General features: G+C 68.3%; 37 protein-coding genes and 2 pseudogenes (1 of these 39 running past the window's edge). 17 read left to right on the top strand and 22 right to left on the bottom strand.

Going from position 1 to position 57,671, the window contains the following annotated elements; all coding sequences use genetic code 11:
• Window positions 1–91 precede the first annotated feature (91 nt).
• The 3 genes from ACZ6R6_RS29295 to ACZ6R6_RS29305 all read right to left on the bottom strand — a co-directional run bounded on the left by ACZ6R6_RS29295 (window position 92) and on the right by ACZ6R6_RS29305 (window position 1,959).
• Window positions 92–981 (bottom strand): IS5 family transposase gene (locus ACZ6R6_RS29295; RefSeq protein ID WP_470098865.1). Its coding sequence is split into 2 segments (ribosomal slippage): window positions 92–595 and window positions 598–981, totalling 888 coding nucleotides; the frame shifts between segments, so codons are not numbered across the junction.
• Window positions 982–1,051: 70 nt separating this feature from the next.
• The gene (locus ACZ6R6_RS29300) at window positions 1,052–1,411 is read right to left on the bottom strand and encodes a nuclear transport factor 2 family protein (RefSeq protein WP_470098652.1); all 360 of its coding nucleotides are present in this window, start codon (window positions 1,409–1,411) and stop codon (window positions 1,052–1,054) included.
• Window positions 1,412–1,671: 260 nt separating this feature from the next.
• The gene (locus ACZ6R6_RS29305; RefSeq protein WP_470098654.1) at window positions 1,672–1,959 is read right to left on the bottom strand and encodes a hypothetical protein; all 288 of its coding nucleotides are present in this window, start codon (window positions 1,957–1,959) and stop codon (window positions 1,672–1,674) included.
• Window positions 1,960–2,222: 263 nt separating this feature from the next.
• Here ACZ6R6_RS29305 and ACZ6R6_RS29310 point away from each other — a divergent pair, with 263 nt between their 5' ends.
• Window positions 2,223–3,086: an alpha/beta hydrolase gene (locus ACZ6R6_RS29310; RefSeq protein ID WP_470098656.1), complete on the top strand. Its 864-nt coding sequence runs from the start codon at window positions 2,223–2,225 to the stop codon at window positions 3,084–3,086.
• A gap of 386 nt (window positions 3,087–3,472) precedes the next feature.
• Here ACZ6R6_RS29310 and ACZ6R6_RS29315 read toward each other — a convergent pair.
• From ACZ6R6_RS29315 to ACZ6R6_RS29325, 3 genes and pseudogenes are all read right to left on the bottom strand, one after another.
• Window positions 3,473–4,094 (bottom strand): annotated as a pseudogene (locus ACZ6R6_RS29315) (phosphorothioated DNA-binding restriction endonuclease); the annotation flags it as partial.
• A 180-nt stretch (window positions 4,095–4,274) separates the two neighbouring features.
• On the bottom strand, window positions 4,275–6,743 hold the full coding sequence (locus ACZ6R6_RS29320) for a DUF4132 domain-containing protein (protein WP_470098658.1): 2,469 nt from the start codon (window positions 6,741–6,743) through the stop codon (window positions 4,275–4,277).
• Window position 6,744: 1 nt separating this feature from the next.
• The gene (locus ACZ6R6_RS29325) at window positions 6,745–7,137 is read right to left on the bottom strand and encodes a hypothetical protein (protein WP_470098660.1); all 393 of its coding nucleotides are present in this window, start codon (window positions 7,135–7,137) and stop codon (window positions 6,745–6,747) included.
• Between the two features lie 355 nt (window positions 7,138–7,492).
• Here ACZ6R6_RS29325 and ACZ6R6_RS29330 point away from each other — a divergent pair, with 355 nt between their 5' ends.
• The 3 genes from ACZ6R6_RS29330 (at window position 7,493) to ACZ6R6_RS29340 (ending at window position 10,854) form a co-directional block, all read left to right on the top strand.
• Window positions 7,493–8,179 (top strand): hypothetical protein, encoded by a 687-nt coding sequence (locus ACZ6R6_RS29330; RefSeq protein ID WP_470098662.1) that lies wholly within the window; start codon window positions 7,493–7,495, stop codon window positions 8,177–8,179.
• Window positions 8,180–8,362: 183 nt separating this feature from the next.
• Window positions 8,363–8,764, top strand: a complete 402-nt coding sequence (locus ACZ6R6_RS29335; RefSeq protein WP_470098664.1) for a DUF1761 domain-containing protein — start codon at window positions 8,363–8,365, stop codon at window positions 8,762–8,764.
• A 128-nt stretch (window positions 8,765–8,892) separates the two neighbouring features.
• Window positions 8,893–10,854: a DUF6571 family protein gene (locus ACZ6R6_RS29340; RefSeq protein WP_470098666.1), complete on the top strand. Its 1,962-nt coding sequence runs from the start codon at window positions 8,893–8,895 to the stop codon at window positions 10,852–10,854.
• 1 nt (window position 10,855) lies between these two features.
• Here the strand turns inward: ACZ6R6_RS29340 and ACZ6R6_RS29345 are convergent, their stop codons facing one another.
• On the bottom strand, window positions 10,856–11,263 hold the full coding sequence (locus tag ACZ6R6_RS29345) for a hypothetical protein (RefSeq protein WP_470098667.1): 408 nt from the start codon (window positions 11,261–11,263) through the stop codon (window positions 10,856–10,858).
• Window positions 11,264–11,385: 122 nt separating this feature from the next.
• On the opposite strand from ACZ6R6_RS29345, the gene ACZ6R6_RS29350 reads away from it, so the two are divergent.
• Window positions 11,386–11,676, top strand: a complete 291-nt coding sequence (locus ACZ6R6_RS29350) for a hypothetical protein (RefSeq protein WP_470098669.1) — start codon at window positions 11,386–11,388, stop codon at window positions 11,674–11,676.
• Window positions 11,677–11,745: 69 nt separating this feature from the next.
• On the opposite strand, the gene ACZ6R6_RS29355 is transcribed toward ACZ6R6_RS29350, so the two are convergent.
• From ACZ6R6_RS29355 to drmA, 6 genes are all read right to left on the bottom strand, one after another.
• The gene (locus ACZ6R6_RS29355) at window positions 11,746–14,022 is read right to left on the bottom strand and encodes a GmrSD restriction endonuclease domain-containing protein (protein WP_470098671.1); all 2,277 of its coding nucleotides are present in this window, start codon (window positions 14,020–14,022) and stop codon (window positions 11,746–11,748) included.
• 72 nt (window positions 14,023–14,094) lie between these two features.
• Window positions 14,095–16,188: a UvrD-helicase domain-containing protein gene (locus tag ACZ6R6_RS29360; RefSeq protein WP_470098673.1), complete on the bottom strand. Its 2,094-nt coding sequence runs from the start codon at window positions 16,186–16,188 to the stop codon at window positions 14,095–14,097.
• 61 nt (window positions 16,189–16,249) lie between these two features.
• Window positions 16,250–17,809, bottom strand: coding sequence for a serine/threonine-protein kinase (locus ACZ6R6_RS29365; RefSeq protein ID WP_470098675.1), 1,560 nt, complete (start codon window positions 17,807–17,809; stop codon window positions 16,250–16,252).
• 173 nt (window positions 17,810–17,982) lie between these two features.
• A complete protein-coding gene (drmC, locus tag ACZ6R6_RS29370) occupies window positions 17,983–18,747 on the bottom strand; it encodes a DISARM system phospholipase D-like protein DrmC (protein ID WP_470098677.1) in 765 nt (254 codons plus the stop codon).
• Window positions 18,744–20,612 carry a DrmB family protein gene (gene drmB / locus ACZ6R6_RS29375; RefSeq protein ID WP_470098679.1) on the bottom strand — a complete coding sequence of 623 codons (1,869 nt, stop codon included), beginning with the start codon at window positions 20,610–20,612 and terminating at the stop codon, window positions 18,744–18,746. Before drmB ends, drmC begins: the two co-directional genes overlap by 4 nt.
• A 29-nt stretch (window positions 20,613–20,641) precedes the next feature.
• Window positions 20,642–24,457, bottom strand: coding sequence for a DISARM system helicase DrmA (gene drmA, locus ACZ6R6_RS29380; protein WP_470098681.1), 3,816 nt, complete (start codon window positions 24,455–24,457; stop codon window positions 20,642–20,644).
• Between the two features lie 580 nt (window positions 24,458–25,037).
• Here drmA and ACZ6R6_RS29385 point away from each other — a divergent pair.
• Both ACZ6R6_RS29385 and ACZ6R6_RS29390 read left to right on the top strand, forming a co-directional pair.
• Window positions 25,038–25,781 (top strand): CBS domain-containing protein, encoded by a 744-nt coding sequence (locus tag ACZ6R6_RS29385; RefSeq protein ID WP_470098683.1) that lies wholly within the window; start codon window positions 25,038–25,040, stop codon window positions 25,779–25,781.
• Between the two features lie 178 nt (window positions 25,782–25,959).
• Window positions 25,960–27,864 (top strand): DNA/RNA helicase domain-containing protein, encoded by a 1,905-nt coding sequence (locus tag ACZ6R6_RS29390; RefSeq protein WP_470098685.1) that lies wholly within the window; start codon window positions 25,960–25,962, stop codon window positions 27,862–27,864.
• A gap of 5 nt (window positions 27,865–27,869) precedes the next feature.
• On the opposite strand, the gene ACZ6R6_RS29395 is transcribed toward ACZ6R6_RS29390, so the two are convergent.
• Window positions 27,870–28,478: a hypothetical protein gene (locus ACZ6R6_RS29395; protein ID WP_470098687.1), complete on the bottom strand. Its 609-nt coding sequence runs from the start codon at window positions 28,476–28,478 to the stop codon at window positions 27,870–27,872.
• A 142-nt stretch (window positions 28,479–28,620) separates the two neighbouring features.
• The gene (locus tag ACZ6R6_RS29400) at window positions 28,621–29,541 is read right to left on the bottom strand and encodes a DNA-processing protein DprA (protein WP_470098689.1); all 921 of its coding nucleotides are present in this window, start codon (window positions 29,539–29,541) and stop codon (window positions 28,621–28,623) included.
• Window positions 29,542–30,008: 467 nt separating this feature from the next.
• Between ACZ6R6_RS29400 and ACZ6R6_RS29405 the strand changes: the two genes are divergently transcribed.
• Window positions 30,009–32,048 (top strand): hypothetical protein, encoded by a 2,040-nt coding sequence (locus ACZ6R6_RS29405; protein WP_470098690.1) that lies wholly within the window; start codon window positions 30,009–30,011, stop codon window positions 32,046–32,048.
• Between the two features lies 1 nt (window position 32,049).
• Here ACZ6R6_RS29405 and ACZ6R6_RS29410 read toward each other — a convergent pair whose 3' ends face one another.
• Complete coding sequence (locus ACZ6R6_RS29410) at window positions 32,050–32,460, bottom strand: hypothetical protein (protein WP_470098692.1); 411 nt, start codon at window positions 32,458–32,460, stop codon at window positions 32,050–32,052.
• 123 nt (window positions 32,461–32,583) lie between these two features.
• Between ACZ6R6_RS29410 and ACZ6R6_RS29415 the strand changes: the two genes are divergently transcribed.
• Window positions 32,584–32,874: a hypothetical protein gene (locus ACZ6R6_RS29415; RefSeq protein ID WP_470098694.1), complete on the top strand. Its 291-nt coding sequence runs from the start codon at window positions 32,584–32,586 to the stop codon at window positions 32,872–32,874.
• 81 nt (window positions 32,875–32,955) lie between these two features.
• Here ACZ6R6_RS29415 and ACZ6R6_RS29420 read toward each other — a convergent pair whose 3' ends face one another.
• From ACZ6R6_RS29420 to ACZ6R6_RS29430, 3 genes are all read right to left on the bottom strand, one after another.
• Window positions 32,956–33,984, bottom strand: a complete 1,029-nt coding sequence (locus ACZ6R6_RS29420) for an endonuclease/exonuclease/phosphatase family protein (protein WP_470098696.1) — start codon at window positions 33,982–33,984, stop codon at window positions 32,956–32,958.
• 166 nt (window positions 33,985–34,150) lie between these two features.
• A complete protein-coding gene (locus tag ACZ6R6_RS29425) occupies window positions 34,151–34,423 on the bottom strand; it encodes a type II toxin-antitoxin system PemK/MazF family toxin (RefSeq protein ID WP_470098698.1) in 273 nt (90 codons plus the stop codon).
• A 94-nt stretch (window positions 34,424–34,517) separates the two neighbouring features.
• The gene (locus ACZ6R6_RS29430) at window positions 34,518–35,162 is read right to left on the bottom strand and encodes a Panacea domain-containing protein (RefSeq protein ID WP_470098700.1); all 645 of its coding nucleotides are present in this window, start codon (window positions 35,160–35,162) and stop codon (window positions 34,518–34,520) included.
• Window positions 35,163–35,494: 332 nt separating this feature from the next.
• Here ACZ6R6_RS29430 and ACZ6R6_RS29435 point away from each other — a divergent pair.
• Both ACZ6R6_RS29435 and ACZ6R6_RS29440 read left to right on the top strand, forming a co-directional pair.
• Window positions 35,495–35,701 (top strand): annotated as a pseudogene (locus ACZ6R6_RS29435) (Scr1 family TA system antitoxin-like transcriptional regulator); the annotation flags it as partial.
• A gap of 14 nt (window positions 35,702–35,715) precedes the next feature.
• Window positions 35,716–35,925, top strand: a complete 210-nt coding sequence (locus ACZ6R6_RS29440) for a DUF397 domain-containing protein (protein ID WP_470098702.1) — start codon at window positions 35,716–35,718, stop codon at window positions 35,923–35,925.
• 86 nt (window positions 35,926–36,011) lie between these two features.
• Here ACZ6R6_RS29440 and ACZ6R6_RS29445 read toward each other — a convergent pair whose 3' ends face one another.
• Together ACZ6R6_RS29445 and drmD are read right to left on the bottom strand one after the other, a co-directional pair.
• A complete protein-coding gene (locus tag ACZ6R6_RS29445; protein WP_470098704.1) occupies window positions 36,012–40,013 on the bottom strand; it encodes an Eco57I restriction-modification methylase domain-containing protein in 4,002 nt (1,333 codons plus the stop codon).
• Between the two features lie 143 nt (window positions 40,014–40,156).
• The gene (gene drmD / locus ACZ6R6_RS29450; RefSeq protein WP_470098706.1) at window positions 40,157–43,372 is read right to left on the bottom strand and encodes a DISARM system SNF2-like helicase DrmD; all 3,216 of its coding nucleotides are present in this window, start codon (window positions 43,370–43,372) and stop codon (window positions 40,157–40,159) included.
• Window positions 43,373–43,768: 396 nt separating this feature from the next.
• On the opposite strand from drmD, the gene ACZ6R6_RS29455 reads away from it, so the two are divergent.
• Together ACZ6R6_RS29455 and ACZ6R6_RS29460 are read left to right on the top strand one after the other, a co-directional pair.
• Window positions 43,769–46,450 carry a HelD family protein gene (locus ACZ6R6_RS29455; protein WP_470098708.1) on the top strand — a complete coding sequence of 894 codons (2,682 nt, stop codon included), beginning with the start codon at window positions 43,769–43,771 and terminating at the stop codon, window positions 46,448–46,450.
• A gap of 135 nt (window positions 46,451–46,585) precedes the next feature.
• Window positions 46,586–48,676, top strand: a complete 2,091-nt coding sequence (locus tag ACZ6R6_RS29460) for an N-6 DNA methylase (RefSeq protein ID WP_470098710.1) — start codon at window positions 46,586–46,588, stop codon at window positions 48,674–48,676.
• A 95-nt stretch (window positions 48,677–48,771) separates the two neighbouring features.
• On the opposite strand, the gene ACZ6R6_RS29465 is transcribed toward ACZ6R6_RS29460, so the two are convergent.
• Window positions 48,772–50,295: a serine/threonine-protein kinase gene (locus tag ACZ6R6_RS29465; protein WP_470098712.1), complete on the bottom strand. Its 1,524-nt coding sequence runs from the start codon at window positions 50,293–50,295 to the stop codon at window positions 48,772–48,774.
• Between the two features lie 199 nt (window positions 50,296–50,494).
• Between ACZ6R6_RS29465 and ACZ6R6_RS29470 the strand changes: the two genes are divergently transcribed.
• The 4 genes from ACZ6R6_RS29470 to ACZ6R6_RS29485 form a co-directional block, all read left to right on the top strand.
• On the top strand, window positions 50,495–52,195 hold the full coding sequence (locus ACZ6R6_RS29470) for a PD-(D/E)XK nuclease family protein (protein ID WP_470098714.1): 1,701 nt from the start codon (window positions 50,495–50,497) through the stop codon (window positions 52,193–52,195).
• Window positions 52,196–52,290: 95 nt separating this feature from the next.
• Window positions 52,291–53,487 (top strand): pPIWI_RE_Y domain-containing protein, encoded by a 1,197-nt coding sequence (locus ACZ6R6_RS29475; RefSeq protein WP_470098716.1) that lies wholly within the window; start codon window positions 52,291–52,293, stop codon window positions 53,485–53,487.
• On the top strand, window positions 53,480–57,196 hold the full coding sequence (locus tag ACZ6R6_RS29480) for a pPIWI_RE_Z domain-containing protein (protein ID WP_470098717.1): 3,717 nt from the start codon (window positions 53,480–53,482) through the stop codon (window positions 57,194–57,196). The genes ACZ6R6_RS29475 and ACZ6R6_RS29480 overlap by 8 nt, the downstream gene beginning before the upstream one ends.
• Before the next feature lie 26 nt (window positions 57,197–57,222).
• Window positions 57,223–57,671 carry the 5' end (the start) of a pPIWI_RE module domain-containing protein gene (locus ACZ6R6_RS29485; protein ID WP_470098719.1) on the top strand. The gene runs 2,608 nt beyond the window's last position, so 449 of the gene's 3,057 nt are visible here — the first part of the coding sequence; its start codon is at window positions 57,223–57,225; the stop codon falls past the right edge of the window.

Below are 57,671 nucleotides of genomic sequence, written 5' to 3' on the forward strand. Positions count from 1 at the left end.
GGTCGTACCGCCGAAGGCTCTACCAGCACCGCGCCCGTACCAGCCACTATCAACGGCGACACCTCCTACACAACGAAATGCTGTTGTAGTACTAGAGAGTGTCTGACAATTCCGCGTGGCGGAGCCAGAGCATCAGAGACGCGATGACGGCACCTGCCAGATAGCGGCTGGCGAGCTTGTCGAAGCGGGTGGCCACGGCCCGCCACTGCTTGAGCTTGCCGAAACACCGCTCAACCAGGTTGCGCCCTTTGTAGACCGTCGAGTCGAAAGCGGGAGGGCGGCCCCCGAGGCGGCCCTCCCGCTTGCGGTTGGCGATCTGGTCCCGGCGCTCGGGAATGACCGCCCGGATGCCTCTCTGGCGCAGGTAGAGACGGATCTTCCTGGACGAGTAGCCCTTGTCGCCGACCAGGCGGTCGGGGCGGGTACGCGGGCGGCCGATCCGGCGGCGCAGCCGCAAGCCAGCCATCACCGCCTCGAACGCGGTGCAGTCGACCACGTTGCCGCCGGTCAAGTGCAAGGTGAGGGGCAGGCCGCGGCTCTCGGTGATCAGGTGGAGCTTGGTGGTCAGTCCGCCTCGGGAGCGTCCGAGCGCCTGCCGCTTTTGCGATTGCTTCGTATCGATCGTCCCGCCGTCGTCCCCCTTTTTCGCGCCCCGGCGGCGTGCTGGTGGGCGCGGGCGATGGTGGAGTCGATGCTGACGGTCAACTCGACGGTGCCGATCGAGTCGTCCTTGACCTGCATCTCTTCCAGCAGGCGGGCCCAGGTGCCGTCGGCGTCCCAGCGGGCGAAGCGCTCGTAGCAGGTCTGCCAAGGACCGTAGCGCTCGGGGATGTCCCGCCAGGGCGCTCCGGTCCTCAGCCGCCACAGGATGCCGTTGATGACCTCGCGGTGGTTACGCCAGGGGCGTCCCCTGCCGTCGGTCGCGGGCAGCAGCGGCTCGATCCGCTGCCAGGCCTTGTCGGTCAGTTCGCCACGTCGCACCATGGGCGATCATCTAACCGCACCCGCCGTGATCATTTACCTCGTAGCCGGCCCTTGCCTCCCGAACCCTTCAGCCGATCTCGGCACTGCCCTCGCGGTAGATCTTCGCCGATGCGATGCGCCCACCACGCAGCCGATAGAACCCCGCGATGAAGAAGGTCCGCTCCTGACCGGCCATCGTCAGCGTCTCGGTCATTTGGCACGCGGCCCGGTCGTCCTCGGCAAGCAGATTCTGGATCGTCAATGTCGGCAGCAAACCCGCCATTGCAGCAGCGAAGAGTTCGGTCAGCTCACCGCGCCCCCGGACGATGCTGGTGCCAGTGATCCACGAGGCGTCATCGGTGAAACCGGCCATCAGAGCGTCAAGGTCGCGGGCGTTGAAGGCGTCCACGTGCCTTCGCAGGACAGAGGCCGCATCTACTTCGATCACGATCAGAGTCTGGCAGGCTCGCACCGGTCCTGCCATCGGGTTAAGGCCTGTCTGATGCTGCGGCTCCGCCACGCGGAATTGTCAGACACTCTCTAGGTCAGCCGCCCACAGGCGTCAGTTCGTTGGTCCGGACGAGCACGGGGAAAACACACCATGGCCTTCCCGATTTGCCCCGGGGAGGCCGTTGTCTTATCGGAAGTTCCGGACAACCCCCCGGACAATGAGCCCGGTGTCCGCCTCCGGCGGCGTTGACCACCAGATCAGGCGCCGCCGCCTGCGGTGCCTTCGGCGGGCGCTTGGTCCGGCTCGGGGAACAGTGCCAGTTGCTCGCTGGCGGGCTCGGCGCGCGTGAGTTTGAGGCAGCGGCGGCAGGTGACCGGCCCGCGGTCGGGATGCGCTGCGGCGGGGTCCCAGCCGCTGACGCCGACCATGCAGGCCGGGCCGGGCATCCGCTCGTCGGCGAACCAGCGGGTCATCGCGACTTGGGGTGTCGGTAAGAGTGCTGTTACCAGGTACACGAGATTGCGCCGCCACAGGTCAGCGCTCAACGGTGGTTGGTATGACGTCGAAGCGGCCACGTCAGTGCCGGCGCTGGGATGCCGGCCCGACCCGGCCCGGCCCGAAGGACTGCACCGAGTGAAACGCGAAGGCGGAGCCATCGCCTCATCCGCTACAGTTGGCCTCATGTGTTCCGTCATCCACAACTGGCAGGCGATCCGCACCCGGTCGGCGTTCTGACCGCGGTGCAGGCCGTCGCCTGCACCGGGGTCCCGCGTCCACCGTTCACCTCTGGATGACGAGGATTCCTTTCATGCGCGCAACCTCGCGCCCCACTTTCGTGTTCGTTCATGGCGGCTCCAGCAACGCTCAGGCCTGGAGGCCCCTGCAGAACGAACTGGCCCTGCTCGGTCACCTTTCGTACGCCGTCGACCTGCCAGGCCACGGCGACCACGCCGACACCCCCGCCGCCTACTACCGGCTGCCGCAAGACGCCGCGGCACTGGCCGACGCCCCCTCCCCGATGCGCGCCGTCACGTTGCAGGACAACGTGCGGCACGTGGTGGACATCGTGCGCCGGCTCGCCGAACGGGGCCCGGTCGTCCTGGCCGGCAACAGCCTCGGTGGCCTGACCATCAGCGCCGTCGCCAACGCCGTACCGGAACTGCTCGACCGCGTGGTCTACCTCTCCGCGCTGTGCCTGAGCAGCCCGGCCATGCTCACCGAGGCGTGGGACGTGGTCGACGACAACCTGCTCGACGCCGCGGCGGCCCGGATCGCCGTGCCGGGTGTGCCCGACCCCGGTGTGGCCCGCCTGAACTGGCGCAGCGCCCACGCCGACCCGGAACTGTTCGCCGAGTTGAAGACCGCCATCATGGCCGACTCCACCGACCACCAGTTCCGGCTGCTGCTTGACTCCATGGACCCGGACGAGAACTATACGGTGCTGGAGCCGGCGGCGCTGGTCACGGCCGACGGATGGGGACGCGTCCCGCACACCTACATCCGCCTGTCCGAGGACCGCGGCATCACCCCGGCCGTCCAGGACTACATGATCCGCCAAGCGGACGCGCTGACCCCGCACAACCCCTTCGACGTGCACACGCTGGCGACCTCGCACGTCGGCTACTTCAGCCGGCCGCAGGTCTTCGCGGAGCTGCTGGCGGACCTCGCCTGACGCTCTTTGCCGCCCCCGCCGCCGTCCTCGGCGGCGGGGGCGTTCTACGTCAGGGGGGCTGAGGAACATCGAAAGTCGCTGCACTGTTGCTGAATGTCATCGACATTTCCGAGCCTGTTAAGCCGCTGGCGTTGCCCGAACTGGTGAAGAAGCGTTGCCGCTTCTGATCGACGCAACCACCAGGGCCTCGGAGCGGCCCCAGTCCCCTTCCGAGATTACGAACATGATCGGCTCGTGGCCACTTTCTGGCCGTATCTCGGCCGGACCCGCATCCCAGCGCCGGCACTGACGTGGCCGCTTCGATGTCATACCAACCGCCGTCGAGCGCTGACCTGCGGCGGCGCAATCCCATGTACCTGGTAACAGCACTCTTACCGACACCCCAAGGCCCACCAGCGCACGTGGGCGGCGTCCAGCCCGACCGCGGTGTCGTCCGCCGTCGTAGGCGCAGAACGCGCAGGCGTACTCGTAGGCCATGAGCACCTTCTCGCGGAAGGCGGGGTCACGCCGCGCGGCGGCGGTGGATGCGGGCACGGCCGTGGTGACGGTCTCCAAGCCGTCCAGGTCCAGGCCGACCAGCCGGCAGATGTCGGCGTGCAGCGAAGACGGGAAGTTCGCCTCCAGCAGGAAGCGGGCCATCCCGGCTGCCAGGCGGGGATCCTCGGTGAGGGCGCGGGCGAGGTCGGGATGGAGCCGGCCGGTGGCCTGGCCGTCACGCAGGCGGCCCAGTTCCGGGCCGGGGCTGCCGGGCCCGGTGACGGTGTCGACCAGCCACAGACCGTCGCTGGTCAGGTGGTGGAACGGGTAGCCGGGGCTGGTGTCCCGTGGTGGGCCGTACTCCTTGAGCAGCCGCCTGAGATCCGCCTCGGCGGCGCTGAAGGGGATCGGCAGGTTGCCGTCCCGCTGGAAACGGCCCAGGACGTACAGCAGCAGGAGCGGCTTGTGCGGCGCCCGCTCGCCGCCGCGAGTCCAGCGCCGGATCCCGGCGACCCGCTCGACCCAGTCCATGATCGATCAGTTTATGGTGATCATGGCAGCCCGCGACAGGTGCCGGCCGGGTCCCTCACCCTGGTCCGGCGGGCGCACCGGACGGCTGCCGGCTGTGGCGGTCACGGCCTGGTCCCTCCACGGTGGACGACGACCTCGCCCCCGCGCCCGGACACCCCATGATCAGCAGCCGCGGCGCTCTCAGGCGTCCAGCTGACGGGTGATCGACGGATCGGTGATGGCCGTGTCGTCGGCGAGCAGGAACGCCTTGGACAGGATGACCGACAACATGCCGCCGTCCTCCTCGAAGGGCAGGAAGACAGACCCGGTGCCTCGGTCGTGCCCGGGGACGATGCACAGATAGGCGTCGTTGGGCTCCATCAGGATGTTGCCCGACCCCAAGTGGATCTTGTAGGTCCGCCGGTCTCCGCGCACTCGCAGGAACCGGTCGGTCAGCTCCGCCCGGTCGGCGATCTTCAACCGGGGCAGGAGCCGGGTGAGCACGTCGCGCCGGGTCCGGGCGGTCTCGGTCAGTTCGCCGAAGCCGTAGGAGTGCCAGTAGTCCTCGTGACCGCCCGTCACCTGCCGGTCGAGGCCGACCGAGGTGACCCCCACGGCCAGGTCGGCGTCGCGGAGCACCTCCGACAGCACCAGCGGCGGCACCTCCGACAGCGGAGCGCCCTCGCGGGCGGCGAGGTCACCGGCCGTGTCGTAGTAGCCGGCGGCCTCCTGACCGTCCCGGTAGAAGTGGATCTGCTCGCTGGCACAGAAGGAGGCGGTGCCCCACCCGTCGGCCGCCGCGTCGCCGGTGACGTGCATGCCCCAGCGGGCCCGCCAGCCGGACAGTTCCTTGACGGCCTCGCCCTGGTCGCCGCCGCACTCGTAGTCCCAGTGGCCGATGGCCAGCCCGCTCCAGCCGCGCTGGTTCAGCAGCGCCTTGGCCTGGCCGTACCGGAGCACATGCCCGGCGAACCGGTTGGAGAAGGTGCGGGTCCGCTCCTCGGCCGGGGTCAGCAGGTAGACCTCCCGGAAGCCCTGTTTGTACGGCTGACGCACGCCGTGCTCCAGCAGGTGGTCGCGCCAGGCCAGCACGTCCTCGGCCGTCTCACGGATCGGATGCCACAGCCGGACCGGGGTGTCGGGGTCCGGCTGGAACCCGCGGCCCCGCGGATCGGTGAGCTCCCAGCCGCCGGCGGTCCTGACCGGCAGTCCGGCCGACCCCTGAAGGACCTGCCAGATCAGGTTCCGGGCGTACAGGCCGGTGACCGGGTGGTCGAGGAAGAACTCCGTCACCTGGCGCCACGGCCAGACCCGTTCCTCGATCAGTGCCCGCTCCAGCCGGAACCGCTCGGCCGGCAGCGTCTGCTTGAGCTCCTTCAACGTGGACTTGAGCTCGGCCAGCGCGGGGTCCCGGCGGATGGCCTGCGGCACCGACTTGACGGTCTTGCCCGCGGGGTTGACGTAGCGGAGCGCCGGGCCGTCGGCGCAGAGCCGTACGAGACAGTCGCCGATCCTCTCCTCCCGCACCCCGTCCGGGCCGAGCCCGAAGGCCGGCACGGTGCGGTCCAGCAGCTGCTCGCGGCTCAGTCCCGCCTGGACGGCCACCGCGTCCAGCGTGCGCGCCACGTTGGCCAGCACCGATTTCCTGCGGACCTTGGTCTGGACCCTGGCCAGGGAGGCGACGGTGTCGAGCCCGCCACGGCGGGACAGGACACCGACGGCGGCGTTGGCGAGCAGCTCGCTGCGGCAGTTGGCGCCCGACCCGCCGATCCCCGTCCCGCAGGTCAGGGCAAGGTCGCCGAGGAGCTGGCTCACCCACGGCTCGTCGATCAGCTCGCACGTCCACACCATGCCGCGCACCGGCACGGTGGTGCGCTCGTGCAGGAAGACGGTCTCCCTCCACTCGTAGCCGCTGTCGGCCCGGTGGTCGACCGCCTTCTCCCGGTGGGCCGCCACCCGGGCGAGGATCTCGCGGACCAGGCCGGCCGCGTCGGGGGTGAGCAGCGTCCTGGCGGTCCTGAGCCATTTCCCGCTGGGTCTGGAGGACCGGGCGGTGTTCCAGTGGTGCAGCAGGGGCAGGACCGCGGGGTCGGCCAGGCGCGTGCCGTACTCCTCGGCCAGCGTGCGGGCGACGTCGTCGCATTCCCAGATCACGTTCCGCACCACGCCGGCCGGGCCGTTCTCGGCGGGTTCGATCAGCAGCTCGTCGAGCTGCTCGGCCAGTGCCTCCCGTACCGGGAGCCGATGTTCCGGGAGCCAGCGCTGCGCCCCGATGCTTTCGAAGATCACGCGACGTTCCTGGAAGCCGAACCGCCGCGCCACGGCGAGCGGGAGCCGGAAGATCTCCTCGTAGCGGGTGTGGCCCCAGTAGACCAGCGTCTGGGCGCTGTACACGAGGATCCGCGCGTCTCCGAGCGTCCAGGGAATGTCGCGCTCGGCCACCGAGCGGATCAGCCGGAGGACGCGCTCGTCGTGATCATGTCCGCCCTCCCGCCCCAGGCCCAGCTTCAGCTGCGCCCAGCGCCCGTACTCCCGCCAGTCGACGTCCGGCCCGGGTGACAGCCCCCGCTCGAAGAGCGCGTCGAAGCGACAGTACATTTCCCTGGTCGCCTCCTCCACGTACCCGATCAGGTAGCCGTAGGAGCGGGTGAAGTCGTCGAGCTCGGCCATGTCAGCCTCCGACCAGCGGGACGAGCTTGACGAACGACACGACCGGGTCGACGGTCAGGTCGATCATCTCGGACAGGTCGTCGATCTGACGCTCCCCGACGAGCAGCAGGAACCCGTTGCGCTGGAACGCCCGCTCGGCGGCGTCCGCCTGGCGTTCCCAGTCGATCCGCTGTCTCGTGCCCATCCGGTAGCCGTTCAGCTCCACCTCCGCGTCCACCGGACGGACCAGGCCGTTGAACCGGGGAGAGGGGTCGGCGTTGTGGCGGGCGACCTCCTCGCGGACGCGGAGCCGGACGAGCTCCCGCGCCGAGATGCTCTCGGGCAGGTCGGGGAGGACGGACTCCGCTATCGGCTTCCCCGTCGCGGTCTCGTCCCGGAAGGTGACCGTTGCCATCGCACAGCTCCACAGATCATCGGAATCATTGGGATGATCATCAGTACCACCCGAATCCGACAGAAACCGGCACCGTCATCCTGACCGGTAAAGACGGGCCGAGCCCGTAAAGGGTCCGGCGTGACGGCCCGCTCCTTCGAGCTCCGCGGGCGTGGTGCTTGCATCGCCCATCGGGGGTATATATCGTGACTCGCGGCGTCATCCTGCGCCTAACCCCCATTTCCGGTGCTCACGCCACCGGCGTCGACGGGGGCAAAGGGGACCTCGAGTTCTCGGGATGCCGTCACACACGACCTTTCCGGCGGGGTCAACGGGAGCGTGGGTCCTGTGGCCGTGCCGTGATGGGTTGCATGTGATGACGAGTCGGAAGTCGCTCAAGTCCCGCGTACGGGCCCGTATGGACAAGACGGGCGAGAGCTACACCACCGCTCTCCGCCGGATCCTTGAGAAGGCCGGTCACCCGCAGGTCTCGCCGCCCACCGACCGGCCCGCCGGGGCGATCGGGACCAGCAAGGTCTCCGACCTGACCGTGCGCGAGCGCACCGGCCGAGACTGGGACGGATGGTTCGCGCTGCTCGACACCTGGGGCGCGACCGGACGCACGCACACCGAGATCGCGCGCTGGCTCGTGCAGGAACATCAGGTCGACAACTGGTCGGCGCAGAACATCACGGTGGCGTACGAGCAGGAGCGCGGAATGCGCGCTCCCGGCCAGAACAGCGCCGGCTACTACTCGGCGACCGGCAGCAAGACCATCGCCGTCCCGGTCGACCGCCTGTACGAGGCGTTCGCCGACGTCGCGGAGCGCGAGCGCTGGCTGCCCGGCGAGCTCAGGGTCCGTACGGCCACCGCGCCCAAGTCGTTCCGGGCCGACTGGCAGGACGGGTCGACGCGGATCGCCGTCGGCTTCGTCGCCAAGGGCGACGCGAAGGCCCAGGTGGCGTTGGTACACGAGAAGCTGCCCGACGCCGGCACCGCCGCACGGATGAAGGTCTTCTGGCGTGAGCGCCTGGCCGCGCTCAAGACGCTGCTCGAACCCTGACGCACCGGCGGCCCCGTACCGGTGCGCCCGATCACCGGCGCCACCGGGCAACGCCGTTCTCCCGGCAGGCCGCGATCGGTCCTGCCGGCCCCGCCAGCCCCGCCAGTCCTGCCGGCCTTGCCGGTTCCACCAGGGATACGGGCCCGATGACCAGCGCCGACAGGCGCGCATGAGGAGAACTTCATGGAAGTGAACTACCTGGCCATCGTCGCGGCCGCTGTGGCCTCGTTCGTGATCAGCTCAGCGTGGTACGCCGTGTTCGACAGGCAGCGGACGGAGCTGCTCGGCGGCGCGGACGCGGACGCCGCGGCCGGTGGCAGGCCACCGGCGTGGAAAGTCCTCGTCGAACTGTTCCGGAGCCTCGTCGTCGCCTCCGTCCTCGCGGGACTCGCCGCACGCATGGAGATCACGGACTGGACGGGCGCGGCGCTGCTCGGATCGGCCGCGTGGATCGGGTTCCCCTTCGTGCTCCTCACCGGCTCGGTCATCTGGGACAACGCCCCCTGGAAACTCGCCGCCGTCCACGCGGGCGACTGGCTGGTCAAACTACTCGTCATCACCGTCATGGTCAGCGTCTGGCACTGAGAGCAGCCGCCGAGGCCGGAAACCAATCCTGTAATGCCGGATTGATACTCATTATTCACTCCTTAATATGCTCATTAGGTAGCTAGAGTGAAATAACTAAAAATAGGACGAGGGGAATGGTGGAGTCGATGACATCGGGGACGGGGCCTTTGTCGCCGGACTTCACCGGGATCGACCCCGACCTGATGCAGGGCTTCGTCACCGCGCTGGAACGCGGCCGCGACGTGATCGGCGAGCAGTCCGAACGGATCCGGCAGTTGCTCGCCACGGCGCAGGTGTCGGCGGCGGGCCTGCAACCGATCAAGGAGATCGAGGGCTGGATCGACGACGAACTGCCGGGACTGCGCAAACGCAATGAGACCATCCGGGCGGGCGACGATCTGGCGCCGTGGCTGCCCGGCTCCGGGATGGTCGGCTACAGCGAGGGGAGACATCTCTCCCCCGCGGAGGCCCAGCGACAGGGCACGGCCCTGGGCAGGCGTTTCCTGGACATCGAACCGGTGGAGGTGCCCTGGTTCGGACGTCCCTCCTCCGACGAGTACGGGCAGATCGTCAAGGAGCTGGCCGCCCACAAGAACGACGCCGACTTCACCGCCGCCTTCTTCGTCGCCCTCGGCACGGAAGGCACCATCGGGCTCCCCGCGCTGCTGCGGAAGAACCTGGACTCCTCCAATCCCCAGGCGCCTCTCGCTCCTCCACGCCCCGACGACGAAGTGCTCCGTATAGTGAGCCAGGCTTTCGGCACCGCGGTCACCGCCGGATCGCGCGTCCCGGGCTTCGTCAAGATCAAGGACGCGATACGGAACGCGGGCCCCAAGGCGGGTCTCCTGCTGAGCGGGGGGAAGTTCCCCGCCGAGTGGCTGACGGACGTGGTGCTGAAGCAGGGCCTGGCCGATCCCAAGAAGATCAGCTCGGGCTTCCTCTACGCCCTGGGCAACAACCCGGCCGCCGCGCGGCAGGCGATCGCGGCGGTGACCGGACCGTACGCCAAGGACCAGTCGAAGCTGAAGGAGTTCCTGAAGAAGTTCAACGACTCAGCCGGCGCCAAGTACGCCGGTTCGGACAGCAACGCCGACGCCTTCGGACGCATGCTGGCCGCGGCCTCCGGCGCCTACGACGAGGACGACGGCAGGCACAGCAAGGAGTCGGCCGCGTTCGCCTTCACCGTGATGACGACGATGGACGATCTCAAACTCGGCGAGGGGATCCGGGTCCACCTGGCCGAGGTCGCCGGCGCCTACGCCACCGAGATCACCGAGGGCGCCAACATCGGCGACGCGAACATGACCGAGGACAGCGTGCTGAAGCCCTCGACCTCGGCGTTCGGCATGAAGTCCGCGTTCACCCTGAGCCCCGAGGACACCTACCGCTTCCTCAAGCTCTTCGCCGACTTGGCCGAGAACCTCGCCCCGTTCGACGCGGGGATGGGACGGTTCTCCCAGAAACTGATCGCCGACGCGTCGGCGACGGCCCGGCGGACCGGGGACGTCGAGCGCCTGGACCGGGTGTTCACGGCTCTGGGCAACGTGCGCGGCTTCGAGCTGGCCGCCGTCGAGAAGGTCCAGGGCAACCTGGACATGATCGACAAACAGCGCGACGACCTCCTGACGTTCCTGCGCGACACAGCCATCGGGGTGACGAGCCTGATACCGGGGCAGGCCCCAAGCATGGGTCTCGCCTGGCTGGCGCTGAGCACCTCACTCTCCGCCGAGGGCGCCTTCGGCGGAGACGACGAGACCCGGATGAACCGGGTCGACAAGGAGGACGACCTCGCGACGCTCGGCCGTCAGCACACCTACGCGCAGATACTCATGGCCAACGGCTTCACCCCGAAGGTGACGCCCGCCGAGTTCCAGGCCGCCTGTCCGCCCGGCGTGGCCGTCGCCGACGCGCACGGCAACCTCAAGCCGTTCTCCGAATTGAGAAAACAGGGGAACAAGGGGCTTGAGGCTTTTGAGAGGTGGATAGTCGCCAACGGGATGGGCGGCAATGACAAGCTCTCGGTGGGACATCTGTCCAGCGACATGGCGGACCGGTTCGAGAGCCGCAACAAGCGAGGCCGGGAGCGCGGCCTGGCCTTCGACAGTTAGCTCATGAGGTTGAGAGGCACTCGGTCTCGCCTCGAACCCCGTACTGCCCGTCGGCCGGAGACTCCAAGATGATCACTGTCTTGTATTCATCGTTGGCGAGCCGGATAGGGCCTCTCCCGGGGTCATCAGCAATCCGATAGGGGGCGACTCGGGTGAGCGCGCCTAATAGAAGGTCATTGAGACCATTCGCGTCACGTTCCGGCGCGACATCTCTGCCGGTAGCGGCAAAAGTCCGCTTGGCCTTTCCCTTACCGCAGGGAATATCGCGTCCACCAGAATCGGTGATACGGACGTCCAAAGCATGACGCTCTTTCATCAGCTCGGTGATGTGGGCTTTGAGCGTCTCGCCCGCCTCCGCCGCCGTGGGACCACTGTCCCCGCATCCGGACACCGCCAGCAACACAACCACGCACACCATGACGCCGCGCCGTACAGAACATGCCATGAATTCCTCCAGGGCTGGCCGGTGTGCCGTAGATCCAATAATGTCCAATGAAACCGCCGTTGTATCGGCATCCGCAGAGGAGATATATGAATCCTCGTCCGGAGGACCTGGTGCCCAACCCGCGGCGGCAGGCGTTGGAACAGACCTTGGCGGAGGTCAGGGCGCGGGTCGCCATCCTGGAGGCGGCGCTCGACCCTGCCCACGGCCAGTTCACCGGCCAGCCCGTCTGGGTGGGCCCGACCGCCCGGCGGTTCGCCGAAGACCTCAGCGCCCGCCGCGTACGGCTGCGCCAGGCGGCCAGAAACCTCATCGACGCCCTCGAAGACGAGCTCCGCTCAGTCCCCGCGAAGGTCCCGCCCTCCGCCACACGACCCTGACCCAGCAGGCCGAAGTCCGCCCGGAATCCAACACCACGACAGAGAAAGATCTTCCGGCCTAATCGAACGTCAGCGGTAACCGAACTGGTCGAGACGGTGCCGAGCGATGTCGACCTCGGCGGGGGTGAAGAGGTCCGCGAACCGTGGCTGGACGACCAATGCCTCAACCGTCAGGTCGAGCCGCCCTCGTTCCCAGAGGGCGGCGAAGCCATCGGATACCGCTGGCGCGTGCAGGAGTTTGTGCGCTGTCGCGAGGCTGCCGTGCTCAGCGAGCATGCTCAGGAAGTACGTCGCGTGGTAGTTCGCCTCACTGCGTGCCCGGTCGTAAATGGAGCGCATCGCCTGGCCGAACTCGGCGTCCACCGCTCCTGTGACCGTCGGCTCATCCGGAGCGGCGGGCTCCTCCGCGGCGCTCTCGCCACGGCCAGTGCCCGCGGCGTTCTCGTTACGGCGGGCCACGTAGCCGAGCAGGGCGTCGACCGAGGTGAAGACCTCGTATCCCAGTTCTTCGAGCCGGGGCAGGTCCGCGACGTCGGGGTCGAGTTCCAGGACCACAGGTCTGCCCTGCCCCGCCTGCAGCCCGTCCGGCCAGTACGCCTCGGCGACGGCGAGGGGCCGGCCGGTCGCGGGATCGGCGATCTCGCTGTCGAGCGCCGGTTCGGCGTACCCCAGACGCACCAACTCCTCGGCCATGGCCTTGACCTGGGTCACACGGACGTCGTCCTGCTCGTCGACAACCATCGAGATGGGTTGCAGTGTGGCGGCCGCCGCGGCGGAGGCGCCGTTGCGCAGCTCGGTCAGGAAGGACTGTACGGCCTGGGCCAGCAGCTCCCGCCGGGCGGCGAGGAAGTCGGCGTAGCGCTCGACCCGCCACAGGTCGGGGTCGGTTGGAATCCACTGGGACGCGAGCACCCCGGGGTGCTTCTCCTCGGCTTCGGCGAAGTAGTCCTCAGGTGCGCGCTTTCCGATCGCGAGATTGGTCTCCTGGGTCAGGAAGCAGAAGTTGGCGACGGCGTTGACCTGGTTCCTGTCGTAACCGGCCTTGTACAGCAGCGCCTTGGGAAAGATGTGGTGCACCTGGAGCGAGGTGAGCTTGCCGAGCATCTCCGCGTGCAGAGCCAGTCCGCTGCCAAAGTCACAGGCACCTTTGACCCGGGTGATCATGTAAAGCAGCGGGTAGAACCGCGACCCCTTGGTGGAACCCTCGAAGTCGTGCGGCTGGATCTCCAGGTTTCCACCGCGCCAGCGTTCCAGCGACGCGATCAGCCCGTCGATGCCGGACTCTTTCGCGACCTCGTAGTCCTGGGCGAGGACGGTCTCCGTCGACCCGGCGAAGCGCCCCCACAGCGCCGAGTGGACATACCAGAACAGCACCTTGTCACGGTGGACGGCGTCAGCGAACCGACCTCCCGGGCTGAGGTGGAGAAGCCGGGAGACGACGGGAATCGCGTAACGGCCCATGAGCACCTGGTCGTGGTCCAGGCCAAGGCGTCCCGACGCCGCGTCCAAGAAGGTGCCGATGTACCCAACGGACTTGGCCAGAGCGATCTCGAAGTCGGTGGCCGACACGGCATCGAGCGCGGTGAAGACCGCCCGGCCCGTCGCCACGGCGGTGGTATTGCGCAGGAGCCAGTCCAGGGAGAACTCGACCCCCGCGCTCTCCCAGCGCTTCAGGTGGTCGCGCATCACCTGACGGGCGGGCGACCAATGCGCGCAGATCTTCGCCAGCGCGAGGTCTCCCTTGGACAGTGCCGTGCCACCGGAGTTCACCCGGTTGAAGATGTCGACGACGACCTCGACGTCCTTGTCAGGACCGGTGATCTTCTCCTCGTGGAATTCCCGTTCGAGGAGCTGCCTCAGCCGGTTCAGCCGTTCAAGATAGGTCCCGAAGCGGTCCGGAACCGTGCTGAAGTCCTTGATGAAGGGCTCCAGCCCTTCGGTGAACAGGCGGGTCACGTCCACCCATCGGGTGTCGTCCCGCATCTTCGCCGGGGCGTAGAACTCGAAGTTCTCGTCCTCGACGTTGAAGCGAAGACCGGTGAAGGCGGAGGCGTCCCCTTCAAAGAAAGCCGGCGCCTGACCGCGGATCACGCCATAGAGCGAGGTGATGCGCTGCTGGCCGTCGAGCAGTAGTAGGCGCACACCGCCGTCGGTCGCGCCGCCGCGCACCGAGGCCTGGTCCGGCTCAGTCTCCCACAGCAGCAGGCCGCCGACCGGATACCCGCGGTACAGCGAGCGCATGAGCCCGCGGACCTGGTCACGGTTCCAGACGTATCCTCGCTGGAACTCCGGCAGGAGCACGGTGCCGTTGTCGATCTGGTGGAGGAGTACCGAGAGCTTGGCCATGACCCGCCTTCGCCTGAAGAATTGACGATCTTATGGATTGCTGCACGTTTTCACTTGGTCGTTAATGGAAAGTCACATGGTGAAACCAGTCAGGAATGGACTGGCCGTGCCATGCCATGAGACATGGAGCTGCTCACGCGCCCGGGTGCACGCGACGAAGACAAGGCAGCGCTCGCGCTGCAGATCCTGCGAATGCGTCAGGGGATCCTCCTCCGCGGGAGTGACGGCACTCGATGACGGCACCTGGTGCTCCCCGACCCCGATGACCGCGACGCAGCGGAACTCCAGCCCTTTCATACGGTGCATGGTCCCGGCCCGCACAACGTCATCGACGTCGTGGGCTCTGGCCAGTGACCGCGCGGGGATACCGGCACGTTCGAGGGCGGCGATCGCCGCGTCGGCCAGCATGTTCGACCGGGCTGCGACACCGATCTCCCCGGGCGCGGCGCCGGCGTCCAGCCAGCACCGGACCCTCTGGGTGAGCGCGTCCAGTTCGTCCTTCTGGGTGCGGAAGCCGTGCAGTTCCGGGGGGCGGCCGTGCACCTGTGACCGGTAGCCGGCCACCGTGTCCAGGCCGCCGTCCATGTCGTCGATCCGCTCGCCATGGAGCATGCCCAGGCTCCAGGCGAGGATCTCGGCGGTTGTCCGGTAGTTGATGGTCAGGCGTGAGGAGCGTCCCGCGACCCTGATGCCGATCTCCCGTAGCGAGACATGGCTGTTGTAGATCCGCTGGTGGGTGTCCCCCGCGATGAACAGGTCGTCGGACCCTTCAGGCACCGCCGCGCGCAGGAGCCGCCACTGGACCGGGTGCAGGTCCTGCGCCTCGTCGACGACGATGTGCCGGTACGGCTTGTCCGGCCGTTCCCTCAGCAGCCTGGTGGCTTCGACGCAGATCGTCTCGTACGTCCAGACCCGCCGCCGCCTGAGCTCCTCCTCGAACTCCCAGACCGCCTGCCACACCTGAGCCTTCTGCCGGGAGCCCAGCCCGCGGCCCCGCCCTTCTCGCTTGGCCTCCAGATATTCGGCGGCGCCGGTCACCTGCTGGGCGAGCACCACGTGACGCCACTCCTCCGCGAGGAACGTCTCGGTGAAGGGCACATCGAGCTGCTTGATGATGCGCCGCCAGATGTCCTTCTCCTCCTTGTCCCGGAGGATGGCGGCACGGCCGTGTCGCTCGGCGAAGATCTGGTAGGACAGCTGATCCACGTGACGCACCTCGATGCTGTCGCGGATCCGCGGCGAGTCGGCCAGTAGCCGCAGTCCGGCCTCCAGCGAGGCGGACAGCGTCGAGGTGAAGGTGGTTACGAGCACCGGGCCCGCACCGAGACCCGCGAGGTGATGGGCACGGTGCAGGGCGACGACCGTCTTGCCGGTGCCGGCGCCGCCTGTGACGCGGGCGGATCCGTTGAAGGCCGTGTACGCCACACGGTGCTGTGCCGGATGGAGATAGATCTTCCAGAGCGCGAACGGGTGCCGGAACACCTCCATGAGCTCCTCCGGCCCCTCGACCAGCACCACCCGTTCGGGAGTGCGCTCGACGGCCGCCGTGATGTCCTCGACGTCGTACGGCTCCCGCCGGGATGCGACGCCGAGTTCGGCCCAGACCTCCTCGGGGGACATGCCGGCGGCCAGCCCGTAGAGCACGTCCCACTGGTTCTGTGGCAGGAACGCCCGGGCAGCTTCCAACTGGATGACGTCGGTCAGCACCCTGGCGAACGCCAAAGTCTGTTCGTCGATGCCGAGACGCCTGAGGTCGGCGTCGGCAGTGTCGTCGAACAGTCGCCGCGGCGCCCGGTCCGCCATCCTGGCCAGTTCGGGCAGGGTGGCGTCGATGGCCACCCCGTCCCGGATCTCGATCCGGCCGGTCGCCGCGTTCACCGATGCGCGCCGCCGCTCCGCCCACGTGTAGGCGTCATCGTGTGGGAGCACCTTCAGCAGCGTGAAGGAGTCACCGGTCTCGGGAGCGAGAACGACCCCGCGCCAGAATTTGTCGATACGGATGGTCCGGAATCGAGGGTCGCGTGCGTTGTTCGGCTTTTCCAGGTGCAATCCGGCGTGCGTGGCCTGCTCGAACTTGGCGAAGACCTCCGCAACCCGGTCTTGGACGGATCGTTCCAGCTTTCCGAAATCGCGGAGGAAGTCCTTGTCGATCCCAAGCTTTGGCACGCCATGTCCTCCGGGGGTTTCGCGCTGAGGAAACGAGTTACAAGAATGCTCGCCCGAGTTGTCAATCATCAAGATTTTCGAGGATTTCCCGGACTCTGCCGACGGTGAGATGACTGGAGCCGTACCGCCGTTCGAGATCCGGCAGCAGATCGCTCAGGGTGGCCTTCGCCTGCGGCCTCCTGCCGGAGCCGAGTTCGAGCAGGCCGATCTGGCGCCGCAGCTCCAGGATCCGGTCCTCGTCGACGCCGAAACGCTTCTCATCGTCCAGAAGTTCGCCGAGCTGGGCCAGGGCGAGGTTCGTCTCTCCAACCGCCGCGTGACAGTTCGCTTCCATCAGGCGGCAGCGCAGCACAAGGTCATGCTCAGGGCCGTTCCGCTCAGCGAGGTCGGCCACGAGCCTCCGGAACTCGGGGGCCGCCCGCCGATAGTCCCCGCCGAGAAACAGCGCGTCGGCCAGTTCGATCCGCAGATCGATCACGCCGGAGTTCTTCGACCCGAAGGCGCGGGCGGCCGGTTCCACTGCCTCCGCCAGCACGTCCGCGGCCTGGGCGAACCGCGACTCGGCCTTGAGCGCCTCGGCGTCCTTACGGGCGAGCGCGATGTCGCTCTGCTCAATCTGTACCGGATCCGCGTGGTGGCCGACTTCGGCAGGCCGGGTAGGTGTCGGCCGTACCGGCTCGGCCGGTGGCCGACCGGCGGCCGTCGCGACAGGGGTGATCCGTCCGACGGCGGCCGCGTACATGCGCACCGGGTGAGGTGAGTCGAGGTTCACGTAACCAGGGAACGGCGGCAGGTCGCGGCAGAAGTCCATCAGCCGCTCGTAGACCACGTCCGCGGCGGGGGGCCGTCTGTCCGGCGACTTGGCGAGCAGCCAGAGAACGAGGCGTTCCAGTCCCTCCGGCACGTCCCGCCTTCTCGTGCGCAATGGCCTCGGCGCGGCGTCGGTGTGGTTGCGCATCGAGGCCAGCGCGGTGGGACCGGCGAACTGGTTGTCTCCCGCGAGCATCTCGTCCAGGACCACGCCGAGGGAGTACAGGTCGCTCTGCCGGCTGGTGACACCGTTCGTGGCCTGCTCGGGTGCCATGTAGGCGGGCGTGCCGACCACCACTCCTGTCCTGGTGAGCCTCGTCGCGTCATTGGGCGCGAGCGCGGCGGCGATCCCGAAGTCCAGCACCTTCACCGTGCCGTCGGGGCAGAGCATCAGGTTGCTGGGCTTGAGATCCCGGTGCACCAACGAGTTGGCGTGAGCCACGGCCAGGACCGAACACACCTGGGCGGCAATCGCCACGGCCCAGGTGATTGGCACCTCGGTCTCGTCGAGGAGCGAGGAGACCGGGCAGCCGTTGATGAGCTGCATGACCAGGTAGAGGTCGTCGCCGTGCGATCCGCAGTCGTAGACGGTGGGTACTCCCGGGTGCTCCAACCGGGCTGTGATCCGCGACTCACGCACGAAGCGCTTGGTGAGCTCGTCGTCGGGCCTGCCGTCAGACTTCCTGTCGATCCGGATGAACTTGACCGCGATCGGCCGGTCCAGTCGCTTGTCGTAGCCGAACCATACTTGCCCCATTCCGCCGGAGCGGCGGGACATGGGGTCCAGCTCGTAGCGTTCTCCGATAACCATCGGCCTGCCCAAAGCAGCCTGCCTTCCTTAGAGGCCCTGACTTTTCGCGAAAACGCCGGAGATCTTTCCGGGGAAAACGTACGTGTTCACAAGACGGACCGCAGGCCCCCTCAGGAGCCCCACGATTTCATCCGCCATTCCCGTGGCACCGTCGCACATCGCTTTCCGCCAGCTCATCGGAGCCGTTCCAGTACACCCTTGGAACGCAGTTCGGCGATGTGCTCGGCCGCGCGCAGGGGGGCCGTGCCGCCGCGCACGAGCAGACCCGCCTCGATGTTCCTGGCGACTCCGGACTGGGTGAGGTTGGCACTCGAAACGAGCAGGGTCCGCCGGTCGGCGACGGCGAGTTTGGCGTGCATCTTCGCCCCCTTCTCGGCCCGTCTGGCGACCGGCCAGTGCCACAGTTCGACTCCGGCGACCGACGCGAACGCCGCCGCAGGTTCCGCACCGCCCAGCGCGGAACCCGCGCCCTGCAACGTCTCGACGACGGCCATCACCGACACTCCCCGCTTCACCGCCGAGTTCAGGGCATCGAGCAAGGGGGCGTACGGCGTCGCCGAGTAGGTCATGAGGAGAAGTTCGTACGACGCTTCCTTCACGACATCCACCAGGACCTGTGCGGTGGCCCGGACCGGTACGGGATGCGTACTGGGCCCGCTCCACACCGAGTCGACCCGGATCGCGCCCGCGTGCTGCGCGTGCCCGTCGGCTACGCCCCGCAGGTAGGCCGCAGCCTCGCGGTCCGGTATCCCCTCGTCTTCCTGCGCCGCCAGTACGGCCTCCGCCACCTCGGCGAATCCGGGGGCCGGAACCGACGAGGGAATCGCCGAGCGCGGCCACCCCTCCGCGATCCGTCCGGCCAGCGTGCGGAGGCGCGCGGGTCCGAGCCGGGCTGCGGCCTCCGCCACCGTCTGCCCGAAACGCGGGTCAGGCGTCACGGGATCTCGGGATAGAGGGCCAGGCTGGGACCGTCGATGGGGACGACGAATCTCCGATCCAGGAAGCGGTTGCCCCGCTCACAGGTCGTCTCCGAGACGAAGAGGCAGACGTGGCAGGCGGCGCCGTGCAGGAAGTCCTCGGGTCCGCGGGGCAGCCGCTCCGCGCACAGCGGATCGGAGGAGCAGCGCCGGGCGTCCGACAGCGCACGGCGCGTCAGCCGTACAAGCTCGTCGGGTTCGGCAAGTGACACCAAGCCGCCCAGAGTGCCCTCAGCGTCGGGAACGGCGGTGTAGATCAGGACCCCGCTGCGCGGGTCGTCCTCGGTGCCCGCGTAGATCCGCTCGGACAGGCTCGCCGAACTGTAGCCGCACTCCAGCGCGATCGCGCGGATCAGCAGGTGGGACAGGGTGTGCAGGGCGTAGTAGCGCGGATCCGGCCAGCCCCGGTATCTGTCGAATCCCGCGGGGAGCCGGTCGGAGTAGCGGTGCTCGCGGAACCGGCCGTATGCCTCGCGGTGCTCCGCGATGACCGAGGATCCACGCACTCGCTTCTCCCACGCGGCCAGCAGATCCTCAGGCACCCTCAGGAAGACGCCCTCTCCGCGCACCTCGCTCGCCGGCACCCAGGCGGCCTTCGACCGGGCGAGCGGCGCCCGGATCACCAGGTCGGGGTCCTCGAAGTCGGGGGCGTCCAGCCGGGTGAAACCGATCATCGCGCGGACCTCGCGCAGGCGCTCCGCCTGGACGACGTCCGCGTAGTAGCCCTTCAGCAGGTTGGGCACGCCGTCCGGATGCCGGTAGAGGGTGAAGTCGTCGCTCGGCTCCGGGAGCGTGGGACCGGAAAAGACCTGCCACTCGGGCGTGAGCAGGTCGGTCTGGCCCTGTGCTTCGGTGCTCGCGGCCTCCAGCTTGCCGCGATGGCGTTCGATGGCCGCCCAGACCTCCTCGTCGTCGGGCCACTTCGCGAGGGCCTCATCGATATGGGGGAAGGAGCGCATGATCAGCATGTTGTTCGGTCCGGCGACGTGCTGAAGGTTTCCCCAGAACTGCTCGACCTTGGCGTCCAGCTCATCCGCCCCCGCCTTGGGCACGGCGAGCGCGGAGAGGGTCTGCGCGAACCACTGGTTGGAGGCGCCCACGACCAGGATGTGCGGCTGCTGCTCGCAGCCGTTCTCGGCGAACGTGCCGAGGTGCGGGTGGCGCCCCCGGCAGCGCGGCAGCTGGGCCCTGCCGCGCCGCCCCATGGCCTCGCGGATGTTGCGGTCGGCGTGGCAGCGCTGGCAGACGATCCGCACGTTGGCACCGATGTTTCCACCGAAGTCCTGCATCAGCAGATTGGGTTTGGCCACCTTGGAGCACGCCTCACCCCGGTGCACGAACTCCAGGTAGGGGAAGTCGTCCAGGTGCCCCGCCGTACAGGCCAGGACGAAGCGGGCTCCGACCACGAGGCGCTGCTTGTTGCCGCGCCCGCACTCGTGGAAGAACTTGGCCTCGTGCGGCTTGCGCGGCTTGTCGTTCCTGAAGCCGAACGCCTGCGTGTCGATCGGCGCCAGCAGGTTGCAGGCGGTGCACCGCATCCAGCTCGGGAACGGCGTGACTGGCACCCCGACCCGGGACGCGTCCCCGTTCGGGTTGGTGTCGATTCCCGGGAGCCAGGGCGCGGGTTTGAGATCCTTGACCGTCTTGCCGAGAATCGCCTGGACAGCGGAGAGCAGCCGAGGCTCGGTGATGACCTGCGGGGTGTCACCGAGGTTGTCGTGGCGCCAGTCATCCAGACCCCTGATCAGCACCGAGAAGTTAGGCAGGTCGACGATGGAGCCGACGCCCGAGGTGAACATCAGGTGGCTGGGGCGTACCGCGCCCACCCGGCGACGGTATGGTGCGGTGTTCGCCATCACTTGCCCTTCCCATCCAGCGTGGATACGCCCATTTCGTCCCCCTCGGGGACCTCCACACCCGCGACGTCGTCGACCGGCGGCTGGAACCCCCACGACGGGGCCCCGTACGGCGGGGCGAAGATGTCTCCGCCACCCGGCAGCAACAGGTTGATCTCGTTCTCCGTCTCGCGCATCGAGTTGCCGACCGTCAGGTCGCCCCACTGACCGTTGCCGGCGCGGTCCAGCAGGCCGACCACGATCTCCTGCTTGGTACTTTTGCGCTGCTCGTAGCCGAGCCGCGCCGCGCCGCTCTTGGCCTGCTCCCACCGGTCGGTCACGACCTTGATCCGTTCCGCAAGATAGTCCCGGGCGCGCGTGTCGCCCGCCGCCTCGGCGCGGGCGAGGAGCCGTTCGACGATCCGGCCGACGACCTCGCCGGACAGCGGTACGTCTTCGGCATCGCGGTTGCGCGAGTGGGACTCCTCGGCGTTGCGCACCGCGGCGACGAACGTCGCCGCGGTGCCACGGTCCAGCGCCCGGCGGGTGTAGGGCGTGACCGACAGGGCCTCGACCTGGCGGTAGAACGTGGCGTGGTAGTGCTCGAAGTCCTCGTAGTGCGCCAGGTCACGAGGGCGCGACCAGTTGTAGAGCGTGATCACGAGACCGGGGCGCTCGGCGTCACGACCGACGCGGGAGGACGCCTGGATGTACTCCGCGGTGTTCTTCGGCTGTCCGGTGACCACCATGAGCCCGAACCGGGAGACGTCGACGCCGACCTGCAGCATGGAGGTGGCGAGCACGGCGTCCACCGGCTGGCGCAGGGGACCGCGACGGTAGTGGCGGTCGGCGAGCGGGTGGGCGTTCCTACGCTTCTCTTTGTTCTTCTCCTTCATGACGTCGGCCATCTCGGCGCGTATCCCGGCCCGGCGGCCCGAGGTGTCCGTCTCCTGGTCGAAGCCGATCTCCAGCTGCTTGAGCACCTCGCTGATGTCGCCCGAGGAGATGCGGGAGGTCAGCTCCACCACGGTGAGCAGGTCGGTCCGGGCGGCGAGCCGGTCGGACAGGCCCTTACGCTTGCCATGGATCCGGATCCGTGTGGTCACATCGTCGTCCAGGTAGCGGCGCATACCGGCGAGCTCGCGGGTGGCGTTGAAGTAGCCGACGACGGTCATGTAGGGGTCGGCGGGCTCACCGTGCCGGTCGAACATCGTCTGCCCGGCCAGGAACAGGATCTCGGCGAGCCTGATCTCGGCGGACTTGAGCCGTACCCCGTGCGCGCACACGCCGAGGTAGCGGCGGCCGGGGGTCTCCGGAGTGACTGGCACCTGCCGGGAGAAGAACGTGTCGGTGACGTCGATGACCTGCGGCGGGAACACCGCGAGCCCTCGTCCGAAGATACCGAGCACCTGACGGTCGGCCCGCTTGGTGGTCGCGGTGGAGGCGATGATCTTCGGTCCGGTCAGTCGGCCCGGCGCGGGGCTCCACGTGCAGAGCTCGTCCACGGCCGCCTCGAACAGGCCGACCGTGGTGCCGAGCGCACCGGAGATCAGGTGCAGCTCGTCCTGAATGATCAGGTCCGGCGGCCGGAGCCGGACGACCGGGCGGCTGACGACCTTGGGCAGTCTGCCCTTGGCGTTGTGCCTGCCGCCGCAGCCGATCTGCTCGTCCATGTCGGCATGGCGGTAACCGTGCCGAGGACAGCACTGGCTGACCCGGCCGAACAGGTGGCCGGCGAACCCGCGCCAAGGGAGCTGGGCCAGCTTGTCCACGGTGGCGATGACGAGGCTCGGCACCAGCCGGTAGATCTCCTCGTCAACGGTGAGGATCGGCAGGCCGTCCCTGCGGGCGGCGATCTCCTCGGGGTCGCCCAGGCGGGAGGTGAGCATGCGGTCCTCCCCGAGCCGCGAGAACGGGCAGGGGTCGGGGTCGCCCTCCCTGCCCCGACCGCAGTAGAGCAGCACCCGCCTGCGGTCCTCGTCGATGTGGAGGCTCCGGTCGCCGGTCAGCTTCTCCCCGCACCACGGGCAGGTGAGCGTCTGCAGGACGTTGGTCTTACGGCTCTCCGGGGCCTGCCTGGCCTCGTCGATCTGGTCGGACGCCTCGGTGAACCAGTTCGGGGAGACCGACCCGCCGACCCACAGGCCGATGCGGAACGGCTCCTCCCCCCACGTCACCGGGTCCTCACGACGCTGCACCTCGGCCGCGCAGACCAGGGCGGCGGCGCGCTGGAACTGCTGCGCGGTGAGCAGCCGCAGGGTGTAGCGCATCAGCACCGACACCCCGGCCCAGCCATCACGGGCACCGGCCCCTGAGCCGACCATGCCCTGGAGCCGACGGATCGCGAACGTGTAGGCGGTGAGGCCGAGGTATGCCTCGGTCTTGCCGCCGCCGGTGGGGAAGAACAGCAGGTCGACGGTTGCCGAGTCGTCGGCTGCCCGCTCAGCGTGTTCGGGGTCGGTGAGCGACGGCAGGTTGAGCAGCACGAAGGCGAGCTGGAAGGGCCGCCACGACGCGGCCTTCACGCCCTGCTCCGTGACCTCGGCCATGGCCTGCGTGTAGCTCAGGCCCAGTTCGTCGCGGAGCTTTCCGACGGCGGTACGGCGACGCTGCGACGCCATCGCCGTACTGGCGAACCGGAACGCGGCCAGCGCCTGCGTGTGGCGTTCCCGCTCCGGATCGGTGAGCAGGTCGACGCCGTCGCGGATGCGGTCCGCGGCCTGCCTCGCCCTGAACACGGCGACCTCGGCGGCCTCGCGGAGCGGCTCGGGCAGCTCGGGGATCCGGCTCTCCTGCTCCTGCAGCCAGGCGGCGTATCCGTCGGCGAGCGGGCGTAGTCCGGCCGCGAGCTCCTCGGGCGAGGCGGTGGCCAGGGCGTCCATGGACAGCTCGACTCCGGCCAACGCCGTACCCTCGCCGACCGGAGCGACGGTGGCGGGCACGTCGTAGGCGGGCAGCCAGGTGGTGTGCAGTTCCTGGGCGCGCCGCTCCCCGTCGGGGACCTTGGCATGCACGGCGACGTTGCGGCCGGAGGCGTAACGGCGCTCGTCCCGGTAGAGCAGCCGCAGATGCCGCTCCTCCAGATCGTCGCCGACGGCCTCCAGGTCGTCCAGCGGGTCGTCGATCGGCAGGAAGACGCAGGCGGTGGAGTCGGTAGCGGTCACGGTCAGCTCGACCTGGAACAGCCACGCGGTGTCGGCGGCGCGCTCCGGCTCGATCTGCTGGTTGACCAACGTCAGCTCGACCACCCGCCGCCCGTCCGGCTGCGGCCGTACGGCTGCCGCCAGCAGGACCCCGGGGTCTTCGGCACGTTCCATCGTGAGCGGGATCCGCCGGGAGGTCTCACCGTCGAGCTTGATCTCCTTGGCGTGGTCGATCTGCTGCCGCGACCAGGTCGAGACGGTCCGCTCCCTGCCCTTGGCGTCCTCGACCACGGTCTCGGCCTTGGCGTAACGGCCCCAGGATGCGGTGACGGCGAGCGCGTCGACGTCGCCGGGCACCGCGAACGACAGTCCCATGGACGATGCCCAGATCCGGCCGAGGTTCTGCGGGGTGAGCACCTCTGGCAGCTCGGCCTCGCTGCCGTCGCCCTCGACCCCGATCTCGGTCTCCGGCATCTCCCCGGCGTCGTCCTTGGAGGACCGGCGTGAAGGTTTCGGACCGAGCATTCCGACGAGGTAGCGCTCGCGCGGCCCCGCCGCCCTGGGCGGGAGCTCCTCGGTGTCACCGTCCCACGGGCCGAGCAGGTCACGCCTGACCAGCTGCTCGAACGCGCCGCGCACCTGGAAGGACGTGGCGGGCTCGAAGTCCTGTGGAATATCCAGACCAGGAAGCATCTCTTCCTTTTCGGTCAGCTTACGAGGATTTTCGGCCGTGAAGTCAAGTCCTTGCTGCCTGTCCCCTAAGTCCGGAAACAGGTCTTCCTGGTCATTTATCACGCCCGCCGACACCTCTCAAGAGCCCACGCCTTGGCCGTTCATTAGATCAGACTTAGCCAGACTTTCGACATAGCTCTAAATGCAAAAACAGACAGAAATGGCGACAGTAGGCAAGCAGGGACACTTCACACCGAAAATTCCCAACGCCCATCCCATCGGTGATCCAGCACCGATCAAGCCCCTCAGACCGTTTAGAAAGAGCCGCCGCCTGGCAGTCCGAGATTCAGGAGCAGACAAGGCAGACAAGATGGGGTCCGGAAGCTCCTCCTGGTTGGCGTCGCTTGCGGACTTGATCGAGGCACATGATCACTCACGGAGAGTTGGCATCACGCCTGGACATTCGATGGTCGCAGGAGTGCACAGATACCTCTCGCAAATGTCGTAGGTGATCGCTACGGTGTCCCCTAACAGATACGGCCGTCGGGCTCCCGCCACTCAGGTGGTCTAGGGCAGCCCCCCAAACCCGTAGAGGTAACCCATGCTGCCTGTGAACGGCGGGCGCGGCATTACGCTGCGTATCGAGCACCTGCCCACATCCCGTCTGCAGAAACTCGTCAGCGTCGCCCCGGGCGATACGCTCAAGCGCGCCAAGACTCTCTTCGCACGGCACAAGTACAGGCAGCTTCCCGTGCTGGCCGATCCTTCGACCCTGGTCGGCGCTGTCACCCTGGAGACCGTCCTGTCTGTGGACATGGCGGGCCGCCTGCCAAGCCTGGCCGATGTCACTCGACCGGCCACAGTCATAGCGATCGACGAAGAAGTGAGGAAGGTATTTCCTCCCAACAGTTCATACCGCTTCGTCATCGTCCGCGATAGAACCGGCTTGATCAGCAGTATCGTCACCCTGTCCGATGTCAACGCCTTCTACCGGAAGCTCAGTAGGCCCTACCTCCTGCTCAAGGAGATCGAGCTCCGGCTCCGCGAGGTTCTGGATCACATCTGTCCTTCGGTCGATGAGCTGCGAAACGCCACCGGTAAGCAGAAGGTCCGGACCGCACACGAGCTGACTCTGTACGAGACCGAGCAGGCCCTCTGCCGTGACGACTGCTGGGCAAAAATCGGTTGGCACCTTGATAAGGAAGTTTTCGCGGGAGAGCTCAAGAGCGTCCGGAACATTCGAAACAAATTCTCACATCACACCGACGAGGTCTCGGAGACCGAGACCGACCAGCTCGCTGGGTTCCTCGATTGGATAGAGGAACTGGCTCCCGAGTGCCGTTGAAGGCTGGCACACGAAGCGCCGCGGAACAGCGCCCTGTGGGTCATCGGGTTTGCCCATCGGGCGAGTGCCGTAGCTGCTCGTGGTGTGTAGCCTCATCTTCAGCCGGGAGGGTGCTGTCTCTGGCGGACGTGTATCGGGCGCCCGCCGAAGTCGGCACCCGACCGTAGGAGCGTTCAGTATGTCCAACCACAGTTCGGCCGCAGTCCGCTGTTCGGCGCGGGAGCTCGCTGCGCTGGCTTCAGCGGGCCGTCTCACGATCGGCGACCTCATCGCAGCCAATCTCAAGGCTGTTGAAGCGATGCAGCCGTCGTCCGGCGCCATCAGATCATGGAACGGCGGCCTGCCGATCCTCGCCCGTGACCTGGTCGAGGCGGGGCTCGGCGATGTGGAGATGCTGATCGAGTTCCAACTGCCGCTCACCAGTAAGCGGGCCGACGTCGTCCTCTCGGGAGTCGACCGGCGCACCGGCGAGGACGCTTACGTCGTCGTCGAGCTCAAGCAGTGGCTCCAGGCCAAGTTGTACGAGGACGACCCCGACCTCGTCTTGGTCGCTATGAAAAGCGGCCGGCCTGCGCTGCACCCGATGCTTCAGGTCCGTGGCTACTGCGAATACCTGGTCGACTTCATCGGCGCGTCCCAAAGCCACCACGATACGGTTCACGGCGTCGTTTACCTGCACGATGCCGATGACCCGGATATCAACGACCTGTACGGCCCCACTCAAGACGAGCGGATTCACCTGTTCAGCAAGACACGGCGTGGTGCCTTCATCGACTACCTCCGAGAGCGGTTCGCCCCCCAGCCGGGTGCCGAAGCGGCCGACCGGCTGCTGAACAGCTCCGTCCGCCCCTCCAAGCAGCTCATGAAACTCGCCGCCGAGGAAATCAAGAACCGTGAGCAGTTCGTCCTCCTGGAGGAACAGCGACTGGCCTACGAGATCATCTTGAACGCCGTGAACAGGGCCATGGATGAGGCCCGCACGACGGATTTTAAGGAAGTCGTCATCGTCACCGGCGGCCCGGGAAGCGGCAAGAGCGCCATCGCGCTGTCCCTGCTGGGTGAGCTGTCACGGCAGGGACGGACCGTCATTCACGCTACGGGCTCCCGCTCGTTCACCGAGACGCTGCGCCGAGTCCCGGGCAAGGGCTCAACCAAGGTGAAGCACCTCTTCAAGTACTTCAACAACTTTATGCAGGCCGCGCAGAACGGCCTCGACGTGCTCATCTGCGACGAGGCCCACCGGATCCGCGAGACCTCACAGAACCGCTACACCCCGGCCCGCCTACGCGGCGACCGCCGCCAGATCGACGAGCTGATCGACGCCGCACGGGTGCCCGTCTTCTTCCTGGACGAGCACCAGGTCGTGCGGCCCGGCGAGATGGGCACCGTGGCCGAGATCAGAGACCATGCGCTGGCCCGTGGCTTCCGCGTCCACGAGATCTCGCTCGACGGGCAGTTCCGCTATGGCGGTAGCCGCGCCTACGACGAGTGGGTGCTGCGGCTTCTCGGCCTCGACGGCGGCTCTCCTGAGCCGTGGAAGGGCGACGACCACTTCACCGTGTCGCTGGCCAAATCACCCCACGAACTCGAAGCGCTTCTACAGACCAAACAGGGTGAAGGTTACTCGGCGCGCATGACGGCCGGCTTCTGCTGGCCATGGAGCGACCCCGGTAAGGACGACACCCTCGTCCACGACGTCCGGATCGGTGACTGGTCCCGCCCCTGGAGCGTCAAAGGTGACCGGACCGTCGGTGACGCCCCGGCAAGTGCTCTATGGGCGGCTCAAGAGGGTGGTTTTGGGCAGGTGGGTTCTATTTACACCGCTCAGGGCTTCGAGTACGACTGGAACGGCGTCATCATTGGCCCGGATCTGATCTACCGGGGCGACAGGCTGGTCACCGTACGCTCCGGCAGCAAGGATCCAGCGCTGACGAGGTCGGCCACTGACGAGCAGGCCGACCGGCTGATCCGCAACACCTACAAGGTGCTGCTCACCCGTGGCCTGGTGGGCACCGTCGTTTACTCGGTCGACCCGGCGACGCAGGAGTTCCTGGCGAGGCTTCTTCCTGCTGCACCGGAGTGACGCGTTCAACCGCCGCCCTCAACTTCAAGGTGAACGGCGCACCGGTCTGATCGGAAGGGCCTGTCCTTCACTGCCCGCATGATCGGTTTCCAGCCTTCCCATTCCGGGTTCACATGGCGTCCGAGCACCACGGCGGCGACTCTGCCGGCGCCCGCCAGCTTGAGCGCGTGCGACACCGACTGGACACGCGACCCGGTCGTCCAGGTGTCGTCGAGTAGGAGAACGCGAGCATCTTTGAGATCCCCGTCGATCACTCGGAACCGGTCGACACGAAATTCCCGCACCTCAGATGGAATATCCGGATTTGCGGATAATTCAATCCACGGGAATCCCAGCCGGTTCCCGATCAGCACTCGCAGAGGATGTTCGCCTGACCGATTCTTGGTGCTGGGCACGACCGCCGCATGGCTCCACTCGTCAATGTGGGCCGCTCGGGCGACGCAACCGAGATGCTCCCGGACAAAGAGCAGGAGGAGGCTGAGGAGGTCGGTCTGGCTTTCCCGCGAGGGGAACCACGCCTTGTAGGCGGCGAGGTTGTGCGCGTGCTGGGCACGCTTCACCGCATAGGAGATGGGGACCACGACGTCGGCGCCCCACGGCTGTGCCAGCTTCACATGCTGGTCACATGGGTGACACCGGCTCCAGCCGGGGTTCACAGGCCCTCGGCATACATAACAGACGGAAGGCGAGGGATCGAGGGGGTTGTGAAGATAAGGGGCCTGCTGAGCGACTCGCGTACGAACGAAATGCCAGGGATCAGCGGGTTGCGACAAGGTAGGCGGTCTCCGGAAGCACGTCAGGGCCAGTATGCAGATCCGAGATCAATTGCTCCACCACCGAGAGTAGCTCGTCAAGACCGGAAACCACATGCACTCCGGGCTTTTCCGCATATTCTCGCGCCCAGTCGTGCTTCAGAAGCTGATCGGGCATCACGACGGAGCGGCCATGCTCAAGAGCCAGTCGGGCCTGAATGCGCGCGCCGCTCTTCCAGGGTGCCTCCACCACCACCGTCGCCGCCGTATATCCGCTCATCACCGCGTTACGCATCGGGAAGCTCTGCTTACTGGGCGAGGCATCCGGCCAGAACTGGCTGATCACCGCACCTTCGTGAGCTATCTGCTGCTGCAACGCGCGGTTCTCGCTCGGATAGAAACGGTTAATGCCCGTCCCGATGACGGCCACGGTCCGGCCGCCCGCTTCGAGCGCCGCCCTGTGTGCGGCGGTGTCGATGCCCTTGGCCAGGCCGCTGACCACGGTCACCTTGTGCAAGGCCAGCTCTCTCGCCACCGCGGAAGCGATCTGGAGACCCTGCTCACTCGCCTGCCGGGTGCCCACAACAGCGATCGCGCGCCGATCCTCGGTGAGAGCACCTCGCGAGAACAGCAGCGGGGGCATCTGGTGAATGCTGCGAAGCTGGCTGGGATAGTCGTCGTCGAAACAGGCGTGAACGCCGATGCCCGCTGCCTCCCAGGTGGCCAGCGCTTCAGTGGCCTGTGCGATGGCGGACACTACGGGATCCGTCTCGGGGAACAACGTGTCCTGAAGCCGAAGCTCCCGCTCCAGCACAGCCTCCGCACTGCCCGTTTCGAGCACGCTGAGCGCGATGTCCTGCCATTTGGCTCCAGGACGCTGCAGTAACGCCACAAGTGAGGCACGTTCACGCAGTTCCTGGAGCATACTTCCGATGCTACCGGGCCACAGGAGCCCCACCCAGGGACTTGACGCATCAGACCCAAAAGTCGAACTGTTCGAAGCAGTGAGGGTCCAGCTCACCCCTTGGGAGCATCGGCGGAGCCGCCCGTGCGTGCTACGCGGCTTTCCTCCCGGCATCGGCATCGACAGTCGCGGGGAGGGCACCTCTTCGGCCATGGCGAACGTCGGCACGAGGCCGCCGGGATCCCCGGAATCGCGGACAGGGAAGAGACGTTCGACGCCCGAGGTCCTGGCCCCACAGGACGCGGCCTGCCGCACGCTGGGCACCGGTCACTCTCGGTGCACAATGACGGGCTTCACCGACGGAAGGCGTCAGGGCCGGGAAATCATCCAGCAATGCCGGACAGATTCTCATTATTCAGTCCTTAATATGCCCATTCAGAAGCTAGGGTGAAATAACTAAAAATGGGGCGAGGGGAATGGTGGAGCCGATGCCGTCGGGAACGGGGCCTCTGTCGCCGGACTTCACCGGGATCGACCCCAACCTGATGCAGGGCTTCGTCACCGCGCTGGAACGGGGCCGCGACGTGATCGGCGAGCAGTCCGAGCGGATCCGACAGTTGCTCGCCACAGCGCAGGTGCCGGCGGCGGGAGTGCAGCCGATCAAGGAGATCGAGAGTTGGATCGGCGACGAACTCCCGAGACTGCGCGAACGCCTGCAGACGATCAACCAGGACCTCCCCATGCTGGAAGGGTTGCTCGGCCTGCCGGGGCAGGTCGCGGGGCGGGCCGGCGGACGGGTCCGGGAGCCGGTCGAGTGGGGGCTGCTGCCCTACGACGAGAAGACGGGGAAATCCCCGGCGGGCAGCGCCAGAGAAGGCACCGAACTCGCCTTTGAACTCAGCCGCCTTCCCGCCTCCCCCCTCGGCCTGCCCAGCGCTGCCTACAACCGGATCCTCGACAAGCTCGCCCATGGGCAGAAGGACGCCTACCTCACCGCCGGGTTCTTCCGGATCCTCGGCCCCAAGGGCATGCTCGACATGATCCGCCGCCTGGAGAGGTACGACAGGAAGGCGGCCGCCAAGCATCGGCAGGCCATCGGCAACGCCCTGGGCACGGCGCTCGGCGGGCAGCCGGGCCTTCTCGGCTCGGTGTGGAAGGCGGGCAACCTCAAGAAGGCCTCGGACGACGAACTGGCATCCCTGCTCCAGTACGGAACGTTCCCCGCCGCGTGGCTCACCGAGATGGTGCGGAGCAAGGTAGGAAAGCCGGTCGGCGATGCCGACGGCACCCGCCCCCGGCGCTGGAAGACCGACCTCGTCCCGTTCATGCCCGCCCTGGCGAACAACCCCGAGGTGGCCAGGGGCCTGTTCAACGCCATATCGCGCGAAGACCTCAGAGACCTGTTCACCGAGCTGAACCGCACGGAGACCCCGCTGCCCTTCAAGCGCCCTCCGGGCATGGACTTCGACGTCAGCGCGGAGTTCGGCCGGATGCTCGCCGCCGGGGGCGGAACCTACGAGAAGGGCCCGCACAGCCCGGAGGCCGCGAAGTTCGCCTTCAACGTCATGACCATCATGGGAGACCTCAGAGACACCAACGGCACCGAGGACACCCCAGGCACACCGATGGAGGTCGCGCCAGGAGCCAGGATCTTCATGTCGACGCTGGCCGGCGCCTATGCCGCTGAGATCACCGAGGGCGCCGACATCGGCGACGCCAACATGACCGATGCGAGCACGCTGAAGCCCTTCACCTCGGCCTTCGGCACGACGTCGGCGTTCAGCCTCAGTCCGAAGGACACTTTCCGCTTCCTGAAGACCTTCGCCGACTCCGACAAGAACCTCGCCCCGTTCGACCGGGCAATGGGCCACTTCTCCCAGGAACTCATCGCCGACGCCTCGGCGACGGCCCGGCGCACCGGGGACGTCAAGCGTCTGGACCAGGTGTTCACCGCTCTGGGCAACGTGCGCGGCTTCGAGCGGGCCGCCGTCGAGAAGGTCCAGGGCAACCTGGACATGATCGACAAACAGCAAAAGGACGTGGTGAACTTCACTCGCGACACCGCCATCGCGCTGACGAGCATATTCGCCGCGCCGACCCTGGCGTACGACTTCGCCTGGTTCGCGCTGAGCACCACCCTCTCCGCCGACGGCGCCTTCGGCGACGAGGACGAGACCCGGGTGGACCGGGCCGACAAGAAGGACAGCATCGAAACCCTCAGCCGCCAGCACACCTACGCGCAGATCCTCATGGCCAACGGTTTCCCCCCGAAGGTGACGCCCGCCGAGTGGCAGGCCGCCTGCCCACCCGGCGTGGCCATCGCCGACACCAAGGGCAACCTCAAACCGTTCTCCGAGTTGATCAAACAGGGGAACAAAGGACTTGAAGCCTTCGAGAAGTGGACGGCGGCCAATGGGATGGGCAGCAACAAAGATCTATCCGTAGGAAAACTGTCCGATGATATGGCCAACGCGTTCGAGAGTCGTAACAAACGTGGTCGAGAGCGCGGCTTGGCCTTCGACACCTAGATCACGAGGTTGGAAGACACTCAGTCTCACCCCTGACCCCGTACTGCCCGTTGGCTGGCGACTCCAGGATGATCACCGTCTTGTATTTGTCATTGGCAAGCCGAATAGGTCCTCTCCCGGGGTCTTCTGCGATCCGGTAAGCAGCAACTCGGGAGAGTGTTCCCAACAGAAGGTCGTTAAGCATGTCTGGCCCGCGCTGTGATGCGGCTTCCCTAGCAGTGGCCGCAAAGGTCCGCTTGGCCCTGCCTTCACCACAGGGAATATCACGTCCACCCGAATCAGTAATTTGGACATCCAAAGCATGGCGCTCCTCCATCAACTCGGTGATGTGCGCCTTGAGAATTTCACCCGCCTCCGCCGCCGTAGGGCCACCGTCACCGCATCCGGACACCACCGCCAGCAACACAACCATGCATACCATGACGCCGCGCCGTACAGGACATGCCATGAATTCCTCCAGGGCTGGCCGGTGTGCCGTAGATCCAATAATGTCCAATGAAACCGCCGTTGTATCGGCATCCGCAGAGGGAGATATATGAATCCTCGTCCGGAGGACCTGGTGCCCAACCCGCGGCGGCAGGCGTTGGAACAGACCTTGGCGGAGGTCAGGGCGCGGGTCGCCATCCTGGAGGCGGCGCTCGACCCCGCCCACGGCCAGTTCACCGGCCAGCCCGTCTGGGTGGGCCCGACCGCCCGGCGGTTCGCCGAAGACCTCAGCGCCCGCCGCGTACGGCTGCGCCAGGCGGCCAGAAACCTCCTCGACGCACTCGAGGACGAGCTCCGATCAGTCCCCGCGAAGGTCCCGCCCTCCGCCGCACGACCCTGACCCATCAGAAAGGGTGGACATGGCATTCGAGGGCCGGAAGTGGACCAACAAGCCTGGCGAGTGAGCTGCGGTGGGAGAGGGTCAGCGACGCGGTAGGACCAGTTCGGCGGAGACGGCCCGGTGGTCGGTCTCCGGAAGCCGGTGCACGCCGAATGAGCGGACGCCCACGCGCCGGTCGGCCAGGATGTGGTCGATCGTCACGGTGGGGATGTCGAAGCCGTTGAACTGCCGCGACCGGAACGGCCACGTGGCCGTGAGACCGTCGCCCGTCGCGTCGGCGGCGTCCTGGTAGCCCGCGCCCAGCAGGTCGCGGATCCGGGCGTGGTCAAGGGTGGCGTTGAAGTCCCCCGCCAGCACCTGTACGGCATCGCCAGGGCGGGGCAGCGCCGCCAGGCCGTCCGCCCAGCACGGGAACCCCGTCTCGTCACTCGGGGCACAGGGATGCACGGACACGATGCTGACGGGTCCCGCCCCCGGCACCTCCACAGTGGCCACCATCTGGCCGAAGCCGTACTCGATGGCCTGCCCCGGCGTGATCGCGTACCGGGCGTAGACACCTGACCCGCGTGGCCCCTCCAGCGCCAGTTCCGCCTTGTACGGCAGGAGCGTCACCAGCCCCGCCTTCTGGAGTCCCTCCGCGGCCGATGGCGTCAGCTCCTGGAGGGCGAGGACATCGGGGCGGAGCCTCCGCACAAGATCGACGAGAACCGACGGAGGGACCGCCCCGACCTCCAGGTTGGAGGAGAGGATCCGTAACGCCGGGCCCGAGGGCATCCGGCCACCGTCCGGCAGCGCACGCGGGACGACGCACGCCGCCAGCGTCGCGGTCACCACCAGGCTCGCGGCCAACGCGGCCCACCGCCTCGACACCAGCGCGACGAGCGGGGCGACAGCCGAGGCGAGGGCCACATAGGGCGTGAACGCCACAAGCTGCACCCATCGGAAGTGCACGTCGGCAGGGATCAGCCGGAGCCCCGCCCACACCGCGAACGGCGACACCACCAGCCAGGCGAGCACGCTCACCCAGCGCCGCCTCCGGCCCTGCGGGGCGACGGCCGGCTCGGCACTCGCCGGCGAGGTCGTCACCCTGGTGATCTCCTCGTCATGCATGATCCAATCTTGCTGTACGGATGACGGCCGCGGCGGCCGATCGGACAGCCCACGACGCCGTCCGGGGCGAAAGCCATATAGCCACGGTATGAGCGACGCAGCACGCCTTCTGAAGACCATCGAGGACGACGTTGCGATCGACCACTTGGGCATGGTGGTCACGCCCTCAGTCGGTGAGCCCCATGTAGGCGAACAGGTTTTCCTCGATCAGCAAGACGACCTGGGCCGGTAACCGCCCCAGGTAGTCGCCGAGCTCCTCCTTGAGGAAGGGCTGGGCGCATACCGTCCGCACCCAGCATTTGCTCGGGAGGTTGCCGAGTCCCTGGGCGAGCTTGACGCAGTATTCGGTCTTGAGCGCGGTGGCCGTCGACGTGGGGACGACGTATACCAGGGGCCAGGCGGCCTGCTCGTTCTTCGCGTCACCACTGAGAACGATCACTGGCCGTTTCGGATGGAAGTTGCGCTGGTCGTTGGGAGCATCGTGAGGGACCGGTCGGACACCAGGTAGACGCCACCCTTACGGATGGATCCCTTCACTGATCATCCATTATCTTCGCGTTGGCCCGCCTCAGACCGTCTCTCGTCTCCAGGAACTCCGCTCTGAGCGCGTCGCCGACCCCCGGGTCATCCTCCTGCGGAGGCCGGACTCCGCGCCGCGATCGGAACCGTTCACGAAGGACCCTCGCCTGCTTACGGCGCCGCGCTCGGTTGAGATCGAGCAGTGCTCCCCGCTCGCCGCCCGCCCACGCCTCGACCATCGGGGCGGTCTCGTAGGAGAGGTCTTTCAGATCGATCGCGTTCTTGCCTCCGTGCAGGCGAACCACGTTTCGCACGCACTCCATGTAGACCGGGTCGAGAGAATCCTCGATGTCGACGGTCAGGAAAAGCGCATGCGAGCCGTCCTCCGCGCTTCGCGTGTGGCGTCGCTCCACCAGCTCGCTCTCCACCACCCAGTCCTCGGCGCGGATGAGCGCGTGATCGTAGGGACCGTGATCGTCCCATCGCCAGGTAGCCCCGCTGAACTGGGTGCGCCCCGACTCGATGGCGTCCAGGTCGGCGAGATAGAGAAGCTTCGCCAGCTTCGCCTTGGTGATCTCGACATGCAGCTCGCGGGCCGCCTTCAGCACCGCGAGCACGGCGCCGGCCAGGGGATTGGGTGATTCGAGAGGTCTGCTCATCACGGCTCCTCCCCTGATCCGTCCCAATGCCACCGTACTCCTCGTCAGTCGTTTCCAGACGTGATCATCTGCGGCCTGCCGTCAACAGAGCGGCGCCACCGCGTGAAGCCATAATCACAGTCAGCTATGACATTGTCAGGCGATCGGAGCATCGCCCCAGCGACCGTCAGGCGGTCAGCGTGCACCACACGATCTTTCCACCCGGCACCGGCCCGTAGTAGCCCCAGCTCCTCGTGAGCAGATCGACGAGACAGAGACCGCGTCCCCCTCGTCCAGGTCGGGGAACCTGAGGACGGGCGGAGTACGGCAGGCGTCCCAGACTCGGAGCCCACCCGGGGATGCCCGGCAGCTTCATCCTCCTGAAGTCTCCTGCGGACGCCCCTGACGTGATCTACATCGACAGCATGGCCGGCGATCTGTTTCTTGAGAAGGAGACAGACATTCAGCGGTATAACGATATTTGTGAGCATCTTCGCGCGATAGCGCTCAGCCCTACCGACACGACCGCGCTCATCGCATCCCTACGCGAAGATCACTAGCGGAAGGAAGCAGGATGCAGCAGCCTGATCTCTCCGATGCGCGCTGGCGCAAGAGCAGCTTCAGCGGCAGTGGCGCGAGCTGTGTCGAGGTGGCGTTCATCAATGACGTCGTCGCCGTCCGCGACACCAAGGATCGCGAGGGCGGAACGCTCGTGTTCCACCGTGACGAGTGGACGGCCTTCATCAGCGACATCAAGAGCGGCGGCTTCGACAACCTCACCTGACCAGGCGCCGGGAACCCCCGACGGAGTCGGGAGCCCGGCGCTCGCACTTTCCGGCCGCATCTCTGATGTTTCGATGCCGCCGACTGTCAGAACAGATCCTCTTGGTCGGCGTTGGCCACAGTCTTGGACTTGCCCCGCGCGCCCTTCTTGGCCCCCTTGTCGTGGAGGCCCTTGGCAACCTCTTCGGCGTAGCGGGCATGGTTGAGCTCCAACAGCCGGTCCACAAACTCACGCTGTACGGCGGGACCGACCGTGTAGCGGATCTCCCGGCCTACGGGGTGGTGGCCATGGTCGAGCTGGTCGATCAGGTCGTCCCAGCTGTAGGCGCGACAGACCGCTTCGTCAATGCCTTTGTGAATGCGGCGAAGTTCGACGATGTCCTCGTCCTGGCACTTGGGATCGTTGACCAGGTTGTAGGTCGCGGTCAGACCGGCCTGGCGGGAGAGCATGAGGTTCCGACGAAAGGCGTCCAGGCGGTTACCGAGGTCGCGCATCTCCTGAGTTAGTTCAGGGAGGGGAAGGGTCTCGAACACGTCCGACGGCGAGTAGTTGATGTCTGTCTTCATCGTTGAGCTGCGGCTGACCGTCCACCAGTAGTGCGGGGCGCTGGACAGCAGCGCCAGCATCGCCGTGTCATCCGTCGCGAAGACGCCGAGCTTATGAGCGAACACCTGCCCAGTCGGCACCATCACCGGCATCACGACCTTGCTCACGAGCGTGATCACGATGACCCGCTTCAGCCCTGCAATGGCATTAACCATTGCAGGGCGTTTCTCAGCGTATTGCCAATAGCGCTCCGGAAGGGGTCTACGCAACACGTAGGTTCCATCCGATTTCTTGCGCTGACGTTCGGGCTTTACCCGATCATCGATGACAGAGAAGACGTCTGGATAAGATTTAGCTATATCCTCATCCCAGTCATAAAAATTTATAACCCAGCGACTTCCGGAGCAGTCAGGTCGCGAATTTAGATCCTGTCCATTCAGGTAAGAGAAAAGCACCTCACCATTTCGAGCGTCTTTCTCTATCAACAACTTCGCAGACTTGGGTTCCATTGTAAAACCCATTCCCAAGACATACGAACCAATGAAGGAAATTTCGGAGTTCGCAACAAATCGATGAGGGTTACCGCCGACACGAGATGCGGGATCGAGCGACGGCGCGATCGTTCCGACCGCGACACCATCCGCGATCCGCTCAGCTTCCTCACCAAGAAGAACATGACTGGTCCACACGGCGCAGTATTCCAGTACGGCGCTCTTCGACGGCCACGGCTTGCTCTTCACTGCCTGTCGGATCGTCACCCCGCCCTTCACAAGCTGGTCGAGGCCAACCTCACGCGTGTCGCCCTGGGCCAGCGTGTTGGTCGCGATCAGGCCAGTCTGTCCGTCCTTGTTCAACAAACCATGAGCGCGGAGAACGAAATAGGCGACTAGATCAGCACTCCCGCGCGCCCCCTGGCCTATCGCCTGGACCATGTACTCCCGATAAGCGACACCCATCGCCCCCGTGAGCTTCTGCCCTCCCAGAAAAGGCGGGTTTCCAATGATGGCGTCGAACCCATCTTCCGGTGACCCCTTCCCATTTCCAGAACGGTCAAACACCTCGGGAAAGGCCAGCGGCCAGTGAATCGGGTACCTCTCAAAGTTGCCCTCCGCCTGATCGGTGGTGAGCCACTCCTTCCGCAGTTCCCGAGCCTCCAGCTCGCCATTACCCCGGTAAACGTCGTTGGCGAGCTTCGCCGCGTGCTCCGACCCGGCCTTGAGCCCCCGCTCCCCCTTTCCCGCATGTGCCAGCGCCGCCCCCACCGCCAGGTCCGCGAACAGCCGCAACTGCGCCGAGGCGATGCCGATCTCCTCAAGCCGCGCCCGCTTCCGCCCCAGCCCGGCCAGCTGGTCCTCCCCCAGCTCGATGTCCGCGATCGTCCGGCGCCGCTCAGCCAGCTCGGCGACCTTCGAGCGCACCCCGGATGTCCAGCCGAAGAGGTCCTCGTGGATCGCCCGGCCCTTCACCGGGTCCATGTGCATGTATTCGAGCTGCTCGATCGACGTGATCCCGAGCAGCGAGTCTCCCGCCACCAGCCGGTCGTCCACGAAGGTGAACGGCCGGGACGGGTCCATGGAGACGAGCCAGAGCGACAGTTTGGCCATCTCCACGGCCATCGGGTTGATGTCCGCGCCGTACAGGCAGTGCTCGATGATCTGCCGCCGGGCCTCGACGACGAGCGGGTCGGCGTCGGCGTCCGCCGCCGTACGCTCCGGGGCGTTCTTCACATACGCGACGGCATGCTCGTCACCTTCGCGGGACCAGGCGTCCACCAGGGCGTCACCGAGGTAGCGGGCCGCTGCCACCAGGAAGGCGGCCGAGCCCATCGCGATGTCGGCGACCTTCAGCGCCAGGATCTCTTCCGACGTCTTCGGCTTCCACTGTGACCGGTCGGCGGTCTGCAGCGGGCCGACCGTGTAGATCAGTGGCTCCAGGGCCCCGGCGACGACCTCCTCGGCGAGCTTGCGCGGCGTGTAGTGGGTGCCGGTGTTCCTGCGCAGCGGCGACTCGGTGACGTACAGCGTGCCCGGCAGGATGACGACAGGCAGGCCACGCAGGTCCTCGCGGAGGATGCCGTAGAACGGCAGCAGCCGCCGGGCCAGCTCGGCGTTGCCATCGGTGGCGGCGAGGAGCTTGCGTGTCGCCTCCAGCTCGGCCGCCGCGTCGAGCGGGGTCAGGCGCCGGGCGAGGGCGCCGGCCGTGCCGACGCCGGTGTCCTTGTGCAGCTCGGCGAGCTTGGCCGCGAACCCCTCCCCCGTCGTACCGCCGAAGCCGGCGGCGAGACGTTCGAGGTCGGCCAGATCGACCTCCGCCTCCTTGCCCGGCTTGCCGACCAGCCCGACGACGGTGTCCGCCGCACGGAACCCCTCATACGACAGCAGGCCCTCATAGACGTAGCCGATCTGCTCGACGTCCAAGGAGCGGAAGCTGAGCCGGCGGCGCTCGCGGTTCTTGCCCGTGCCGACCTCGACGTACTGCACGGCCTTGAGCATGTGCAGGACGGCCCGGTCGTCGATGGTCAGCGGTATCCAGGTGAAGGTGTGCGGGTCGAACAGCGACCCGTCATGCGGGTGCATGCTCAGCCGGGGGTGGTCGACGCCCTGGTAGACGACCTCGAAGACGGCGAGCAGCCGATGCCAGGCACCGTAGCCGTTCTCCAGTTCCTCCTCGGTGCCCTCCCGGGCCCGCCGTTCCAGCTCGGCGCAGAGCAGACCCGCCGAGTAGGACGCGGCGTAGACCTCGTTACCGGCGGGAAGCAAGCCGCGCTCCTCGGCGAACAGCAGGAAGACGAGTCGCATCATCACCGCGACCGAGCCCCGGTAGACCTCGTCCGCCCCGATGTCGTCGCGCACACCCGCGCGGCCGATCGCGGTGACCAGCAGCTCGACGGCCTGACGGACCTGGACGCCGAGGGCCTCGGTGATCTCCTCCTGACTGTCCAGGCTGGCGGCCAGCAGCGCGGGCAGCCGCTGCTCCCTCGGCACGGCGAAGAAGCGGTCGACGTCGAGCAGCGAGACGAAGGCGCGGACGACGTCGCGCTCGGCGGCCTCCGGCCAGGGGACGGCGTCGAAGACGGCGACCGTGGTGGCGCCGCCCCGGGGCGCCCAGACCAGGGCCCACCAACGGCCGTCGGTGACCAGGCCCAGCTCGACGCGGTGGTGGCGGCAGAGCCGGGTCATCCGGTCGACGGGGGTCGCGGCCCACTTGGAGGTCCCCATCCGGGCCGTGGGGTGACCGCTGGTGATCATTCCCAGCAGGCGCACGCCCTCGGGCGCACCGGGACCGTTCTCGGCCCCCGGCTCGCCCGGCACGCACAGCGCGAACGACGGGGTGAGGGAGGTGTCGTGCTCGGGCACCTCGACGGTCAGCGCGTCGAGCCCGCCGATGTGCAGGGCGTCCTCCCAGCGCAGCAGCTCACGCAAGACGTAGGCGATCCAGGCGCGGCGGTCGCCGCCTACCTGCCAGGCGGTGTGGTGGAAGCGGAGCCGGTCACGCCGCTCCTTGCCCAGCGAGTCGAGCGCCGGCCAGGTGTCGCGGAGCACGGGCAGGCTGAGGAAGGGGCCCGAGACGTCGACCAGGCTCAGCCAGCCCTGGTGCTGCCGCGCGGAGTCGTGCTCCCGGCCGGAGGACCGGCCCGGGTGTCTGCGGGAGGACTTCGTGGCAGCGGTGGCGGCAATGGAGTGGCTCATCGGGTGGCCTCCCGCTTCGGCACGACGAAGACCACGGCCACCGGGAACCGGTGCGGCTGCGGGGCGCGGTACCGGGCCGCGATGACGGCGAGCTCGCGGTCGCGCTCCTCGGCGAGGCGGGACAAGCGTTCCTCCCAGGATCTGCGGTCCTTGCGATATTGGTCGAGCTCTTCCCTACTCCTGGCCGCCTCGATGCGGCTGAAGAGGGCGTCGTCCTCCTCGTTCTCGGCGAGCTTGGCGCGCAGCGCGGCACCGAACTGGTCGAGGTTGGCGACGACCCTGTTCTGCTCGGCCTCCATGCGCTGGGCGAGCTTGCGCTCCAGTTGGTGACGCTTCTGCTCCTTGCCGTCGACGCGCCAGTCGATGGACTGCACGACGGCATCGGAGACCTTCGGCCAGAGGCCGGCCAGGCGGTGCCGTACCGGGGTGGAGGCGGGAATGCCCTGGGTGAGCGCGCGGCCGAGGACGCCGCCGAGCACGGTCAGGTTCTCCAGCCGCCGGAACCGGCCGGTCTCCGGGACCCAACCTCCGGCGTGCAGGACCTCCTCGTGCAGGCGGACGCCGTCGCCTCCGACCAGGAGAAAGCGGAAGAACGCTCCGACCAGCGTGGTCTCCAGGGCGGGATCGTCGCTGACGACCGCGGTGACCCGGTGCAGGCCGATCTCGGGGTTGGAGACGGCGGCGCGCAGCAGCCGGGTGGACATGGCGACGAGCGGGTGGCCCAGGTGGGCGAGGACCACGTCGTCGCGGACCCGGCCCTCGGGGTCGAGGGTCGCCGCCGCGTCGAAGGTGATCGGGCGCTGCCGGGGCGGCTCGTTCTTCTTCCTGAGCTTGGCGGCGAGGCCTGCGGTGGCACGCTCCCAGGAGCCGATGAGCGGCGGCACGTCGTGCAGCCCCTCGGCGAGGTGCTTGTCGTCGAGGTGCTTGTGCAGCGGCTGCTGGCGGGCCAGGGTGAGCGCGGTGTCGACGACCCGTCTCACCCCGGCCGGGGTGATGCCGAGCTCGCGCACGGTGTCGTCGAGGTTGGCGCGGAGCCTGCGCACCTGCTCGCCGACGTTCGTCTCGGCCTGTACGGCCTGCGCCGCCTGTTTCGTCTCCCGGGTCTCGCGGGTGGCGCGCTCCACGTCGTAGTCGGGGATGCCTCCCAGCATCCGCCGCTGCACGGCGTCGGCCAGCACGGCGTTGACGGAGCCGAGGTCGTCCTCCATCTGGGCGACCTTCTTCGCCACCCGGGACAGGAACTCCAGATCGGCCTCGAAGGAGTCGACCGCCCGGTCCCAGCCGGTGCCGACGAAGTGGCGGATGTCGGGGTTGCGCTTCTGGCCCCAGCGGTCGACGCGGCCGATGCGCTGCTCCAGCTTGTTGGGATTGAACGGGATGTCGTAGTTGACCAGCCGGTGGCAGTGGTTCTGCAGGTCGATGCCCTCGCTGGCGGCGTCGGTGGCGAGCAGGATCCGCACGGGGTGCTCGGCCGGGTCGGTCTGGAAGGCCACCCGGAGCTGCTCCCGCTCCTCGGCGGCGATCCCGCCGTGCAGGATGGCGAGGTGGTCTCCGGCCAGCTCCTCCTGGCGGAGCAGCTCGGACAGCCACTTCTGGGTGTCGCGATATTCGGTGAAGACGACGACCCGCTCGTTGGTCCAATGCCCGTCGGGGCGGCAGACGGCCTTGAGGTAGGTGATCAGCTCGCGGGCCTTGGCGTCGGGGGCGGCGGCGTAGTCGAGCGCCCAGCCGCGCATGCGCCGCAGCAGAGCGATCTCGGCCTCGGTGGCGGCGCCCTGCAGCGGGGCCGCCATGGCGAGGGCGTCGTCCTCGGCCTCGGCGAGCGGCTCGTCGTCGAGGACGGCCGTCTGCTCCCAGTGCTCCTCCATCCACTCCGGGATCTCGTCATCGTCGTCGTCCGGGACGGCGGCCTGGGCGGCGGAGGTGACGGTGGCGAGGTAGACGCCGACCGTGTGGGCGAACGCGGCGGGGCTGGAGAACAGCCGCTTCTTCAGCAGCAGCGTCACCAGGTCGGCGGCCTTGCGCCCCTTCCTCGTCGAGTTGAGCCGGGCGCGGCGGAGTCTGGCGAACTCCTTCAGCAGCTCGTGGATCTCCCGTTCGTCGTCGGGATAGCGGACTCCGATGGCGTGGGCGGCGCGCTCCAGGAACCGCTTGGCGCCTTTTCCGTCGACGATGTGCCGCTTGAGCCGGCGCACCACCACCTCCTTCACCGCGGCGGGGTCGGGCTCGACGCCGCGGGCGAAGCGCTGGTCGTCGAGGATCTCCAGCAGCGCGGTGAAGCTGGCCTGGTAGCCGTTGTGCGGGGTGGCCGACAGGAAGAGGCGGTGGGTGAAGTGCGGGGCGAGGCGGCGGATCAGCTTGGTCTGCTGGGAGTCGACCGCGTAGACCTGTTTGGGCGCGGCAGGGGCGACGTGGTGCGCCTCGTCGAGGATGAGCAGGTCGAAGCGGCGCTCCAGCGCGGAGGGGTCGAGCACCTCGTCCAGGAGACGCTGCGCCTTCGGCCCGCGGAGCCAGGGCAGGCTGACGATGGTCAGCGGGTGGACGTCGAACGGATTGGCGGCGCTGCCGTAGGTGCGGCGCACGACGGCGCAGCGCTCGGCGTCGACGATGGTGAAGTCCAGGCCGAACTTCTCGGCCATCTCGTCACGCCACTTGAGGGTCAGTCCGGCCGGACAGACGATCATGATGCGGCGGGCGCGGTGCCGCAGCAGCAGCTCCTGCGCGACGAGCCCGGCCTCGATGGTCTTGCCGAGGCCGACGTCGTCGGCGAGCAGCAGGTTCACCCGGGGCGCGTCGAGGGCGCGGGCCACCGGCTCCAGCTGGTAGTCCTCGACGGCCACGCCGGAGCGGAACGGCGCCTGGAGCGTCTTGACGTCGGCGCTGGCCACGGCGGACCAGCGGACGGCGTCGAGGAAAGCGGCCAGTCTCTCCGGCGGGTCGAAGCTCTCGGGGGTCACCTCTGGCAGCGAGCCGCTCGGCAGGACGCGGCGGCCTGGCTCGACCTCCCAGACGACGTCGAGCCGGTCGCCGTAGCGGCCGTCCTCGACGCTCTGCAGGCCTACGAGCGTGCCGGCCTTTCCGGCGTCAACCTCGCTGACCACCCAGCGCTCCCCGCGGACCTCCACCAGGGCTCCGATGGCCGGCCCCTTCCCCTTGGGGGGCCTCGCGCTCTCCTTCAGGGGGGTCGCGCTCAGGGGGGTCGCGCTCGTCACCGTTCACTCCTCGCCGGTGGCTTCTCCACAGCATCCGTGTACGGCACGCCGTTTCCTGGCCATGGAAGACGTGATCACGGGGAGAGCACAGCTAGATGGGCTGACAGGGGTCAAGAATCGACGGGGTCGATCACCCAACGACCGTTCCGGGTCAAGGGCATAAACCGGACTGTATGCCATGGCTCTGTTTACGTCTACACAGAAAAAATCATTCGTGCACTTAGTACACGTTTAATTGAAAATGGTCTAACGTCCATCAGTGTGACGCGGCGCGCACACGGCCGGATTACCGAGCAGGACGCCATTCCTTGTCGATCCGGTATAAGCCGTATGCCCCACCGAAGGAAGCTCCAGCCCCGTCCAGCAGTGCGGACAAGCATCGGATCCGGAGGAAGTATGGACAGTGCCGACCGTGCCGCCGTGATCACCGAAGAGCAGCGTGCCGTCGATCACGCCCATGACTGCGTAGAGCGAAGACAGCGGAGCGCCGATCAGCTCAAGGGCGTGCACGGCTCGGAGTGCCATGACGCCGGACTCTCCTACGTCCCGGATGTCCCTCCCGAGTTCGGGACGTTCGAGGACCTCGGAAACCTGCCGCTCGTCTTCATGCGCGTCGACGTCACCGACGACCCGGACGGCCGGGAGACGTGGCGTGTCGGGCGTCGCTCGGTCCGCGACGCCGAAGGCGACCTCGTCGTGATCAACTGGACCGCGCCCCAGGCCGTCTCGTGGATGAAGGCTCGACCTGCCCGACCCGGCGGGATACGGCTCCGCCGCAGACTGCGCCTCGACGCGCGCACGGTGACCGACTATCTCGACGACATCCGGCCGCCGGTCCCAGCTCGGAACCCGGCGGTGGCCCACCCGGGCGACGAGGACGCCTCCTCCCCTGTGGATCTGCCCGTCCCGGACTCACCCCAGGTGCACGGCGAGCACGCCGACGCCTTCCTGCTGGCGGACCTCGACCGCGCACGCGACGGAGTCATGCGCGACATCGTGGAGACCATCCGGCGAGACCAGCTGGAGCTGGTCTCCGACGGGCGGCCGGGGGTGCTGGTCGTGCAGGGCGGCCCCGGGACCGGCAAGACCGCGGTCGGCCTGCATCGCGTCGTCTGGCTCCTCGACCCGGAGAACAGAGGACTCTCCCCCGACGAGGTGCTCGTGGTGGGGCCGCACCGGGAGTTCCTGCGCTACGTCGGCCAGGTGCTGCCCGGCCTCGGCAGCCGCGGTGTGGCGACCGTGGAGGTGTCCCGGCTCTGGGAGGGTGAAGTCCGCGGCGAGGGCAGCCCGCGGGCGCATCTGGTCAAGTCCGACGAGCGGATGGCCGAGGTCCTGCGTCGCGTCGTCGAGAGCGGCATCCGCCCCGAGGCGCTGGCCGCCCATGTCGGCGACGACGTCTTCAGCACGCCGTACAAGGGCACCGCCCTGACGGTCGCCGTCTCCGAGATCGAGGCGCTCGCCGTCGAGGCGCGCGACTCCAGCGGCCCCTACCTGACCCGCCGCCGTAAATTCGTCGACACCTTCGTCGACCGCCTGCTGCACAGGTATGCCAAGGCGCTTCCCGGTCACCGTCCGGACGACACCCTGCGATCCGGCATCGAGAAGCTCGGCAGGGTGGCCTCCCTGATCAACGCCGTGTGGCCCGCGCTCAATGCCGAGACCATCCTGCGCCGCACGCTGAACGACGCGGACGTGGTGCGTTCGGCGGCCCCCGGTCTGCTGACCACCGAGGAACGGCAGGCCATCGTACGGCCCCGCGCGGCCCGCGCCTCCGAGGAGCCCTGGACGCTTGACGACCTTGTCTGCCTGGAGGAGCTGCGTCACCTGTTGTCCGGGGAGGAGCCGCGACGCTACCGCCATATCGTCGTGGACGAGGCCCAGGACCTCACTCCCATGCAGGCGCGCTCCCTGGCCCGCCGCTGCCCCAACGGCTCCATGACCGTGCTCGGCGACCTCGCCCAGACCACCGGCGCCCGCCAGTACGACGTGTGGGAACGGCCGGCCCGGATTCTGAGCGGGCGAGACGGCTGGCGCACGACCGAACTCACCGCCAGCTACCGGGTCCCCCACCAGGTCATGCGGTTCGCGGCGCCGCTGGCCGAGGCCGTCTCCTCCTCCACCGCCGTTCCCACTTCCGTCCGCCCCACCGACGAGACCGCCCTGACGATCGCGCAGACCGGCCCCGACCGGCTGGCGGACGAGACCGTCGCGCGGGCGCTGGCCCTTGCCGGGACAGAGCGCGAGCAGGGGCGGTCGGTCGCGGTGATCGTCCCGGACGGCACCGTGCTGCTCGACGAGCTGAGCCGGAGGGTCACGGCGGCCCTGGGAGACACACCGGAGCAGGACGCCCCGCCGGTGGCCGTCCTGCCCGCGACCATGGCCAAGGGACTGGAGTTCGACCACGTCGTGGTGGTCGAACCCGCCGCCATCGTCGCCCAGGACGCGGCAGGACCACGCAGGTTGTATGTCGCGATCACCCGGTGCACCCAGTCTCTCACCGTCGTGCATTCCGCGCCTCTCCCCGCCGAGCTGGGCGGACCGGTGAATCCGGAATCCTCGAACCTGCCCCAAACCTCCGAAGGGGAGAGAACGAACATGCGACCTACTGAGCCGGCCGAGAAAGAGGCACAGGAGCACGACTTCCAGGACTTCGTCCTGACTCTGGAGGAGCAGGTGAGTGCCGACAGGCGGTGCCACGTCCACGAGCAGTTACGGCACAGCCTCCTCGCCGAGCTCCACGGAGCGCGGCTCGACCCGTGGCACACCCCCCTCATCGACATCGCCTGCAAAGGCCCCGAGGGAACGATGATCTACGAGGTGCTGGGGGAAGGCGAGCACACCTACCGGCACATGCGCGAGGCCGTACTACGCCTCATGGAGGTGGAGCATGTCGGCGGGGAACGCGCGGAACACCTGTTCCTCGTGCTCCCGCAGGCTCCCGAACCCGCCTGGGCGTCCGAGGTGCTGAACACGACACTTGGGATCACCACACTCTGGAGGGAGGGCACCGGCTGGGCGGGCATGGATCTCGCGACGGCTCTCGGCAGACCCTCTGCGGCCGAGCCGGCCACCAGGTGAACTCAGTCAATGGATAGGCTGCCGGGAGGGCCTTGCGGAAGGTGGCGCGGTGGTGCTTGCCTGCCGGAGCATGCCTCGCCCCGCGCCCTCCGGCTGCGGGGCCGCCGCCGTTCTTGTCCCCTATCCGGAGACACCATGCCTCCCTCTGCCGACCCGTCCGTCTCCGTCACTCTGGCGGAAATAGCCAGGATCGCCGGTGTCGGCCGCGCGGCCGTCAGCAACTGGCGCCGCCGTCACGAGAGCTTTCCCACCCCGGTCGGCGGCACGGACACCAGCCCGCAGTTCGCACTGTCGCAGGTGGAGGAGTGGCTGCAGCGGCAGGGGAAGATCACGGAGGTCGGCAGCCGAGAGCGGCTGTGGCCGGAGTTCGAGGCACTCGGCGACCGCGACGCGATGGGGACGGCGATCGTCGCGGCCGGGGCCCGGCTCGGTCCGCGGGGCACGGCGACGGAGCCCTCGATCGAGGCGGAGCTGTCCGACACCCAGCGGTCACTGGTGGAACGGGCCGTTGGCCTGGCCAGGAAGCACGGCGCCTACGACACCTTCGACTTCCTGCTCGGCCGCTGGCTCGACACTCATGTGCGGCAGATCAGCGTCACGCCGCCTCCGCTGGCGGATCTGATGGCCGAGGTCGCCGGGCTGTCACACGGGGGCGGGGCCGATGACATCGGCACCGTGCTGGATCCCGCGTGCGGCACGGGCGGCCTCCTGCTGGCCGCCGCCCGGCGGTGGGCCTCCCCTGCGGGAACACCTGCCCCAGACACTCCACTGAGGCTGCTCGGTCAGGACATCGACTCGGTCCAGGCGGCCCTGGCCGCCATGCGTCTTCTGCTCGCCGGGCACATCCCGGAGCGGAGCGCCGCCTGGGATGCCGACATCCGGCCTGGCAACACGCTGCGCGCCGACACGCTCGCGGACGTCCGGGCCGACGTGGTGCTGTGCAACCCGCCGTTCAACGAACGTGACTGGGGATACGAGGAGCTCGCCACCGACTCCCGCTGGACGTACGGCCTGCCGCCCCGCACCGAGTCCGAGCTCGCCTGGGTGCAGCACGCTCTCGCCCGCCTGACCCCTGGCGGGACCGCGGTACTGCTGCTGCCTCCCGCGGTCGCCTCCCGTAAGGCGGGCCGCCGGATCCGGGCGGCGCTGCTGCGCGCCGGCGTGCTGCGCGCGATCGTCGCGCTGCCTCCAGGCTGCGCGCCCCCGCACAGCGTCGCGCTGCACCTGTGGGTCCTCCGAGCTCCTGACGGAGGGGGAACGGAACCGGGGGCCGAAGTCCTTCTCGTGGACGCGGCAGACGTCCAGCCGGAGGCACCCGGAGGAGCGCAGCGGACGGGCCGGGCGGGAATCGACTGGCCGCTCCTGCGCAGGAGCGTGCTGTCGGCCGTACAGGCGGGAGACAGCGGAGAGGACCGGCCGTGCGCCTATGCCTCGGTGGCGGTGATCGACCTGCTGGACGACGAGGTGGATCTCACCCCGGCACGGCACGTGCCGGGGGCCTCGTCGGGGGGTCTGAGCCTGCGACGCTCGTGGACCCGGTTCGGCACCCTTCTGCACGAGTTACGAGATCTGACCACGACACTGTCCAAGCTCGAGCTGAGCGCGGACGACCCGAGCGGCCAGGGTGCGGTGACCGTGGGCGACCTGATCCGGGCGGGTGCGCTGACGCTGCGGTCCGGCCAGCAGCCGGCGGACGGCACGGTGCGCACCGGCGACGCCCCGGCGGACGCCCTGCCCGTCCTGACCGTCTCGGATGTGCTGGCCGCGGGCGGACCGGCCGGCTGGCTGCCCGCGCGGGAGTCCTTGGAAGGAGAGCTGGCGGGCACCCTCACGGTGACCGCCCCGGACGAGGTGGTGATCGTCGGAGCGTACCGGGCGTTCGACGCCTGGGTGGACACCGGCGCCCCCACGGTGCTGGGTCCACAGCTGTTCGCCCTGCGGGTGGACCCCGCGCTGCTCGACCCGTGGTTCCTGGCGGGCTGCCTGCGTGCCCCGGCCAACGCGAGGCGGGCGGGGACCCACGCTTCCACCTCCTCCCGCATCGACGTCCGCAGGCTCCAGGTGCTGCGCCTGCCGCTGGAGGAACAGCGCCTCTACGGCGAGGCATTCAGACGGCTGTCCGCCTTCGAACGATCACTGCGGGAGGCGGGGACGGTAGGCAGGGAGCTGGTGAACGGGCTGACCGACGGCCTGTCCGCCGGGAGGCTGCCCGGGGACCAGGCGTGATCGACGACCCGAGCGTTCGGGCCGCCGCGTGACCCGACGCGGATGGCATCCGCACCCGGTGCGCCTCACCGGGGTGACGGCCTACCCGACGAGGGTCACGACCCGCGGCGCCGGAGCGGGGTGAGGATCTCCTTTACCTCCACGCCACGCCCCAGCTCGGCCAGCTCGACACCGAGGTCCTCGCAGTGGAAGATGACCTGCTCAGTGAGATCGGCGGGTAGCGCGCCCGCTGCACCCGCCACGTCACGCAGACCGTTCAGCGCCGCGTCGAGCTCCCCGGCCGGGATACGGCACTCGGCGACCCTCAGCAGAGCCATCAGCCTTTCGGCCCGGGCCGCTGGATCAGCCGCTCGGCCGAGGTCGTCGACCTGCTGCCGGTAGAGGACTCCGGCCCGGAGACAGTCTCCCGCGATGCGCAGACTGTCAGCGCATGCCGCCTGGGCTCTCCGGACAAGCGGGTCAGCACCGAACTGACGCCGCGCGGCGGGAAGGATCTCGGCGAGGCGCTCGGTGGCGGGGCCGGCCTGTCCCTCTGCCAGTTCCTTCCCGACCTCGGCCAGCAGCTCTTCGACGCTCCGGCGACTGATCCAGGCGCCCGCCCGGCGTGAGCGGGCGGACTGCGGAGCCGCCACCGAACGGCGCGCGACGCCGGCATCCCCGTTGGGAAGTCCGTCCGGCGCCCTGAACCCGTCCGGCGCCCTGAACCCGAGCGTCGGGTCGGGGTCGACCCGGGGGTCCGGAGCCGGGTCGCCGGGGACGGGGAGGTAGGGCCTCAGCACCTTCAAGACGGCCTGGACGTTGGGAGGCCGGTCGCCCGGCTCCTTGGCGAGCAGTCGCAGGACGATCTCGGCGATGTCGTCCGGCACCCAGGGGGCGAACTCCTGAATCGACGGCGGGGCACTCTCCAAGTGCTGGCGGACGATGCTCAGTCCTGTCTCGGTCCCGAACGGCCGTCGGCCGGTGAACAGCTCAAAAATCACGCATCCGTAGGCGTAGAGATCGGTGCGCAGGGTGAGCGGCTCCTCCCTGATCTGTTCGGGCGCCATGTACCCCTTGCTGCCGAGCGTCGCCCCCTGCGCCGTGTAGCGGGTGACGCCGGGACGCAGCGGCAGGGCGATCCCGAAATCGATGAGGACGACAGTGCCGTCGCGGTCGATGACCACGTTGTGCGGCTTGAGATCGCGATGGACCAGCCGGGCCGCGTGCGCGCAGGCGAGGGCTCCGGCGATCTGGCAGGCGATCGCGACCACCACGGACCGCGCGAACGGCCACTGGGTCTCCAGGAACCGGTGGAGCGGCTTGCCCTTCACCAGCCGCATCGCGATGTAGGGCCGATCTCCGTGAGTGCCCCTGCCATACAGCTCCGGAATGCCGGGGTGACTCAGGCCGGCCAGGACCTCTCCCTCCCGCCGGAACCGGCCGTGCAACTCCGTCCGCCCCTGGTTCATGTGCTCGGTGTCGAACCACTGGCCGACGAGGTCTCGGACAGGACGGACGAGCTTGACGGCGACCTCACGGCCCTCCTCCGTGTCGCATGCCTCCCAGACCTCGGCCATGCCGCCTTGGCCCAGGAGCTTCACCAGCCGATAACGGCCGTCCAGCACGTCTCCAGGCTCCATGTTCACCTTCCGACCGGTGTTCACGCGTGTCCCGCAAATCGCTCATGTCGCCTACGTAACGACAGGAACAGCTTATGTGAACATGGAAGCGTCCAGTGCATCTCTTGACTAAGTTCACAAGTACTGCTCTTCTGAGACTGCTTGCTGCGCTCCGCCGCAGGAGCTCCGCCTGCATGCCCCACCGAACAGAGGGGATCCGATGACCGCCTGGGTTCCACCTGCCGGCACCACCGGCGACAGCTCGCTCATACGGACCGGCCTGCCCTCAACCCGGGAAGACGCCCGCGACTGCCCCGTCGCCATCGCGGCCAAGGCCCGTCCCCTGGTCCGGGCGGATCCCGAGCCGCCACGCCGCTACGAGCGGCTGCAGGGCTTCACCCTGAAGCCACTGATGGACGCGCTTGACCTGATTGAACATGAGGGCTCGACGGTCGCGCAGGCGATAGAGCAACTTCGCCGGACCCGCGGCACGTTCGGCCGGGAGAACCGTCCGCAGGCCCATCCTGGACTGCTCGAATGGACCGCCGCCGCGGTAGTCCGCTACCTCGCAGCCCGCGAGGCCGGAACGGTCGCGGGAGCGGCCCGCACCTACCCTGTGCGGGAGGAATGGGTGGGGCGGCGGATCCTCAGGGCACCCGATCAGCGCGGTGCGACGCACTACGAGCAGACCGCCTGGGGACGCCGCTACGTCTCCCTCGACGGGAGCGTCCGCGAGCTGTGGCTGCTGTCCTTCGGCACCGCCAAAGAGGAACGCTCCAATGCGGAGCTGGCGGTGGCCGCCCACACCGTCGCCTTCGGTGTCCCGAGCGCGTCGGGACACCGCGGGTTCTACCGGCCGGTGACGGGTCTGCCCGCCGCCCGCACCGGCCACCCGCAGCGTGTCCGCGTCGTCGGCGTCGGGTGCGGTGACGGTAGTAGCACCACTCTGCTCGACTGGGGCTTGGAAGAGATCCGGCAGCGCTACACCGAGCACGCCGTACCGGCCCTGGGGCGCGCGGTGGACGCCACCGAACGCGCCCCAGGCTCCAGCTGCGTCGGGTGCAAGGCCCTGAGCGGATGTACGGCGCTGCACAAGGCTCCCGGTGTGCTGGGCCTCGGCCCCGACAGGACGCGTCCCCGGCGCAGTGTGTCCGCCAGCGACCTGCGGACGCACGGCGAGTGTCCCGCCCGCTTCCACCTCACCCGGCAGCTGAAGCTGAGGTCCCCGCGTCCGGAGAGCACCGCGATCCTGCGAGGCCGTGCCGTCGACGCCTGGCTGAACGGGCGGCACGCCGCCCTTTCCGCCCGGGGGTGCCGGCACGCGGCGGGACCGGAGGATCCGGGCAACTGGTCCGCCGGAGGTCACGTCCTCACTGGTGAGGAGGCCCGGACCGGAGCCCGGATGATCGCCGAGCACGCGGCTCTGTGTCCCCTCGACGGACTCGGCCCCGGCGAGCAGGTGCGCGTCCAGCCTCAGCTGACCTGCTACGACCCGGGGCTCGACGTCGTCGTCATCGCCACCCCCGACCTGCTCCACACCCGGACGGGCGGATGGGTCTGGCGAGAGGTCAAGACGGTGGGCAGACACCTGTGGGAGGGCAAGCCATTGATGCGCACCTACCCCCAGCTCGCCCTCGCCGTCCTCATGATGGCCTCCGGGGTGCTCGGCGGAGACATGCGCCGGTCCCGGATCGAGCTGGAGCTGCTCTATCCGGACGACGGCGGCCTGGAGGAGCTGGACCCCGGCCTCCCCGCCGTCGTCGACGAGGCCCGCGCGGTGATCGCCGAGATGGCCGGCCCCTGGCAGCGGGACACCTCCTACGACCCGGTCCCCGGCCGGCACTGCGGCGGCTGTGAAGCCCTCGACTGGTGCCGCCCCGGCCGCGAGCACCTCGCCACGCTGCCTACCCCGTCCCGCTGAGAGCACCGGCCCCGGCAGATCCCCTTTCCCGGACAGTCCTTCCCGGGTCCGGTCTGTCGAGCCCCTTCCCGAGAACCCCGTCAGGAGGCCGCCCCGTGCCGTCGCCCCAACCTTCCACATCCCTCACAGACTGGTCCACGCACGCCGGTGTCACGCTTCTCCACACGATCGCGACGGCCGTGGTCCAGCTCGCCGAGATCACCGACCTGGAGTCGTTTGCTCTGCCCTACCGCGCCGAGGCCCAACGTGCCCTGGACCGCACGGTGCTCGCCTGCCTGCTACGGAGCGCTCAGCCTCCCGGGAGCCTGCCGGAGCTTCTCGCCTGGTGCCGCACCCGTCCGATCGAGGACTGGCCTCTGGAGCTTCCCCAGGACGCCTTCGGCCCGGAGGACCTTCTCATCGACCCCGACTCCGGTAGGCCCACCCAGCTGTGCCACGAGTGGTGGGTCCGTACCCGTGACAGCGCGGCGGAGCAGTACGACCGCATCGTGATCCACCGGGCGATGCGGCTGTGCCGGGAGAGCGAGGATCCCGAGTCCTACACCGCCTTCCGCCGTCTGCTGGTGGAAAGGCCCGTCCTCACCGAGAACGACAAGTTCGAGGTCGCCACCGACCTCGCGCTCGGACCGGTCCACGAGATCCTCGGGCAGATCTACGATCACGTCCCGGACAGCTTCTGCCAGAACGGCGTGTACGTCACCTGTGCCCGGTGCCTGACGCTGCTCGTCCCCCTCGCCGACGGCGGCTGGTGGTGCGAGCGCGATCATTGTCGTCGCCAGGGTCAGCCTCTCCCCGGGCGGAGGCTGCGCGCTGACGAGGTCGGGGCACTGTGGCAGCTCAAGCGGCCGCTGCGGCAGTTCGTCACCGGTCCCGGCCGGGCGGAGGTCGCCCTGGAGCGAGAGCTCAGGGCGCTGCGCCTGTCCGTCGAGATGTGGCCCGGCTTCGACGCCTACGACCTGCGGATCACCTTCCCCGACGGCTGGGTATGGGCCGTCGACGTCAAGGACTGGGCCCACCCGGGCCTTCTCGGCCGGGCCGCCACCGCCGTACGGCCTGAGCCGCCGTACGACGAGGCGTGCTGGGTGGTCCCCCGGCACCGTGTCGACGCCCGCCGGGACTACCTGGAGGTCTACGCCCGCAACCGCGCGCATGCTGCGGGCGGCCTCCCCCTGCTCACCGACCGGCGGCTGGTCGCCGCCGCGCGTGCCCGGCTGCGCGGTGACACCGGCCCGGCCGCCCGTCTCGCGCAGGCCGGCGGCTACCCATCTGCGGACGGAGCCTTCGATGCGTGACGCCGAGAGTTGGTATCGGCCTCTCGTCTCCGGTATCTCGGGGTTCTGGCCCCCGGAACAGACCAAGACCAAGCCGTCTGTGCTGTTCCAGGTGGAGCTTGGCCTGCGGCTTCTGGAACGCCTATGCCCTGAACGGCCCGCTGACGGCGTGTGGGTGCTCCTCAGCGGCTACCCGTTCGCCCGCGCCGGTGGCCTCACCTTCGCCGAGGCCGGGGAGCGGCTGCTCGTCCCGGCGCGGCACCTGCTGTGGACACTGCGCCGCCGCCGGATGTGGCTGCAGTGTCTGGAGGCCTATCAGGAGCTTCCCGAGCGGCTGCGCGGCTACCGCCTGCGTTCGGCCAGCAGCCCTGCCCTGCGGGTGGAGCCCATCGTGATAGCCGAGCGCTTCGCGACATACGACGCTGTTCTGGAAGGCGTACCTGATTTCGTCCGGCGCGAGCTGCCCCTCGCGGGACCTGGCTCGAACCGTTTCGTCGAACGCCGCCGGATCACCTCCGTCACCCTGCCCGAGTCCCTACGCCCCGCGCCCGCTCCCGGCCACGAGATCACGGGAACGGCCATGCGGGAGGGCCGGCCGCTGCGCGTGCCTCTGACGGAACTCGCGGAGACCGCCCGCTGGATGGACGACACCGAGCGGCGCCTCGACTCCGAACAGCGGCTCGGCCGACGTCCGGGTAACTGGGAGGGGCGCCTCAGCGACCTGGAACTGGATACCCGCACCGCCGACGGCCTCGGCTTCGCGCGCGCCGAGGCCCTCGACCTCGACGGGCTGCTCCACCTGGTCGGGATGGTCGGGGCGGGCAAGAGCACCCTGATGTCACTGATCGCGGTCTGGGCGGCCGGACGGGGACTGCGCACCACGCTGGTAGTCGGCGACGTCGCCGAGCAGCTCACACTCACCGCCCTCTTCCGGGAACTCGGCCTGTCCGTGGCCCCTGTGCTGGGCATGACCACCCGGGAGACCCACGTGCAGCGGCTGCACCGTCGTCTGGCCGCCCGCACCCCCGGATCGCTGCTGACCCACGACGATCCGGGCTTCGACAACCTGAGCACCGTCTGCGTCGTCGACGCCCTGCGCGGTACCGAGGCCGGAGAGCCGCTGCGCTACGCGGATGCCCCATGTACGGGCTTCTACCCCACTCGCAAGGCGCCGGAGCCCACTCCCGGCCGAACGTCGTTGCCGGACCCCTATCGGGTCCCCGTGCCGGCCCACGGCGGAGAGCGGCCCGAGCCCCTCGGCCGGGCGCACGGCTGCCCGATCTGGAGCGCCTGCCCCCGGCACAGCACCGCCAGGGAACTGGTCGACGCGTTGATCTGGGTGGCGAACCCGGCCAGTCTCGTGCAGAGCTCGGTGCCGAATCACCTCAACGAGGAGCGGCTGCGCTACCTGGAGCTGGCCTGCCTGCGCAGCGACATAGTGATCGTGGACGAGGCCGACCGGGTGCAGATGCAGCTGGACACCATGTTCGCCCCATCGGCGACCCTGGTGACCCGAGGACCCGAATCCTGGCTCGACAAGCTCCACACACACAAGATCAACGAGTTGGCGCGGCAGGGCCGTCTGCCGCTCTCCGAACGCGACGTCGAGCGCTGGGCCGTCTCGCTCGATGTGGTGAGCATCGCCACCGACCGGCTGTACGCGATGCTCATGAGCGACGAGGACCTGCGCACCTGGGCCGACATCGAGTACTTCAGCGCGTGGACCCTGCAGGAGAAACTGGTCGCCGGCTGGTATCCGGCTCCCGACGAGACCCCCACGAGCGCCTCCAGGACTTCGGCCGCCTCCGGCCTCGTCGACAGTCTGCCCGACGAGACAGTCCTCTACGAGGACGAGGAGCGACTCGTGCAGCCGGGGACCGCATCACTGCCCGGTCCGCAGAAAGCCTTCCCCTGGGCCGACCGCAGGCAGGAGGTGACCGCCGTACTCGACGCCTTCCGCGACGATCCGCTCGGTGACCACGGCCCCTACGGGACGGACACCGACCGTCTCGTCCAGGCCACCCACGATCTGTTGCACACCCTGAACGAGAAGGGCACACGGCAGCGAGTACGCACGGTGCTGGATCTGCTCCTCCAGGGCTCACCCCTCCTGAGCGATTCCCCGCCGACACCCACCCGCCGGCACATCGGCGAGCCCGACCCGGCTGACATCCCCGGCAGCGTCCCCTGGTACGACCGCACCACCAAACGGCTCGAGTTCACCCTCCTGCTCGCCGCGCTGCACCAGCGGCTCGACCGGCTCACCTTCCTGTGGCCCCGGGTCGAGGCCGCACTCAACCTCGACTCGACCGACAACGGACTCTCCCGGCGCCCGCCGCTCGACTACGTCCCGATCGTCCCCGAATCTCCCATGGGGAATGTCCTCGGTTTCCAATACCTTCCCGAGGAGCACGGCCGCGACTCCGAAGGCCGATGCAGCGGCACTCTGCGGTTCTTCCGGTGCGCCGGGGTGGGACGGGAGCTCCTGCTGTCCCTACCGAATCTGGGTGCCGACCCCGCCGCCGGGCGCGCGGGTCCCCACGTGATGTTGATGTCAGGCACCAGCTGGGCGGGCACCTCCACCCGCGCCCATGTCCTCGCCCCTGTCAAGGCTGTGCTCAAACCGGACGCCCGTGCGCTGGCCGCCATCCGGGACACCGTCTTCCGCACCCATTTCCTCTACGACGACGACAACACGCCACTGAGCCTGTCCGGTCAGGACCAGAGCGTGCGCCCGGCCGTGCTGCGCCAGATGATCACACGCCTGGGACGGTCCGGCCGGGGCGGGCTGCCCAGCCCGCTCGAACAGGAGCTCGCCCAGATAGGCGACGACGGCCGCCGCCGGGCCCTACTGCTGGTGGGCAGCTATCGAGAGGCGAACGCCGCGGCGGACGCCCTGCAGGAGATGGAGCGCTGGCACGGCCGGGTCCGGGTGCTCGCCGCCGACGACGCCGACCTTGAGCAGGCCGTACGAGATGGTGGTCTCGGCGCCGACGGCCGTACCCACGCCACCGCCGTACGCCGGGGGGACCTGGCCTCCTTCGCCGAAGACCCGGATGCCGAACTGCTGGTCGCCCCGTTGATGGCGGTCGAACGCGGACACAACATTCTGAACGCGCAACGTACAGCCGCATTCGGCACCGTGCTGTTCCTCGCCCGCCCGCACCCTCGACCCGACGACCTGTCACTGGCGGTCTTCGCGGTCAACGACTGGGCGGCGCGGTCCATGCGCGACCACCCGGATCTGGAAGGGACCACCTTCGGCGAGTTGGTGGCCAAGGCCGACGACCTCGACGCGGCGGGGCTCGCCTTCCGTCACGAGGCCCGTCGTGAGTGGCGCCGACTGCTCTCCCGCCGCTATGTCTACTCCCGGTTGAGCGCCGCGGAGAAAAGGTCCTTTGCCTGGGACCAGCTGGTGACGATCTGGCAGGTCATCGGGCGCCTGGTGCGCGGCGGCGTCCCGGCGAGAGTGGTCTTCGTGGACGCCAGATTCGCCCCCAGGCACGCGATGGCCACCGCGCCCGGGGGCGGCATATCCCGGTCCACCCGTTCCAATGCTCCCGGCGACGGCCTACTGGCCGGGCTGCAGGCCGTCCTCGCTCCCTACTTCGCCCCCGACGTCGACCCCATGGCCTTCGCCGACCCGGCGGATCCCGCCCTCGTCCAGATGCTCTACCAGCCGCTGTACGACGCGTTGTGCGCCATGACCACCCGCCCCTCCCGCCCCTGACAAGATCCTCACAACTTGGAGCTCTCATGGGATTCACCTACGACGAGATCCGTCGCGCCGCCTATCTGCCGGCGCCCGGTGCCTCGCCGCTGATCGCCCGCTATCGAGCACTGGCCTTCCCGGAGCACTGGCGCGACAGCCTGCTCGCGTTGTGCAACGCCGGCCGGGATGGTGACGCGGAGCCGTACCGCACCGTCCCCACCTACCGCATGGACGGGGTGTTGCAGAGCCTCGCTCCCGACCTGGTGGTGCGCGGACGGGGCTCGGACAAGCACGGACACAAGGAGGACTTCTGGCTGTACGCTCCGTCCGACCTCCCCCACCCCTTACCCGGCGGGGCGTTCGAGCGGCTGGTCACCGCCTGGGTCCGGAACCTGCGGCCAGCACCGGCACACCCCCGGCAGGTCGCCGAAACTCTCGCCGAGCTGTATGCCGACCCGCCACGGTGGCAGGAGGTGGAAGTGGACCTACTGGG

Source organism: Streptosporangium sp. NPDC048886 (assembly GCF_055586905.1).

Excerpts from the sequence above, each read along its gene's own strand:
- ACZ6R6_RS29310 (WP_470098656.1), top strand. The coding sequence starts at position 2,223 with ATGCGCGCAACCTCGCGCCCCACTTTCGTGTTCGTTCATGGCGGCTCC.
- ACZ6R6_RS29320 (WP_470098658.1), bottom strand. The coding sequence starts at position 6,743 with ATGGCCGAGCTCGACGACTTCACCCGCTCCTACGGCTACCTGATCGGG.
- ACZ6R6_RS29325 (WP_470098660.1), bottom strand. The coding sequence starts at position 7,137 with ATGGCAACGGTCACCTTCCGGGACGAGACCGCGACGGGGAAGCCGATA.
- ACZ6R6_RS29330 (WP_470098662.1), top strand. The coding sequence starts at position 7,493 with ATGACGAGTCGGAAGTCGCTCAAGTCCCGCGTACGGGCCCGTATGGAC.
- ACZ6R6_RS29335 (WP_470098664.1), top strand. The coding sequence starts at position 8,363 with ATGGAAGTGAACTACCTGGCCATCGTCGCGGCCGCTGTGGCCTCGTTC.
- ACZ6R6_RS29340 (WP_470098666.1), top strand. The coding sequence starts at position 8,893 with ATGACATCGGGGACGGGGCCTTTGTCGCCGGACTTCACCGGGATCGAC.
- ACZ6R6_RS29350 (WP_470098669.1), top strand. The coding sequence starts at position 11,386 with ATGAATCCTCGTCCGGAGGACCTGGTGCCCAACCCGCGGCGGCAGGCG.
- ACZ6R6_RS29355 (WP_470098671.1), bottom strand. The coding sequence starts at position 14,022 with ATGGCCAAGCTCTCGGTACTCCTCCACCAGATCGACAACGGCACCGTG.
- ACZ6R6_RS29365 (WP_470098675.1), bottom strand. The coding sequence starts at position 17,809 with ATGGTTATCGGAGAACGCTACGAGCTGGACCCCATGTCCCGCCGCTCC.
- drmA (WP_470098681.1), bottom strand. The coding sequence starts at position 24,457 with ATGCTTCCTGGTCTGGATATTCCACAGGACTTCGAGCCCGCCACGTCC.
- ACZ6R6_RS29385 (WP_470098683.1), top strand. The coding sequence starts at position 25,038 with ATGCTGCCTGTGAACGGCGGGCGCGGCATTACGCTGCGTATCGAGCAC.
- ACZ6R6_RS29390 (WP_470098685.1), top strand. The coding sequence starts at position 25,960 with ATGTCCAACCACAGTTCGGCCGCAGTCCGCTGTTCGGCGCGGGAGCTC.
- ACZ6R6_RS29400 (WP_470098689.1), bottom strand. The coding sequence starts at position 29,541 with ATGCTCCAGGAACTGCGTGAACGTGCCTCACTTGTGGCGTTACTGCAG.
- ACZ6R6_RS29405 (WP_470098690.1), top strand. The coding sequence starts at position 30,009 with ATGCCGTCGGGAACGGGGCCTCTGTCGCCGGACTTCACCGGGATCGAC.
- ACZ6R6_RS29410 (WP_470098692.1), bottom strand. The coding sequence starts at position 32,460 with ATGGTTGTGTTGCTGGCGGTGGTGTCCGGATGCGGTGACGGTGGCCCT.
- ACZ6R6_RS29415 (WP_470098694.1), top strand. The coding sequence starts at position 32,584 with ATGAATCCTCGTCCGGAGGACCTGGTGCCCAACCCGCGGCGGCAGGCG.
- ACZ6R6_RS29420 (WP_470098696.1), bottom strand. The coding sequence starts at position 33,984 with ATGCATGACGAGGAGATCACCAGGGTGACGACCTCGCCGGCGAGTGCC.
- ACZ6R6_RS29430 (WP_470098700.1), bottom strand. The coding sequence starts at position 35,162 with ATGAGCAGACCTCTCGAATCACCCAATCCCCTGGCCGGCGCCGTGCTC.
- ACZ6R6_RS29440 (WP_470098702.1), top strand. The coding sequence starts at position 35,716 with ATGCAGCAGCCTGATCTCTCCGATGCGCGCTGGCGCAAGAGCAGCTTC.
- ACZ6R6_RS29455 (WP_470098708.1), top strand. The coding sequence starts at position 43,769 with ATGGACAGTGCCGACCGTGCCGCCGTGATCACCGAAGAGCAGCGTGCC.
- ACZ6R6_RS29460 (WP_470098710.1), top strand. The coding sequence starts at position 46,586 with ATGCCTCCCTCTGCCGACCCGTCCGTCTCCGTCACTCTGGCGGAAATA.
- ACZ6R6_RS29465 (WP_470098712.1), bottom strand. The coding sequence starts at position 50,295 with ATGGAGCCTGGAGACGTGCTGGACGGCCGTTATCGGCTGGTGAAGCTC.
- ACZ6R6_RS29470 (WP_470098714.1), top strand. The coding sequence starts at position 50,495 with ATGACCGCCTGGGTTCCACCTGCCGGCACCACCGGCGACAGCTCGCTC.
- ACZ6R6_RS29480 (WP_470098717.1), top strand. The coding sequence starts at position 53,480 with ATGCGTGACGCCGAGAGTTGGTATCGGCCTCTCGTCTCCGGTATCTCG.